This window comes from Clostridium sp. AM54-37XD, from assembly GCF_003478225.1.
Lineage (GTDB): Bacteria > Bacillota > Clostridia > Lachnospirales > Lachnospiraceae > Coprococcus > Coprococcus ammoniilyticus.
Window position 1 is genome coordinate 57,672 of record NZ_QUEV01000009.1, and the last position, 57,671, is coordinate 115,342.

At 41.3% G+C, this 57,671-nt stretch carries 61 protein-coding genes and 2 pseudogenes (2 of these 63 cut by a window edge); 60 read left to right on the forward strand and 3 right to left on the reverse strand.

Annotation, left to right across the window (positions count from 1 at the left end; genetic code table 11):
* The 24 genes and pseudogenes from DXA07_RS13530 to DXA07_RS09655 form a co-directional block, all read left to right on the forward strand.
* Positions 1-1,905: pseudogene (locus DXA07_RS13530) on the forward strand (glycogen/starch/alpha-glucan phosphorylase); it begins 344 nt to the left of the window's first position.
* Positions 1,906-1,956: 51 nt separating this feature from the next.
* A complete protein-coding gene (locus DXA07_RS09555) occupies positions 1,957-3,474 on the forward strand; it encodes a response regulator (protein ID WP_117807135.1) in 1,518 nt (505 codons plus the stop codon).
* Positions 3,467-5,209, forward strand: coding sequence for a sensor histidine kinase (locus tag DXA07_RS09560; RefSeq protein ID WP_117807136.1), 1,743 nt, complete (start codon positions 3,467-3,469; stop codon positions 5,207-5,209). The genes DXA07_RS09555 and DXA07_RS09560 overlap by 8 nt, the downstream gene beginning before the upstream one ends.
* A gap of 136 nt (positions 5,210-5,345) precedes the next feature.
* A complete protein-coding gene (locus DXA07_RS09565) occupies positions 5,346-6,653 on the forward strand; it encodes an extracellular solute-binding protein (RefSeq protein ID WP_117807137.1) in 1,308 nt (435 codons plus the stop codon).
* Positions 6,654-6,764: 111 nt separating this feature from the next.
* The gene (locus DXA07_RS14130; protein WP_348980811.1) at positions 6,765-7,142 is read left to right on the forward strand and encodes a hypothetical protein; all 378 of its coding nucleotides are present in this window, start codon (positions 6,765-6,767) and stop codon (positions 7,140-7,142) included.
* Positions 7,143-7,246: 104 nt separating this feature from the next.
* Complete coding sequence (locus DXA07_RS09570; protein ID WP_347475316.1) at positions 7,247-8,149, forward strand: sugar ABC transporter permease; 903 nt, start codon at positions 7,247-7,249, stop codon at positions 8,147-8,149.
* Positions 8,149-9,024: a sugar ABC transporter permease gene (locus tag DXA07_RS09575; RefSeq protein ID WP_008399798.1), complete on the forward strand. Its 876-nt coding sequence runs from the start codon at positions 8,149-8,151 to the stop codon at positions 9,022-9,024. The genes DXA07_RS09570 and DXA07_RS09575 overlap by 1 nt, the downstream gene beginning before the upstream one ends.
* Before the next feature lie 89 nt (positions 9,025-9,113).
* Positions 9,114-10,775, forward strand: coding sequence for an extracellular solute-binding protein (locus DXA07_RS09580; protein WP_242995963.1), 1,662 nt, complete (start codon positions 9,114-9,116; stop codon positions 10,773-10,775).
* A 36-nt stretch (positions 10,776-10,811) separates the two neighbouring features.
* Positions 10,812-11,408, forward strand: a complete 597-nt coding sequence (locus tag DXA07_RS09585) for a sugar O-acetyltransferase (protein WP_117807140.1) — start codon at positions 10,812-10,814, stop codon at positions 11,406-11,408.
* A gap of 110 nt (positions 11,409-11,518) precedes the next feature.
* A complete protein-coding gene (locus DXA07_RS09590; protein WP_117807141.1) occupies positions 11,519-12,499 on the forward strand; it encodes a diaminopimelate dehydrogenase in 981 nt (326 codons plus the stop codon).
* 16 nt (positions 12,500-12,515) lie between these two features.
* Positions 12,516-13,043 carry a nitroreductase gene (locus DXA07_RS09595; protein ID WP_021943348.1) on the forward strand — a complete coding sequence of 176 codons (528 nt, stop codon included), beginning with the start codon at positions 12,516-12,518 and terminating at the stop codon, positions 13,041-13,043.
* Between the two features lie 156 nt (positions 13,044-13,199).
* Positions 13,200-14,534 carry an MATE family efflux transporter gene (locus DXA07_RS09600; protein WP_117807142.1) on the forward strand — a complete coding sequence of 445 codons (1,335 nt, stop codon included), beginning with the start codon at positions 13,200-13,202 and terminating at the stop codon, positions 14,532-14,534.
* Positions 14,535-14,596: 62 nt separating this feature from the next.
* A complete protein-coding gene (locus tag DXA07_RS09605) occupies positions 14,597-15,010 on the forward strand; it encodes an EamA family transporter (protein WP_021943198.1) in 414 nt (137 codons plus the stop codon).
* 208 nt (positions 15,011-15,218) lie between these two features.
* A complete protein-coding gene (locus DXA07_RS09610) occupies positions 15,219-16,199 on the forward strand; it encodes a hypothetical protein (RefSeq protein ID WP_118484411.1) in 981 nt (326 codons plus the stop codon).
* A gap of 284 nt (positions 16,200-16,483) precedes the next feature.
* Positions 16,484-16,963 (forward strand): leucine-rich repeat domain-containing protein, encoded by a 480-nt coding sequence (locus tag DXA07_RS13535; RefSeq protein ID WP_242995965.1) that lies wholly within the window; start codon positions 16,484-16,486, stop codon positions 16,961-16,963.
* A gap of 44 nt (positions 16,964-17,007) precedes the next feature.
* The gene (locus DXA07_RS13540) at positions 17,008-17,724 is read left to right on the forward strand and encodes a leucine-rich repeat domain-containing protein (RefSeq protein WP_242995967.1); all 717 of its coding nucleotides are present in this window, start codon (positions 17,008-17,010) and stop codon (positions 17,722-17,724) included.
* A gap of 146 nt (positions 17,725-17,870) precedes the next feature.
* Positions 17,871-18,677: a tRNA threonylcarbamoyladenosine dehydratase gene (locus DXA07_RS09620; RefSeq protein WP_117807144.1), complete on the forward strand. Its 807-nt coding sequence runs from the start codon at positions 17,871-17,873 to the stop codon at positions 18,675-18,677.
* Positions 18,640-18,819 carry a hypothetical protein gene (locus tag DXA07_RS09625; RefSeq protein WP_181986466.1) on the forward strand — a complete coding sequence of 60 codons (180 nt, stop codon included), beginning with the start codon at positions 18,640-18,642 and terminating at the stop codon, positions 18,817-18,819. Before DXA07_RS09620 ends, DXA07_RS09625 begins: the two co-directional genes overlap by 38 nt.
* Before the next feature lie 37 nt (positions 18,820-18,856).
* Positions 18,857-20,038: an ABC transporter permease gene (locus tag DXA07_RS09630; RefSeq protein ID WP_147340886.1), complete on the forward strand. Its 1,182-nt coding sequence runs from the start codon at positions 18,857-18,859 to the stop codon at positions 20,036-20,038.
* 2 nt (positions 20,039-20,040) lie between these two features.
* Positions 20,041-21,318, forward strand: coding sequence for an ABC transporter permease (locus tag DXA07_RS09635; RefSeq protein WP_117807146.1), 1,278 nt, complete (start codon positions 20,041-20,043; stop codon positions 21,316-21,318).
* A 2-nt stretch (positions 21,319-21,320) separates the two neighbouring features.
* Positions 21,321-21,986: an ABC transporter ATP-binding protein gene (locus DXA07_RS09640; RefSeq protein ID WP_173783785.1), complete on the forward strand. Its 666-nt coding sequence runs from the start codon at positions 21,321-21,323 to the stop codon at positions 21,984-21,986.
* Positions 21,983-23,386: a hypothetical protein gene (locus DXA07_RS09645; RefSeq protein WP_117807147.1), complete on the forward strand. Its 1,404-nt coding sequence runs from the start codon at positions 21,983-21,985 to the stop codon at positions 23,384-23,386. The genes DXA07_RS09640 and DXA07_RS09645 overlap by 4 nt, the downstream gene beginning before the upstream one ends.
* A gap of 83 nt (positions 23,387-23,469) precedes the next feature.
* Positions 23,470-24,627, forward strand: a complete 1,158-nt coding sequence (locus DXA07_RS09650) for an ATP-binding protein (RefSeq protein WP_117807435.1) — start codon at positions 23,470-23,472, stop codon at positions 24,625-24,627.
* A gap of 43 nt (positions 24,628-24,670) precedes the next feature.
* Positions 24,671-25,606 carry a DMT family transporter gene (locus DXA07_RS09655; protein ID WP_118484415.1) on the forward strand — a complete coding sequence of 312 codons (936 nt, stop codon included), beginning with the start codon at positions 24,671-24,673 and terminating at the stop codon, positions 25,604-25,606.
* Positions 25,607-25,808: 202 nt separating this feature from the next.
* On the opposite strand, the gene DXA07_RS09660 is transcribed toward DXA07_RS09655, so the two are convergent.
* Positions 25,809-26,561 carry a putative ABC transporter permease gene (locus DXA07_RS09660; RefSeq protein WP_118484417.1) on the reverse strand — a complete coding sequence of 251 codons (753 nt, stop codon included), beginning with the start codon at positions 26,559-26,561 and terminating at the stop codon, positions 25,809-25,811.
* Between the two features lie 229 nt (positions 26,562-26,790).
* On the opposite strand from DXA07_RS09660, the gene DXA07_RS09665 reads away from it, so the two are divergent.
* From DXA07_RS09665 to DXA07_RS09690, 6 genes are all read left to right on the forward strand, one after another.
* A complete protein-coding gene (locus DXA07_RS09665) occupies positions 26,791-27,996 on the forward strand; it encodes a 2-hydroxyacyl-CoA dehydratase (protein WP_118484419.1) in 1,206 nt (401 codons plus the stop codon).
* A 94-nt stretch (positions 27,997-28,090) separates the two neighbouring features.
* The gene (nadA, locus tag DXA07_RS09670) at positions 28,091-29,005 is read left to right on the forward strand and encodes a quinolinate synthase NadA (RefSeq protein WP_118484421.1); all 915 of its coding nucleotides are present in this window, start codon (positions 28,091-28,093) and stop codon (positions 29,003-29,005) included.
* A gap of 441 nt (positions 29,006-29,446) precedes the next feature.
* Positions 29,447-30,322: a pyridoxal 5'-phosphate synthase lyase subunit PdxS gene (pdxS, locus tag DXA07_RS09675; protein ID WP_021944999.1), complete on the forward strand. Its 876-nt coding sequence runs from the start codon at positions 29,447-29,449 to the stop codon at positions 30,320-30,322.
* 75 nt (positions 30,323-30,397) lie between these two features.
* Positions 30,398-30,961, forward strand: coding sequence for a pyridoxal 5'-phosphate synthase glutaminase subunit PdxT (pdxT, locus tag DXA07_RS09680; protein ID WP_021944998.1), 564 nt, complete (start codon positions 30,398-30,400; stop codon positions 30,959-30,961).
* 429 nt (positions 30,962-31,390) lie between these two features.
* Positions 31,391-32,791 carry a PLP-dependent aminotransferase family protein gene (locus DXA07_RS09685; protein WP_117785646.1) on the forward strand — a complete coding sequence of 467 codons (1,401 nt, stop codon included), beginning with the start codon at positions 31,391-31,393 and terminating at the stop codon, positions 32,789-32,791.
* A gap of 46 nt (positions 32,792-32,837) precedes the next feature.
* The gene (locus DXA07_RS09690) at positions 32,838-33,173 is read left to right on the forward strand and encodes a cupin domain-containing protein (RefSeq protein WP_117785647.1); all 336 of its coding nucleotides are present in this window, start codon (positions 32,838-32,840) and stop codon (positions 33,171-33,173) included.
* A gap of 207 nt (positions 33,174-33,380) precedes the next feature.
* On the opposite strand, the gene tsaA is transcribed toward DXA07_RS09690, so the two are convergent.
* A complete protein-coding gene (tsaA, locus tag DXA07_RS09695; RefSeq protein WP_348980812.1) occupies positions 33,381-34,142 on the reverse strand; it encodes a tRNA (N6-threonylcarbamoyladenosine(37)-N6)-methyltransferase TrmO in 762 nt (253 codons plus the stop codon).
* A 217-nt stretch (positions 34,143-34,359) separates the two neighbouring features.
* Between tsaA and DXA07_RS09700 the strand changes: the two genes are divergently transcribed.
* From DXA07_RS09700 to DXA07_RS09755, 13 genes and pseudogenes are all read left to right on the forward strand, one after another.
* Positions 34,360-35,256 (forward strand): substrate-binding domain-containing protein, encoded by an 897-nt coding sequence (locus DXA07_RS09700; protein WP_118484423.1) that lies wholly within the window; start codon positions 34,360-34,362, stop codon positions 35,254-35,256.
* 15 nt (positions 35,257-35,271) lie between these two features.
* Positions 35,272-36,123 (forward strand): phosphate ABC transporter permease subunit PstC, encoded by an 852-nt coding sequence (pstC, locus tag DXA07_RS09705; protein ID WP_118484425.1) that lies wholly within the window; start codon positions 35,272-35,274, stop codon positions 36,121-36,123.
* Positions 36,124-36,987, forward strand: coding sequence for a phosphate ABC transporter permease PstA (pstA, locus tag DXA07_RS09710; RefSeq protein WP_118484427.1), 864 nt, complete (start codon positions 36,124-36,126; stop codon positions 36,985-36,987).
* 27 nt (positions 36,988-37,014) lie between these two features.
* Positions 37,015-37,770 carry a phosphate ABC transporter ATP-binding protein PstB gene (gene pstB / locus DXA07_RS09715; RefSeq protein ID WP_008402764.1) on the forward strand — a complete coding sequence of 252 codons (756 nt, stop codon included), beginning with the start codon at positions 37,015-37,017 and terminating at the stop codon, positions 37,768-37,770.
* 14 nt (positions 37,771-37,784) lie between these two features.
* On the forward strand, positions 37,785-38,249 hold the full coding sequence (phoU, locus tag DXA07_RS09720; RefSeq protein ID WP_348980813.1) for a phosphate signaling complex protein PhoU: 465 nt from the start codon (positions 37,785-37,787) through the stop codon (positions 38,247-38,249).
* Between the two features lie 17 nt (positions 38,250-38,266).
* A complete protein-coding gene (locus tag DXA07_RS14135) occupies positions 38,267-38,434 on the forward strand; it encodes a PhoU domain-containing protein (protein WP_348980814.1) in 168 nt (55 codons plus the stop codon).
* 36 nt (positions 38,435-38,470) lie between these two features.
* Positions 38,471-38,761, forward strand: a complete 291-nt coding sequence (locus DXA07_RS09725; protein WP_118484429.1) for a hypothetical protein — start codon at positions 38,471-38,473, stop codon at positions 38,759-38,761.
* Positions 38,762-38,904: 143 nt separating this feature from the next.
* A complete protein-coding gene (locus DXA07_RS09730) occupies positions 38,905-40,671 on the forward strand; it encodes a Na/Pi cotransporter family protein (protein WP_118484431.1) in 1,767 nt (588 codons plus the stop codon).
* Positions 40,672-40,767: 96 nt separating this feature from the next.
* Positions 40,768-41,442 (forward strand): response regulator transcription factor, encoded by a 675-nt coding sequence (locus DXA07_RS09735; RefSeq protein WP_021944989.1) that lies wholly within the window; start codon positions 40,768-40,770, stop codon positions 41,440-41,442.
* Positions 41,443-41,499: 57 nt separating this feature from the next.
* Positions 41,500-42,882 carry an ATP-binding protein gene (locus DXA07_RS09740; RefSeq protein ID WP_118484433.1) on the forward strand — a complete coding sequence of 461 codons (1,383 nt, stop codon included), beginning with the start codon at positions 41,500-41,502 and terminating at the stop codon, positions 42,880-42,882.
* Between the two features lie 350 nt (positions 42,883-43,232).
* Positions 43,233-45,179: a BMP family ABC transporter substrate-binding protein gene (locus DXA07_RS09745; protein ID WP_117785653.1), complete on the forward strand. Its 1,947-nt coding sequence runs from the start codon at positions 43,233-43,235 to the stop codon at positions 45,177-45,179.
* A 115-nt stretch (positions 45,180-45,294) separates the two neighbouring features.
* Complete coding sequence (locus DXA07_RS09750; RefSeq protein ID WP_118484457.1) at positions 45,295-45,918, forward strand: metallophosphoesterase; 624 nt, start codon at positions 45,295-45,297, stop codon at positions 45,916-45,918.
* Positions 45,919-46,032: 114 nt separating this feature from the next.
* Positions 46,033-47,346 (forward strand): annotated as a pseudogene (locus tag DXA07_RS09755) (citrate/2-methylcitrate synthase).
* Positions 47,347-47,416: 70 nt separating this feature from the next.
* Here DXA07_RS09755 and DXA07_RS09760 read toward each other — a convergent pair.
* Positions 47,417-48,280, reverse strand: coding sequence for a class I SAM-dependent methyltransferase (locus tag DXA07_RS09760; protein ID WP_118484434.1), 864 nt, complete (start codon positions 48,278-48,280; stop codon positions 47,417-47,419).
* A gap of 321 nt (positions 48,281-48,601) precedes the next feature.
* Between DXA07_RS09760 and DXA07_RS09765 the strand changes: the two genes are divergently transcribed.
* From DXA07_RS09765 to DXA07_RS09845, 17 genes are all read left to right on the forward strand, one after another.
* Positions 48,602-49,750, forward strand: a complete 1,149-nt coding sequence (locus tag DXA07_RS09765) for an SAM-dependent methyltransferase (protein ID WP_243000499.1) — start codon at positions 48,602-48,604, stop codon at positions 49,748-49,750.
* Positions 49,747-50,622 carry an OST-HTH/LOTUS domain-containing protein gene (locus tag DXA07_RS09770; protein ID WP_118484438.1) on the forward strand — a complete coding sequence of 292 codons (876 nt, stop codon included), beginning with the start codon at positions 49,747-49,749 and terminating at the stop codon, positions 50,620-50,622. Before DXA07_RS09765 ends, DXA07_RS09770 begins: the two co-directional genes overlap by 4 nt.
* A 388-nt stretch (positions 50,623-51,010) precedes the next feature.
* Positions 51,011-51,322: a 30S ribosomal protein S10 gene (gene rpsJ / locus DXA07_RS09775; RefSeq protein WP_021944981.1), complete on the forward strand. Its 312-nt coding sequence runs from the start codon at positions 51,011-51,013 to the stop codon at positions 51,320-51,322.
* 156 nt (positions 51,323-51,478) lie between these two features.
* Positions 51,479-52,162 (forward strand): 50S ribosomal protein L3, encoded by a 684-nt coding sequence (gene rplC, locus DXA07_RS09780; RefSeq protein ID WP_008402751.1) that lies wholly within the window; start codon positions 51,479-51,481, stop codon positions 52,160-52,162.
* Positions 52,163-52,184: 22 nt separating this feature from the next.
* A complete protein-coding gene (gene rplD, locus DXA07_RS09785; protein ID WP_117822139.1) occupies positions 52,185-52,805 on the forward strand; it encodes a 50S ribosomal protein L4 in 621 nt (206 codons plus the stop codon).
* Complete coding sequence (gene rplW, locus DXA07_RS09790) at positions 52,805-53,104, forward strand: 50S ribosomal protein L23 (protein ID WP_021944979.1); 300 nt, start codon at positions 52,805-52,807, stop codon at positions 53,102-53,104. The genes rplD and rplW overlap by 1 nt, the downstream gene beginning before the upstream one ends.
* Before the next feature lie 64 nt (positions 53,105-53,168).
* Positions 53,169-54,014, forward strand: a complete 846-nt coding sequence (gene rplB / locus DXA07_RS09795) for a 50S ribosomal protein L2 (protein ID WP_021944978.1) — start codon at positions 53,169-53,171, stop codon at positions 54,012-54,014.
* Between the two features lie 19 nt (positions 54,015-54,033).
* Positions 54,034-54,312, forward strand: a complete 279-nt coding sequence (gene rpsS, locus DXA07_RS09800; RefSeq protein ID WP_021944977.1) for a 30S ribosomal protein S19 — start codon at positions 54,034-54,036, stop codon at positions 54,310-54,312.
* A gap of 31 nt (positions 54,313-54,343) precedes the next feature.
* The gene (gene rplV, locus DXA07_RS09805) at positions 54,344-54,730 is read left to right on the forward strand and encodes a 50S ribosomal protein L22 (RefSeq protein ID WP_021944976.1); all 387 of its coding nucleotides are present in this window, start codon (positions 54,344-54,346) and stop codon (positions 54,728-54,730) included.
* Positions 54,731-54,740: 10 nt separating this feature from the next.
* A complete protein-coding gene (gene rpsC, locus DXA07_RS09810; RefSeq protein WP_021944975.1) occupies positions 54,741-55,406 on the forward strand; it encodes a 30S ribosomal protein S3 in 666 nt (221 codons plus the stop codon).
* On the forward strand, positions 55,406-55,843 hold the full coding sequence (rplP, locus tag DXA07_RS09815; protein WP_008402742.1) for a 50S ribosomal protein L16: 438 nt from the start codon (positions 55,406-55,408) through the stop codon (positions 55,841-55,843). The genes rpsC and rplP overlap by 1 nt, the downstream gene beginning before the upstream one ends.
* The gene (gene rpmC, locus DXA07_RS09820) at positions 55,833-56,036 is read left to right on the forward strand and encodes a 50S ribosomal protein L29 (protein ID WP_008402741.1); all 204 of its coding nucleotides are present in this window, start codon (positions 55,833-55,835) and stop codon (positions 56,034-56,036) included. The genes rplP and rpmC overlap by 11 nt, the downstream gene beginning before the upstream one ends.
* Positions 56,037-56,057: 21 nt before the next feature.
* Positions 56,058-56,315 (forward strand): 30S ribosomal protein S17, encoded by a 258-nt coding sequence (gene rpsQ / locus DXA07_RS09825; RefSeq protein ID WP_173783815.1) that lies wholly within the window; start codon positions 56,058-56,060, stop codon positions 56,313-56,315.
* A gap of 13 nt (positions 56,316-56,328) precedes the next feature.
* Positions 56,329-56,697 carry a 50S ribosomal protein L14 gene (gene rplN, locus DXA07_RS09830; RefSeq protein ID WP_021944974.1) on the forward strand — a complete coding sequence of 123 codons (369 nt, stop codon included), beginning with the start codon at positions 56,329-56,331 and terminating at the stop codon, positions 56,695-56,697.
* Between the two features lie 13 nt (positions 56,698-56,710).
* Positions 56,711-57,028, forward strand: a complete 318-nt coding sequence (gene rplX / locus DXA07_RS09835; protein ID WP_021944973.1) for a 50S ribosomal protein L24 — start codon at positions 56,711-56,713, stop codon at positions 57,026-57,028.
* A gap of 20 nt (positions 57,029-57,048) precedes the next feature.
* On the forward strand, positions 57,049-57,588 hold the full coding sequence (gene rplE, locus DXA07_RS09840) for a 50S ribosomal protein L5 (protein WP_008402736.1): 540 nt from the start codon (positions 57,049-57,051) through the stop codon (positions 57,586-57,588).
* 20 nt (positions 57,589-57,608) lie between these two features.
* On the forward strand, positions 57,609-57,671 hold the beginning of the coding sequence (locus tag DXA07_RS09845; RefSeq protein ID WP_008402734.1) for a type Z 30S ribosomal protein S14. The gene runs 123 nt beyond the window's last position; only the first 63 of its 186 coding nucleotides appear in the window; its start codon is at positions 57,609-57,611; the stop codon falls past the right edge of the window.

Sequence of the window (57,671 nt, forward strand, 5' to 3'; positions counted from 1 at the left end):
CTTCCGGGAGATGGTATCGGGTTAAATTACCATATGGGTCTGTTCAAGCAGGTATTTGAGAATAACTACCAGAAGGAGACTGCAAATCCATGGATCGAGGCAGACAGTTGGCTGACAAAGACCGATGTAAGCAACACGATCCGGTTTGGAAACTGTACCGTACAGTCCAGAATGTATGACATCGATGTGACAGGTTATGAGAACCGCACAAATAAGCTGCATTTATTTGATATTGAGAGCGTGGATGAGAGCATCATGGAGCCGGATGGCATTAGCTTTGATAAGACAGATATCAAGAAGAACCTGACACTCTGTCTCTATCCGGATGACAGTGACGAAGCCGGCAACTTACTTCGTATCTATCAGCAGTATTTCATGGTTGCAAATGGTGCAAAGCTGATCCTTGCAGAGGCAAAGGAGAAAGGTTCAAATCTTCATGATCTTGCAGATTATGCAGCCATTCAGATCAATGATACACATCCGTCTATGGTGATCCCTGAGTTGATCCGTCTGTTGATGGAAGAGGGTATCTCCTTTGATGAAGCAACAGAGATCGTAACCGATGTATGTGCTTACACCAATCATACGATCCTTGCAGAAGCATTGGAGAAATGGCCGGTTGCTTATCTGGAGAAGGTCGTTCCACAGCTTATGCCTGTGATCCGCATGCTGGATAAAAAGGTCAGAAACCGTTATAAGGATGAGCGTGTTTATATCATAGATGGTGATTCCCGTGTGCATATGGCACATATCGATATGCATTACAGCCACAGTGTAAATGGTGTTGCTTATCTTCATACCGAGATTCTGAAGAATTCAGAGCTGCATCCATTTTATGAGATCTATCCTGAGAAATTCAACAATAAGACAAATGGTATCACATTCAGAAGATGGTTGTTACACTGCAATGAAAAGCTGGCAGCCTACATCACAGAGCTGATCGGACCGGATTACAAGAAGGATGCCGATAAGTTACAGGAGCTGGCTTCTTACTATAAGGATAAGAACGTATTAGAAGAGATCCTTGCGATCAAGCAGAGCAATAAGGCAGTCTTAAAGGACTACCTGAAAGAGACACAGGGAATCGAGATCAACGAGAATTCGATCTTTGATATCCAGGTCAAGAGACTGCATGAATACAAGCGTCAGCAGATGAACGCCCTCTGGGTGATCTACAAATATTTTGAGATCAAGAAGGGACATCTGCCTGAGACTCCGATCACAGTTATATTTGGAGCAAAGGCTGCACCTGCTTATACGATCGCAAAGGACATCATTCATCTGATCCTCTGTCTGCGGGAGCTGATCGACAATGATCCTGAGGTAAGTCCGTACTTGAAAGTTGTCATGATCGAGAATTATAATGTATCAAAAGCAGCAAAGATCATTCCGGCATGCGATATCTCAGAGCAGATCTCACTGGCATCCAAGGAAGCATCCGGAACAGGAAATATGAAGTTCATGCTAAACGGTGCGGTTACTCTTGGAACCCGTGACGGTGCAAATGTAGAGATCGGAGAACTGGTGGGCGAGGATAATATTTATTTCTTTGGTGAATCCAGTGAAGAAGTGATCGAGCACTATGCAAAGGCAGACTATGTGGCAAGAGAGTATTATGAGAAGCCGGAGATCAAGAAGCTGGTAGACTTTATCGTAAGTGATGAGCTGCTTGCGATCGGTCAGAAGGAAGCTCTTACCAGACTTCATAACGAGCTGATCGTAAAAGACTGGTTTATGACACTTCTTGATGTCTGTGATTACATTCAGACAAAGGAACAGGTGCTTGCTGATTATGAAAATCGTATGGGCTGGGCCGAGAAGACTCTGGTAAATATCAGCAAGGCAGGCTTCTTCTCCTCTGATCGTACGATCGCAGAATATAATAAAGATATCTGGAAGCTGTAAAATGTGTTAAAATAAGATATATATTTCCACCATAGAAAGGCGTTGATAGATATGTACAAGATATTGATCGTAGATGATGAGAAGATAGAAAGAAACGGTATCCGGTTTCTTTTAAAAAAACTGAATCTGGAATTTGAGATTGCAGAGGCGGTAAATGGTGTGGATGCACTGGAGAAGCTGGAAAAAGAAGATTTTGATATCCTGCTTACAGATGTAAAGATGCCTTTCATGGATGGAATCGAACTGATCGACCATGTTGTGAAGGAAAAGAAAAAGCTGCGCACAGTCATATTCAGCGGATGCAATGAATTCGACTATGCAAAGAAAGCAATCCGGCTGGGTGTTGTTGATTATATTCTAAAGCCGGTCGATCCAAATGAATTCAAGAATACCCTGAATAAGGTTGTAAATGAATTGGAAGAGGCAAAGGCTTCGGACGAGTTTAAGAATAAGAGCATGGAATTCTTATATGAGCATGCGCTCTATATGCTGTTGAACGGAACGGATGTTACGAAGCTCAGACAGGAATACAGCGGATTATCGCTTGATCTGGGTAAATTCAAGAATATGCTTTTGATGGAATTCAATCATGATTTCTTCGGCAGACGTGGAGTGGATTTCAAAGAAAATGAGAACTTAAAGTCAATTGGAATCCTGCAATATCTGAACCTGAACCAGCAGCAGGAGATCTTATTCTTAGGGGATGAGATGAATATTCTCCGTAAGACAAATGAGATCGTAAAGATCATCAAAGCCGATTATGATGCTGACTGTTACATAGCGATATCCTCTGATATCGGTGATCTGTCCGAAGTGGCAGATAAGATGGAAGAACTCGAAGTGCTGATGGAGAACAAATTCTACCATCCGGAGATTCATGTATTTTATCCGAACATGGAGGGCGAGACTCCGGGTATTATCCAGTTCGATGATGATACCTTTATGAAGCAGATGAAACAGGATATCAAGATGAAGGATGTGGAAGCACTCCGGGAGCATTTCCAGAGATTCTGTGAGAAGTACAGACATAAGACAGAGTACTCCCAAATCTATATCAAGTTCCTGTTCTCGAATCTGATGAAGGATATCTACGGAAGCATTGATGAGACTGACGAAGCAGAGCTAAATAAAGACATTGAGAAATTATATATGGCGACAGATTTTCAGGTGTTGACGGAGCTTGTCGAAGAAGCGATCCGGAGACTGGAAACCTGTTTTGCAGGAAAGACACAGATGGCGCATCGGGAAGTAGAACTGGTGAAGCAGTATATTTACCGGAACTATGGAAGCGAGCTTGGAATCGATATGCTGGCGGATATGGTACATCTCGCACCGAGCTATCTAAGTACGGTATTTAAGAAGGAAACCGGACAGAATCTAAGCAAATTCATCAAGGCATACCGGATGGAACAGGCAAAGGATATGTTAGAGAACAGCATGACGAAGATCGTAGATATCAGTGTGGCGTGCGGATATCCGAATGTGTCTTACTTCTGTTCCAGCTTCCGTGAGTTCTTTGGCGTGAGTCCGCAGAAATTCAGAGAGAGCGGAGGACAGGCGGATGCATAAAGAACGAATAGATAAAAGGATAAAAAGAGGGTTCCAGAATCTGCGATTATCCGGCAAGCTGTTGGTCATTTATATACTTGCCGGGTTTCTTCCGATCATGATCACGCTGACGATCACCTACCATGAGATGAAGAAGATCCTGTGGGATCGTGAGACAATGATCCTGGAATCGTATCTGACACAGACGACAGATGCGCTTGATAATGAGTTAGAGATTTATAACAATCTTTCTAATTATATATCCTATAATCAGTCGATCGCGAAGATCTTAAGCTCAGATCAGAGTACATATCAGAATTATGAGCAGGTGGCAAGTGTTATAGATCCCCTGCTTTCTTCTATTATGTATTTTCATGATGATGTAAAGCAGGTAACGATCTACACGGATGCCTGTCAGGTGAAGCACGGCAGTACGATCGCCCCCATTACCACGCTTGAAAATGAAGAGACGAACTATGGAATAGTTGACGATAACCAGATCCACTGGATCGTGAATGCGAAGGATAAGACTGCGTATTCGTTAAACCGCATGGCCATGCTGGAGCAGAAAAAGGCGAAGGGTCTGCTCTATGTAGGGGTGGATTATGACAGCGTATTCCAGCCGTTTAATAACGAAACGGTATTTGATAATTATGGCGTTGTGATAGAGGATGCAGAAGGTAACTGCATCTTTAAAAAGAGTGTATTTACAGAAGAAAAACAGCCGTATGAATTATCAGAGGAACAGTTCTTTGCAACAGTAGGGCAGAAGGATTCCGGTTATCAGTTTATTAAGCGGGAGTCGAAGGCATCCGGCTGGAAGATCTGGATCTATAAGCCGGATCGACTGATCATTTCTTCGATTCAGCCAATCTTAATAATTGCTGCAGCAGCAATCCTGGTCAGTCTGATCGCAGCAGTCGCATGTATCCGTATAATTTCCGAGTTCATAACGAAACGTATCAGTAAGCTTCAGAAGAAAATGCGTAATCTGGAAACCGGGAATCTTGGTATGGAGATTGAGAATGACAGTACGGATGAGATCGGTGATCTGATCAATGGTTATAACAGTATGACGAAGCGTCTGGATGCAACGATCAATGAAGTATACCGAAGCAAGATCAAAGAAAAGGAATATGAGATGCGGGCGTTGCAGGCGCAGATCAATCCGCATTTCCTGTATAATTCCCTGTCTATCATTAACTGGAAAGCATTAGAGGCAGACCAGGAGGATATCAGTCGTATCACGTTGTCGTTGTCCACCTTTTACCGGACAGCGTTAAATAAGGGAAAGAATATCCTGCTTGTCCGGGATGAGATCGCGAACATCAAAGCATATCTGGATATCCAGCTTACGATGCACGATGACAGTTTCGATGTTATCTATGATATCGATGATTCCATTTTAAAATATGAAACACTGAACCTGATCTTACAGCCGATCCTCGAGAATGCGATCCATCATGGCATAGATCTGAAACAGGATGGCAGAGGAGAGATCCGGATCAGTGGAAAAGAGGACGATAAAGATATCCGGTTTGCGGTATCCGATAATGGTGTCGGTATGACCCAAGAACAGGCGGAGCTGATACTGACTGCCGATTCGAAGGGCTATGGTGTGCGAAATGTCAATGAACGTATCAAACTGTATTATGGCGCGGAATATGCGGTTTGTATCGACAGTGAAGTTGGCAGGGGAACGACTGTCACGATCCATTTTCCAAAAGAACTGCATGCAGAAATCAAACATTCATAAAAAACCAACATGTTTCTGAAATTATTGATATATACGGTGAAACGGTTCCTTTTTATAATAATGTCATAAGGTAAAGGTACTGCAAAAGTATTAAAAAACAAACAAAAAACATGACTTATTTAAAGGAGGAACGGTTATGAAGTTTAGAAAGTATGCAGCAATTGCACTGGCAGGAGCTATGTGCATGTCATTACTCGCAGGATGTGGAGATAAGAAGGATGATACATCTAAGGATTCCACAACAGCATCAAATGCAGAGGTAACATCAGGAGAGAGTACTGATGCATCTGCAGAAGAAGAAAACATTAAAGCAACAATTACAGTATGGGGACCTGCTGAGGATCAGTCACCGGATTATGGTGAATGGCTTCAGGGAAGATGTGAAGCATTTAATAAGGAACATCCAAATTGGGATCTTTCATTTGAATATGGTACATGCAGCGAGGCAGATGCAGGAAAGACCGTAACACAGGATGTATCCGCATCAGCAGATGTATATATGTTCGCAAACGACCAGTTACAGACACTGATCGATGCAAATGCAATCTCGGAGTTAGGCGGAAGCACAGCAGACTATGTAAAGTCAACAAACTCACAGGCAGTTGTGAATTCTATCACAGTAGATGGCGGAATCTATGGTGTTCCGTTTACAACAAATACATGGTTTTTATACTATAACAAGAAAGTATATTCAGACAGCGATGTAAAGAGCCTTGATACAATGCTTGAAAAAGGAAAAGTTGCTTTTCCTCTTACAAACGGCTGGTATAATGCAGCATTCTATCTTGCAAACGGATGTACATTATTCGGTGATGGTACAGATAACGACGCAGGAATCAATTTTGGCGGAGACAATGGAAAGGCTGTTACAGATTACCTTGTAGATCTTGTAGCAAATAAGAATTTTGTAAATGATGAATCCGGTGTTGGTATTTCCGGTATGACAGATGGATCTATCGCAGCTATGTTCTCCGGTTCATGGGATTATAAGGCATTACATGATGCACTTGGTGACGATCTTGGAATCGCAGCTATGCCTACAGCCAAGATCGGCGGATCTGACAAGCAGTTACTTTCATTCGCCGGTTCAAAGGCAATCGGTGTAAATCCAAACTGTGAATATCCACAGGTAGCAGTAGCACTTGCCCTGTACCTTGGTAACGAGGAATCACAGCAGTCACATTATGAAGCAAGAAGTATTGTTCCTTGTAACACAAATCTTTTAGAGAGTGATACGGTAAAGAATGATGCATTAGTAACAGCTCAGAACGATACCTTCAACAATACATCTATGATCCAGCCGTTCGTACCTAAGATGGGTAACTTCTGGACACCAGCAGAGAATTTTGGTAAGGCACTCTTGAATGGTGAAGTTACACATGATAATGCTGCTGAGCAGACAGAAGCATTCAATACATCATTGAACACAGATGTAGCAGAGTAAAAATAAACAGAGCATAAGACGAAGTGTTCCATTTCCACAGGGTGGTGGAACACTTTATCTTATGAAAGAAACGCAAAAACGTAACATTTACTTTGAGACGGAGGTGTCAGGATGGCTGAAGCGACAGTAAGCAAAAAGAAAAAAATAAGACGAAGTGATTATCCATATACTGTTTTCAAGGCCATGAGAAATGGTGACTGGATCACCAGATTATCGTTCCTGATCATGGGATTCGGAAACATTGTCAGAAAACAGTTTGTAAAAGGTGTATCATTTCTGGTACTTGAAAGCATATTTATTTATTTCATGATAAAAAACGGTGCATCTCTTCTGACCGATTTCTTCCATCTGGGAGGAGCAGAACAGGAGAAGGTGTGGAATGATGCAAAAGGCATATTTGAATATACACAGGGTGACAATTCTCTTTTGATGTTATTATATGGAGTAGCACGGTATTTATCATATTTGCATTTGTATGCCTCTGGGTAGTCAGTGTCGAGAGCGCATATCGTGCACAGTGCCTGCATGATGCAGGGAAGAAAGTTCCGGGATTCACAGATGATATTAAGAGTTTATTTGATAAAAACCTTCATATGTTTCTGCTTCCACTTCCGGTACTCGGGATTGTTGTTTTTACGATCCTTCCGCTCGTATTCATGATCTGTATGGCATTTACAAATTACAGTAAGCTGGATTCTCATACAGTATTGTTTAACTGGGTAGGACTGAAAAACTTTGCCAAGATTTTGAATTTTAATGACGCAGTCGGAAGTACATTCTGGTCTGTTCTTGGGTGGACACTAGTATGGGCGGTTGCTGCGACATTTACCAACTATATCTTCGGTATGATCCTTGCAATGGTCATCAATCGAAAGGGAACAAGATGTAAGGGTGTGTGGAGGTCGATCTTCATGTTATCCGCAGCCGTTCCACAGTTTGTATCCCTGCTTTTGATGCGTACGATCTTCAGTCAGAATGGTATCGTAAATACCTTATTACTGAATCATCATATCATCGACAATGCAATTCCGTTCTGGAGCAACGCAACCATTGCCCGTATCATGGTTATCGTGATCAATATCTGGATCGGTATTCCGTTTACCATTATGCAGGTGACCGGTATCTTACAAAGTATACCGGAAGATATCTATGAGGCCGCAAAAGTAGATGGAGCCGGACCGGTGAAGATCTTCTTTAAGATCACACTTCCATATATGTTATTTGTAACAGCTCCGTATCTGATCACGACCTTTGCAGGTAATATTAATAACTTTAATGTAATCTATCTTCTGTCAAACGGAGCACCGATTCCGGTTGGAAAGACAGCAGGAAAGACCGATCTTCTGGTTACCTGGCTCTACAAGCTGACAGTTGATAATCAGTATTATAATCTGGGTGCGGTTATCGGTATCATGACATTTATCGTTCTTGCGATCGTATCTCTGATCACTTATCATAATACAACATCTTATAAAGACGAGGAGGGATTCCAGTAATGACTAAAACAGGTAAGAAAATAAATGGAAAACAGAAGCTTACACCATCGGATATCGTTGTTCATATTATACTGGTAATTCTTTCCGTGATCTGGGTGATCCCGATTCTGTGGATCGTTCTGATCAGCTTCCGTGGAGAAAAAGGACAGTATGTTTCTACATTGCTGCCAAAGGCGTATACTCTTGGCAATTACACAAAGTTATTTACAGATACTGGTATCCTGAATTTTCCGAAGATGTTCATGAATACTTTGATTATTGCGATCTTCTCCTGTATAATATCTACAGTATTTGTATTGGCGATGTCATACTGTATGTCGAGAATGCGTTTCCGACTGAGACGCCCATTTATGAATGTAGCATTGATCCTTGGTATGTTCCCGGGATTCATGGCTATGATCGCAGTTTATTATATCTTAAAGGCGATCGGACTGTCAGAAGGATCCTTGATCCGTGTTGCACTTATCCTGGTTTATTCCGGTGGTGCAGGCTTACAGTTCTATATTGCAAAAGGCTTCTTTGATACGATTCCGAAGTCGATCGAGGAAGCAGCTTATCTGGACGGAGCAACCAGATGGCAGTCGTTTACTAAGATCATTATTCCGTTAAGCCGTCCGATCATTGTATATACGGTTCTGAATTCCTTTCTTGCTCCTTGGATTGATTTCGTATTTGCAAAGGTTATCTGCCGTGCAAATAAGGATTACTATACCGTATCTATCGGACTTTGGAATATGTTAGAGAAAGAATATGTGTATCCGTGGTTCAATTCCTTTGCAGCCGGTGCGGTGCTGATCTCAATTCCGATCATCATTCTGTTCATGTTTATGCAGAAGTGTTATCGTGAGAGCTTCTCCGGTGGTGTAAAAGGTTAAGGGATCATATGATTATTTGCTTATAGTTTGGTTGAAACAGAGGAATGTATATGATTACAGGTTCGTATTTAAAAAAGATTATTTCATGTGTGCTGATTATAAATTTATTGATCTTATGTGGATGCGGTGATTCCGGGGCTACCCCCTCCACCCGGGAGAATGCAGAGACAAAAGAAGAATATGAAGCTGCGTTATATACAGCCCGCACGACACCTTACGGAAAATATCCGGAACAGCTTACCTACACACTGGGTAAGCTGTCCGGAGCAAATAATTCCAATCTCCCGGATGGCGAGACGTATGAAAATAATGCTTATACAAGGCTGTTGAATGAAAGGCTAAATGTTCAAAACCAGGATGTGTTTGAGGCTATGGATGAGCAATATACCGATAGTGTGACCATGGTGATCGCACAGAATGATCTTCCGGATGTGATGATCGTGGAGGATCTGGATGAGCTTCAGTATCTGGTGGATAATGATATGATCGCAGATCTGACAGACAGCTATAATAACTGTATGAGCGATACGATCAAGAATATATATGGAAGCTATGGTCGGGATATCCTTGATGTTGTAACCTTTGGCGGGAAGATCATGGCGATACCGGAAACGAATATCTCAGACGGACCGAATCTGATCTGGCTTCGTAAGGATTGGATGGATGCACTTGGGCTGTCCGCACCGAGAACACTCTCGGATGTAGAAGAGATCATAAGACAATTTAAAGAAAAAGATCCCGGACATAATGGGGCAGGAAATACCGTAGGGCTTGTATGTGATACCAGTCTCTGCGGCGGTTGTGGTTATAGCAGCGAATACACATTAGATATTATATTTGCTGCATATGGTGCATTTCCGAAACAGTGGATTTATGATGAGGACGGCAATGTTGTCTATGGTTCGGTTCAGCCGGAGGCGAAAGAGGCACTTGCCCATATCCATGAGTTGTATAAAGAGGGAATTCTGGATCAGGATTTTCTGATGCGGACGAGCAGTAACCTGATCGAGCTGATCGTGGATGGTCAATGCGGTTCTTTCTTTGGCCCTTGGTGGGCGCCGAATAATCCACTGATGCAGGCAGTGGAACAGAATAAAGATGCCGAGTGGCAGCCTTATCTGATCGCAACAGAGGAATCCGGACTTACCAGTTATCATACACAGAATCCTTCCAGTAAGTATATTGTAGTGCGTAAGGGTTATGAATATCCGGAGATTGCATGTAAGATTGTTAGTGTATTATTTGACTATTTGCGGTATAATGACAGAGACAATCAGGAGATTGTCGATTATTATAAAGAAAATGTAGACCCTACCGCCAGACCGTTTGCGATTAATGTAGATTACAACAATGCTTTGCAGATCTGCTATGGAGAATTGAATCATGTATTTGCGGGGGACAAATCCGCAGATGATCTGAACGTACTGGAATATTCCTATTATGAGGCATGCGAATCCTATCTGAAGGATGCGGAGAATGCCAGTGCGGAAGATTGGGCGGCGTACGCTTCCCGTATCACAGCCTGTAAGATCTTAAACGATGGAAGGACAAACAAAGTAGAGTCGTTATATTTTGGAGAAACGGAAACGATGGTCACAGACTGGTGGAGCCTTGAGAATCTGGAAAGTGACACCTATCTAAAGATTGTAACCGGCGAGAGCTCACTCGATGAATTTGATCGTTTTGTCGAGAATTGGTATCAGAATGGCGGGGAAACGATTACAAAAGAGGTACGGGCTGAGATAGAATAAGAAGTTTCCAATGTTTTTATACGGAGGCATATTAAGATGACAGAAAGAGAAAAAATGATAGCAGGATTCGTTTATGATCCATCTGATGATGAATTAATACAATTAAGACAGAATGCGCATCGGTTGAGTAAGGAGTATAATGACTGCTTTGAGACGGATGAGAAACGCGAGAAGATTCTGGCAGAGCTGATTCCGAATAAGGGTAAGAATGTATATCTTCAGGGACCGGTTCAGTTCGATTACGGCTGCTTTACCGAGATAGGCGAGAACAGTTATGCGAATTTTAATTTTACCTGTCTGGACTGTGCACCTGTTAAGATCGGCTGCAATGTATTTATGGGACCGAATGTTTCTCTGCTGACACCGATGCATCCGTTTCGTTTTCAGGAGCGTAACATTTATAAGAGGGAAGACGGCGTGTATACAGACCGGGAGTATGCGAAGCCGATCACGATCGGAGATAACTGTTGGCTGGCAGGAAATGTAACAGTATGTGGCGGTGTAACGATTGGCAGCGGTTCTGTGATCGGAGCGGGAAGCGTGGTTACGAGAGATATCCCATCGGGAGTACTGGCTGCCGGAAATCCATGCAGAGTCATTCGCGAGATCACGGAGGAAGACTGTTTAAAGTAGAATTATATTGTTGAGAAAAAGAAATGGGAGTCTGTCAATGAAAAAGTTGACAGGCTCTTTTTGAATCATTAAACTGAAAGAAGAGTAATTTTTGTAAAGGAGTATGAAACATGAAAATAGGTATTTTAGGATATGGAAATCTTGGACGAGGTGTTGAGTGTGCGATCAAGCAGAATCCGGATATGGAGCTTGCAGCGGTATTTACCAGACGTGCACCTGAGACAGTATCGATATTAACAGAGGGAGCAGCCGTTTGTTCTGTAAATGATGTGGAGCAGTGGAAGGATAAGATCGATGTTATGATACTCTGCGGCGGCAGTGCTACCGATCTGCCGGAGCAGACACCAAAGTATGCAGAGATGTTCAATGTTGTAGACAGCTTCGATACACATGCAAGAATTCCGGAGCATTTTGCAAATGTAGATGCTGCCGCAAAGAAGAATGGTCATGTCGGCATCATCTCAGTAGGCTGGGATCCGGGTATGTTCTCTTTAAACCGTATGTATGCAAATGCAATCTTACCGGAAGGTCGTGATTATACATTCTGGGGAAAAGGTGTCAGCCAGGGACATTCCGATGCGATCCGTCGTGTAGAGGGTGTTAAGGATGGCAAGCAGTACACGATCCCTGTAGAAGCAGCACTGGAAGCAGTCAGAAATGGTGAGAATCCCGAACTTACAACCAGACAGAAGCACACAAGAGAGTGCTTTGTTGTATTAGAGGATGGTGCCGATCCTGTAAAAGTTGAAGAAACGATCAAGAACATGCCAAACTATTTTGCCGATTATGATACAACGGTTCACTTTATCAGTGAAGAAGAATTAAAGGCAAACCACAGTGGAATTCCTCATGGTGGATTTGTGATCCGTTCCGGTAAGACCGGCTGGAATCTGGAAAATAATCATGTGATCGAATACAGCCTGAAGCTGGATTCCAACCCGGAATTCACATCCTGTGTCATCGTGGCTTATGCAAGAGCAGCATACCGCCTGTACAAAGAAGGACAGAGCGGATGTAAGACCGTGTTCGATATAGCACCGGCGTACTTGAGCGCAAAAGACGGAGCAGAACTCCGCAAGAGCTTGTTGTAATAAGGAGAATTTTAAGATGAGCGTTGTTTTGGATGAGATGAAAACGAGAAGAAGCATCCGGAAGTTCAAACCGGATATGGTTCCGGCGGATGTTCTGGATCAGATCATTGAAGCAGGAACATTTGCTGCAAATGGCAGAGGCTTGCAGTCTCCGATCATTATTGCGGTAACAAATAAAGAGATGCGGGATAAGATCATGGAGATGAACCGTATGATCGGCGGCTGGGAGGAAGGCTTTGATCCATTTTACGGAGCACCTGTTATATTGATCGTACTGGCAGATGCATCCTGTCCGACTGCTGTCTATGACGGAAGCCTGACGATGGGAAATCTGATGCTTGCCGCACATGATCTTGGAATCGGAAGCTGCTGGATCCATCGTGCAAAAGAAGAATTCGAAAGCGAAGAAGGAAAGCAGATCCTTGAAGGCCTTGGAATCACCGGCGACTATATCGGTGTCGGACATTGCGCACTTGGATTTACGGATGGAGCGTATCCTGATGTTATTCCAAGAAAGGATAACAGAGTATACTATATTCGCTAAGCATTTATTGACATTCTGAAAAAATATGGTAGAATAGCCACGAAAACGAATGAAGTGGATTTTTCCGGATAATAAATAAGTCATCTTTTCGCCACACAGCTATAAGTGAAACCATTTATAACTGTGTGGCGTTTTTATGTAGAGAGGGAGAAACATATGAACGAAGAATTTATGAAAGAACGATCGGTGCTGCCGCTGCTTTTGTCAATGGCACTTCCGATGATATTATCGATGTTGGTCAATTCTCTGTACAACATTGTGGACAGCTTTTTTGTAGCGAAGATCAGCGAGGATGCGATGACAGCTCTGTCGCTTGTCTTTCCGATCCAGAATTTTGTAAATGCGGTAGCCATCGGTTTTGGCGTGGGAATCAATGCGGTGATCGCGTTCTATCTCGGCGCAAAGGAACCGGACAAGGCAAATGCAGCAGCGTCAAAGGGTACTCTTCTTTCTGTTGTTCATGGTGTGATCATGACAGTAGTCTGTATCCTGATCATGCCGGGATTTCTGCGGATGTTCACATCGAATGAGACAGTTGTTCAGATGGGAATTCAGTATTCGATGATCGTATTTGCATTTTCTGTTATTATTTCCATTGATCTGTCATTTGAGAAGATCTATCAGGCAGTTGGAAGAATGGTTGTTACAATGGTCGGACTTGGCGGTGGATGCCTGATGAACATTGTATTAGATCCTCTATTGATCTTCGGTATCGGACCATTTCCGAAAATGGGAATCCGGGGTGCTGCACTTGCAACCGGACTTGGACAGGTGTTTACCCTGTTGATCTATCTGTTTGTCTATGTGTTCCGTCCAATATCCGTAAAGATCGGCAGACGATATCTGCATACGGAGGATTATCTGACAGGGAAGTTGTATGCGATTGGTATTCCGGCTATTCTTAATATGGCACTTCCGTCCCTGCTTACGACTGCACTGAATGCGATATTAAGTACCTATTCACAGATCTATGTTGTGATCCTTGGAATCTATTATAAATTGCAGACATTTTTATATCTTCCTGCAAACGGCATGATCCAGGGTATGCGTCCGGTAATTAGCTATAATTACGGAGCGGGAGAGCATAAGCGTGTCCGCAGCATTTATAATATTACACTTACGATCATTGGTCTGATCATGGTATTTGGAACAGTGATCTGTCTGATCTTCCCGGCTAAATTGATCGGAATGTTCTCGGATAATCAGGTAACGATCACGGAGGGCGTGACGGCACTTCGGATCATCTGTGCCGGATTTATTGTTTCTTCGGTATCCGTGACTTCATCCGGTGCATTAGAGGGACTTGGCAAGGGTACGCCATCATTGATGATCTCCCTGCTTCGCTATGTGGTTGTCATCATTCCGGCTGCATTTGTACTCAGTCGTATCTTTGGTGTTGTCGGTGTCTGGAATGCGTTCTGGGTAGCAGAACTGATAACAGCAGTTGCCGCACTTTTCATTTACCGACAGGCAGTTAAGAGAAAAAGTTAAGATTTCATAGATTGCACAGTTGCATGAAAAAGAAGATAATAAAAGAAGAAAGAAGGATTTATATGTGGTTTGTATTTGCATTGTTGTCGTCTGTATTTGCGGCATTGACATCAATTCTTGCAAAGGTAGGTATTGACGGAGTAAATTCGAATCTTGCAACAGCGATCCGAACAGCAGTTGTGCTTGTGATGTCATGGGGCATGGTGTTCCTGACACATACACAGTCCGGAATCAGCGCGATCGGGAAGAAAAGCTGGTTGTTTCTGATCCTATCAGGACTTGCAACCGGAGCATCGTGGTTGTGTTATTATAAAGCACTTCAGATGGGAAATGCATCCAAGGTAGTACCAATTGATAAATTAAGTGTCGTTATTACATTGATTCTTGCATTTGTATTCCTGCACGAAGAATTTACGATGAAGTCGATCATTGGTTGTGTACTGATCGGACTGGGAACTTTGTTGATGGTGTTATAAATAGATTAAGATAAGAGCGCAGGCGGCACAGATAAGGTGTATATTTTAGTAGAAGTCCGGATATGGCAGAAATGCTGTATCCGGATTTTTTATGGTTAAACTTGTTTTCCTTTTTAATATCCATTACAATCAAACTTGGAGAGACGGAGGCAATATACAAAGCTAAAATATGCATGTTATTCTGTTCTGTCGGGAAAGGAGATGGGACATGGATAACGAAATTGTATATTCCTCCAAGGCTACTGATCAGAAAGCACAGTATGATGCCAGTGCCAAGCGTCTGCTTGGACAGAAGATCATACTGGCGCATATACTGATCAGGGTAGTAGAAGAATTTAAAGGTATGGATGCAGATACGGTTGCCTCATTGATCGAAGGTGAACCGTATATCAGCCAGATTCCGGTTGAACCCGGACTAACGAACAAAGATATGGTGGATGCCAGAACCGGTGAACGGATTGTCGGGTTGAATACTGAGAATTCTGAGATTGATGAAGGAAAGATATATTTTGATATTATCTTCTATGTACGGATGCGGGATGGATTGGCAAAGGTGATCATCAATCTGGAAGCACAGAAGAATGAACCGACAAAGTATCATATCTTAAATCGGGCAATCTTCTATACGGCAAGACTGGTGTCATCCCAGAAAGAGCGGGAATTTACCGGTTCTGATTACAACGAGATCAAACAGGTGTATTCCATCTGGATCTGTATGAATATGAAAGAGAACAGTCTGAGTCATATCCATATGGTAAAAGATGATTTACTTGGTGATCAGGACTGGAAGGGAAATCTGGATATCCCTAACATCGTGATGATCGGTCTGGCAAAGGAGATTCCACCAAAGAAAGAACAATATGAACTGCATCGATTACTTGGAACATTATTGTCGCAGACAATGACGGCAGAACAAAAATTGAAGCTTATGAAACAGGAGTATGACATACCGGTAGACAGAAATGGTATTAGAGATGAGGTGAAAGTCATGTGTAATCTGAGTGAAGGCGTAGAAGAGATGGGATATGTAAAGGGCGAAGCCGCGGGCATAGTCAAAGGTGAAATAATAGGCGAAGCACGAGGAAAATCGGAGATTATCCTGAAAATGCATAAGAAAGGCTATTCCTTAGAGCAGATCATGGATGTAACCGAAATGAGTGAAGATGAAATCAAGGCAATCATAGGATAAAGACATAAGCAGAACAGATAACATGTATATTTTAGTAGAAGTCCGGATATGGCAGAGATGTTGTATCTGGATTTTTTTGTCGAAATTTAAATAATTAAGAAATATTTTGTGAACTATTGACAGTTATTTTTTTTTTATAATGTTTATGCTTTTTTAGAGACATCAAACAAAAAGTGTCAGATACAGATAAAATTGTGTTTAATTGTACCTAGCACTGTTTCTAAAAATGGGAAAAAGCAATGTAACTTATAAAAACAAGGAGCATAAGAGAAAAGGAGAGATGAATGAAAATGATGCAAAAGAAGATAAGAAGCCTGATCTATGCGGGCTTGGGATTGATTTTATGTGTGTTGCTGTGTGGTGGGGGCGGTATGACAGCACAGGCGGAAGAGTCAAAGACATATGGTGATTTTACATATGAAGAAGCTAAGGATGGAATTACTATTACCAAGTATAAAGGTGATAAGAAAAAGGTTGTAATCCCGGATAAGATTAATGGGACAGAGGTAATAAGTATAGGAGATTCTGCATTTTGGAATTGTAGCAGTTTAACCAGCATAACAATACTGGAGGGAGTAACAAGTATAGGAGATTTTGCATTTGATCTTTGCTTAAATCTGACCAGTATAACGTTACCAAATAGCTTAACGTGTATAGGAAGCTATGGATTTGCAACTACTGATCTAACGAGTATCACCATACCTGAAAATGTAAGAAGTATAGGATGCGAGGCTTTTTTTTCATGTGATAAATTAAAAAAGTAGTATTGCCGGAGGGGATAACAAGAATCTCCAGTAAAACATTTGCTATGTGCAGCAATTTAACCAGCATAACGATACCGGATAGTGTAACAAGTATCGGTAAGGGAGTTTTTTTTAGCTGTCCGAAATTAAAATCGGTTGTTATACCAGATAGTGTTATTGAAATTGACGTATTTAAAAAGGGTGAGAATGAGAGTGGATATTGGTGGACAGTTTTTAACCAAAATACTACAGTTATTTGCAATAAAAATTCCGTAGCATATAAATATGCAAAGGAGAATAATATACCAGTTAAATTAATGCCAAAGCCTGCTAAGAAAGGTACAATTCTTACAGTTCCTTCTAAGAAGATTAAAGTAAAGGTAACTTCATCTTCAAAGAAGAATCCAACTGTTGCTGTTATGAAGATCACAAACAAGAAAGCGAAAAAACTTACCATACCATCTACTGTAAAGGTGGGTGGTGTTACCTATAAAGTAACAGCGGTTGCGAGCCAAGCATTCAAGGGTAACAAAAATCTGACAAATATCACGATCGGAAGGGGTATAACGAAGATTGGCAATGAAGCATTCGCCGGTTGCAAGAATCTGAAAAAGATCACAGTCACAGCAGGAAATCTTACAACCATCCGTAAGAGTGCATTCAAGGGCATAAATAAGAAAGCAACCATTACTGTGAAAGGCACAAAGAAAGCAAAGACAGCTTTAAAGAAACAGCTGAAAAAGAAATCCGTCGGATACGTAAAGACGTGGAAGATTAAATAATTAGAAAATAGTTAATGTAAGCAGGATCGGTATTATATGACGTGGTATAATACCGGTCCTTTTTGCCAGAAAATCATTGACAAAGAACCTTTTCAGGCCCTATAATTTTGCCTAGCGTTTTAGTAGGTTATTTAGGAGAGATAGACATGTTAACACAGTTTTCCCGGACAGAATTATTGCTTGGTAAAGAAGCAATGGACAAATTGGCAAATTCAAAAGTAGCGGTATTCGGCGTTGGAGGCGTTGGCGGTTATGTGTGCGAAGCTCTGGCACGGAGCGGTGTCGGTTCCTTTGATCTGATCGACGATGATAAGGTATGCCTGACAAACCTGAACCGCCAGATTATTGCCACCAGAAAGTCTGTGGGGAAATATAAAACAGATGTTATGAAAGAACGGATTCTGGACATAAATCCGGATGCTAAGGTCGAGATGCACAAATGCTTTTTCCTGCCGGAAAATGCAGATGAATTCCCATTTGACTCTTATGATTATGTTGTAGATGCGGTAGATACGGTTACGGCTAAGATTGAGCTGGTGCTCCAGTCACAGAAAAAAGGAGTGCCGATCATCAGCAGTATGGGTGCAGGAAACAAGCTGGATGGCAGTATGTTTCAGGTAGCAGATATTTATAAAACAAGGGTATGTCCGCTTGCAAAGGTTATGCGTCGGGAACTTAAGAAGCGTGGCGTGAAAAAGTTAAAGGTTGTATATTCGGAAGAACAGCCGGTAAGACCACTTGAGGATATGTCGATCAGCTGCAGAACAAATTGCATCTGCCCTCCGGGAGCACAGCATAAATGCACAGAGCGGAGAGATATTCCGGGCAGTGTGGCATTTGTTCCGTCGGTTGCAGGACTGATCATTGCAGGTGAAGTGGTAAAAGATTTGTGCAAAGAAGAAAGGCAGCGTGCATATGAGCATTACAATAGCGGAATTAAAGAATCGAAATAAAGACAGTTACCAGTTGATCGATATTCGGGATGCCATTGAGATCTCTCATGGGGCAGTGCCGGATGCGGTCATGGTTTCGGCAGAAGACATAGAGACAAGCAGCGAGGTGGATAAGGACAAGTTGCTTGTTTTTGTTTTATAGTGATATGAATGAAACACAGATTACAGGAGAAGATGATATGTATAAAATTACAAAAGATAAGCTGACATTTATACTTTTTTTAGTAGGTATGAGTCTGTCCTTGAGTACAATTTTGAATGGATATCAGATTATGAGTAATTGGATTCAAAAATATGAAAGTCAGGATGGTATTTCAAAGTATAACGCTTATATTAATATCTACTCTACCACAGGAGCAACGGAATATAAATTGAATGATATAGAAGAATATCGACAAATACAGGAGATGGCGGTTCGGAGTACAAAAGCAATTCTGGAGCGTATAAGCGATGTTAGTTGTGATGCTGTAATCAGAGGAGATGAGTTTTCGATTGGCAGTTGTGAGGAAGATGCGGATGAAGTGCAGATTGCAGTGGCATATCATGGAAACTGGAACAGATTGCTTGAAAGTGGCAGATATCCAACAATGGAGGAATGGAATTCGGATAACATTTATCTTGTAGTAGGACATGGATGGAAGGATTCAGTAACAGTTTCAAAAGATGGAACGGAATGCTTGTCATTAGATGGAATTGATTGTCAGGTGACTGGGTATCTGGAATCATTTGGAAATGATTCAGATAAAATGATTATTGCGTTTGGCTCGTTAGAAAACTGGACATCGGAATCAGATGTATTTTTGAACCGGATAGCCGATGGAATGACCTATACTTCATCTTCTTATCCGGGAATGACAATCCAGCTTATGGATAAGAGTGTTCCGGTTGCAGAGCAGGCTGATGAATTGATAGAGATATTTGGACAATCAGATAATTATTATGCACAGCTGCTGGATCATTATGAGAGTCAGACAGATGTGTATATCGTTTATAAATTAAAAGCAGCTATTCTGATATTACTGTACATAGTGGGTATTATAAATTGCATAATGATTGCAAGAGTATGGTATGCACGACAGAAAAGAGATTTTGCAATTATGAAAACAGTTGGAATAACAGATAGACGAATCATAGAGTGGCAGTTGGTACGAATCGGGATATTAATGGGAATTTCTATTATTGTTGCAGGATGTTTACAGATTTTCTATTGTCTTGCAATGAAAAAGAAGATGACGTTTGTCTGGAATACATATATTTTGTGGTATTTTATATTTATGATTGGTATTTTGTTGCTGGTATTACTTTTTCCAATCTGCAAGCTGTTAAGACAGCTGGTGCCTGCAAAGGAGGTTAGGGATTAAGTATGAGAAAACGAAATATAATACGTTTAGCAGCAGATAATGTTATGTCTCATGTTTTACAACTGGGTGGTAATATTGTGTTGGCAATGGTGTTATTGCTTTTGATTGCTGTGCTGATCAGTGTTTATAGTATGTCAACCAATATCAGACATTCTTTGCAAGAGTCAGGAATCAGGAATATAGATACCTTGTGTGAAATCCGTTTTTTGGATGAACTGGATAGTGAATTACAGTCTGACCCGGCAATGGATATAATAAAATCAGTGGATGGAGTGGAAGCTGTAACCTGTGCGTGGCAAACAGGATATATAAATACCGATCCGGCATTGGAGAAATTGAAAAATATTCAGACAGGCCATAGTTTTCAGGCAATCGATGATGAAGATGGAAAAGATGGCTTATATTATATTGAAATAGATGCAACCATTCAGAATATATGGAAGATGAAATTAGACGAAGGAATCCTAATCGAAGAATTAAAACCGATGGAAGATGGCATGTATTTATATCTGGGATCTGCATATAAGGACAAGATAGAAGTTGGAACAAAATATATTGGCGAAGTGGGAGGTCAGTCATATACATATGTAGTTGCCGGGATATTAGAAAAGGGACAAAGTTTTCCAGTTTCACAAATGGAAATGCTGGATTTTTCAGATGTTACAGGAACAATTCCGTTGGATTATGAAGTGTTAGCCTGCCCGGGAGAGATATTTTGTAATAATTCGGATTTCTATTTTTCTATAAAACAAGGACACTCTTATGTAAAGATAAAGAGAAGTCTTATGCAAAAGCTGGCAAAGGCTGGATATAAAGATATAAAAGTGATTGATATTGGTAAAGCAATAGAAAATGGAGAAGAAATGAGTCGGAAGATTAATTATAATATTATTCAGATGTTAATTCTGGTGGGACTCACATTTTGTATTGTACTTTTATGTATACAGATACTTGATTTTTTGCGGAGACGAAGAGAGTATGGAATTATGCTGACGGCGGGATTTTCAATGAAAAATATAACCTGGATGATCCTATGGGAGAATATTCTTAAGTTTCTTCTAGCCTATGGCTGTTCATTATTTCTTGTATGGTGGTTGTTTATTCATATAATAGAGCCTGATCAGTTAATGGTATTTTCTTACAGAAGTATATACTGGAAGCGAGTGGTTCCTATCCTTGGAGAGATAAGCATACTATTTGTTGCATTATCAACAATTTGCCCGGTATTTATGATTTATAAGTGTTCACCGATTGATTTGTTAGGAAAAGAAGGAGAATAGTGATGATAAAACTTCGAAATGTTACAAAAATATATGAGCATCGGGAGCTTCCGGCGCTTAAGGATGTATCACTGGATGTCCAGGATGGGGAATACATATCGATCATGGGACAATCCGGATCAGGGAAAAGTACATTATTAAATATTATTGGGACTATGGATTATCTGACAAGCGGTGAATACTATTATAATGATATTGCTGTTCATGAGATGAAAGGAGATAAGCTTCACGAATTTCGTCGTAAACATGTGGGATTTGTATTTCAGAATTATGCCTTAATGAAATCTTATACGGTATTTGAAAATGTAGAACTGCCATTACTGGCAGGCAGATATTCCGGTAGGGAAAGAAAAAAACTGGTGAATGAAATGTTAGAATTTACAGGAATCAGGGATTTAGCAGACAAAAAGGTAACCAGGATTTCAGGTGGGGAACAGCAGCGTTGTGCGATTGCAAGATTGATGGTGGCAGGGGGAGATTTGATCCTTGCAGATGAACCGACAGGCGCATTAGATCATGAAATGGGAATCGCGATTATGGAGTTGTTAGAAATGTTGAATAAACGAGGAAAGACATTGATTGTGATAACACATGATCAAGAGATAGGAAGTCGGGCGGATCGTGTGATACGTCTTGCAGATGGACAAATATTGGAGGAAGCAAAGTGAGAAATAATTTGGGGAAAGTCACGCTTATGATATCTATATTATTGTGCTTTGGGGGATTAACTGCTTGTGAAAGTGCAAAAGAGAAGAATATATCATATGTAGGGGATGCGGCAAATAGTTTGCATATTCCGGATAGTTATATGGAAGAATGGAAAGTAAATAAGAATACAGTTAAGCTTGCGATAGAGGGTGTTGAATATATACCAGATTCTGATTTTAGAATATATGAATATAAGCAGATTCCGAATGCTGCAAAACAAAAACAGGAGATTGTTGAAGCTGTGTTTGAGGAAGAGAAAGGAATTTTTGAGAACCGTTTGGAAAATGATTATAAGAATCTGTGCAGAGAGGATCTGGAAACCATACATATATATCAGGAGAAAATTCGAGAATATTATTTGGATCAGGGACAAACATCACAGGCAGTTTCCTGCGATCAAGAAATAGAAAATATTATTGCCTGTGAGGCAGGTGCATCAGATAAACGAGCATTGATACAGAATTATGAGGGACAGAAATATGTTGGATATATCGGAGATAATTTATTCCTTTTGACATTTAAAGAAGAAAATGATTGTATTACAGGAATTACACTGGAGAATTATCTGGGAACTGCGGGTTTATATACATATTACGGAATGAAGACGGATGATACGATCACATTGGAAAATCATCTGGGAGATGTAACAGAATGTATTGTTGACTTAGAGAATACAGTGGAAAACAGATGTGCAAAAGATATGGATTGTGCGCGTGATGAAGCCTTGTTGTTTTTGGAAGCATGTGGAATTACGGATGTAGAGATTTTAGAAGAAGGACCGCTTGGTTATAGTACGTTTGAAAGTGCAAGACCAATTGATTTTAATGGCTATTGTTTTCAGTTTACCAGAGCTGCAGGCAATAGAGGGGCATATATAGCTGAAACGGAGTTGTTTGCGCCATATCCGTTCTGCACATCTGAATTATTTACTGTTTGTGTTGACGATAATGGTGTGATGAATGCGGAACTTTATATTGCAGGGGTGCAGGCAGGAGAAAAAGCAGTAACATTAATGGATTTTGAAGATATAGAACCGAAATTCGCAGAACAATATGAGGCATTTTATGCAGCATATCCAGGAATTGATAAACCAGCGGCATTTAATTTTATGGAGCTTGATTATATGCTTGTGGAGGGGGAAAAATTAGGGACGTTTGAGTACAAACCTGTTTGGCTCGTGGCGTATTATGAGGATTTGGATATCTGTTATACATATGATTATTTTTATTTTCCTGATTCGCTGCTGGTAATTGACGCTGAAACAGGAGAATATATTGACTATCTAAAACAGAGCTGTTTTCGTTTATATTCTTCAAGAGTAGCTGTTTTCCATAATTGCATTGACAAAGTAACTTTTTAGGTCATATAATTGCTTGGTATTTTAGTGTAGGTTAAATATATATGAAAGATTATTGGTGCACTAGGAAGAAAGGCAGCGTGCATATGAGCATTACAATAGCGGAATTAAAGAATCGAGATAAAGACAGTTATCGGTTGATCGATATCCGGGATGCCATTGAGATTTCTCATGGGGCAGTGCCGGATGCGATTGCGGTTCCTGCGGAAGAAATAGAGACAAGCAGCGAGGTGGATAAGGACAAGCTGCTTGTTATTTTCTGTGCGAGAGGCGTAGTCAGCATCGACGTAGCGGAGCATTTGAAAGAAAAAGGATATCAGGCAGAGAGTCTGGAAGGCGGTTATGCTGCATGGCTGTTAGATGTTATGAGCAAACCGGAGGAGCAGAACAAGGCGAAGGATGTTGAGCTGAGCCTGCGTAAGAAATTCAAGAAAAGCATTTGGTCAAAGTTCACCAAGGCGATCAACACATATGAGCTGGTGAAGCCGGGAGATAAGATCGCGGTCTGCATTTCCGGTGGTAAGGATTCTATGCTGATGGCGAAATGTTTTCAGGAATTGAAGCTGCATAACAAATTTGAATTTGAAGTTAAGTTTCTGGTTATGGATCCCGGTTACAGTGAGGCGAACCGGAAGGTTATAGAAGAAAATGCAAAAAGTCTGAATATTCCGATCACGATATTTGAATCGGATATATTTGAATCTGTATTTACGGTTGAGAAGTCGCCATGTTATCTGTGTGCACGAATGAGACGAGGACATCTGTATCATTTTGCACAGGAGCTTGGCTGTAATAAGATTGCACTTGGTCATCACTATGATGATGTAATTGAAACCATATTGATGGGTATGCTGTATGGTGCACAGGTACAGACGATGATGCCGAAGCTTCACAGCACGAATTTTGAAGGGATGGAACTGATCCGACCGTTATATCTGGTGCGTGAGGATGATATCAAGGCATGGAGGGATTATAATGGTCTGCATTTTATCCAGTGTGCATGTAAATTCACGGACACCTGTACGACTTGTAATAACGAGAATCGTTCGAAACGTGTTGAGATCAAGGAACTGATTCAGACTTTGAAGCAGGTAAATCCTTATGTGGAAGGGAATATTTTCAAGAGTGTGGAAAATGTAAATCTGGACACGGTTGTTGCATGGAAGCAGCACGGAGAGAAGCATCATTTTCTGGATGCATATGACAGGAAAAATATCTGTACAGAAAATGATTCAAAGGAATAATGTAACTATTTGACAATAAACAAGATAGGAAGAGAAAATACAAATGAAAAGCAGACAAATCAGAAATTCACTCCTGTTAGTTCTTACGGCATTTATCTGGGGAACCGCCTTTGTGGCACAGAGTAAAGGCGGACAGGCACTGGGACCATTTTCTTTTAATTGTATACGAAGTCTGGTTGGAAGTGTAGTATTGCTTCCGGTAATCAGGTTACTTGATAAAATTAATCCAAATAATAAAAAGCCAAAGACAGCCGCAGAACGGAGAAAGTTATGGATCGGTGGACTGTGCTGCGGAATGGCATTGTTCTTTGCAAGCTCTGCACAGCAGCTTGGTCTGTATTATGGCACTCCGGCAGGCAAGGCCGGTTTTCTGACGGCTTGCTATATTCTGCTGGTTCCGATTCTTGGTTTGTTTTTAAAGAAAAAATGTGGTTGGAATATCTGGCTTGGAATGGTGATCACGATTGTAGGACTTTATCTTTTATGTATGACAGCGGGGCCGCTATCATTTCAGAACAGTGATCTCTTTGTATTGCTCTGTGCATTTTTGTTTGCTATACATATTCTGGTGATCGATCATTTTTCACCATTGGTTGATGGTGTACGGATGTCCTGTATCCAGTTCCTGGTTGCCGGGGCATTCAGTGCGTTTCCGATGTTCTTTTCAGAGATGGGACATTCGGCAGCAGGAATAGCAGCATGGCTTTCACAGTTACAGTCATGGGATGCATGGGTTGCAATTCTGTATGCCGGTGTGATGTCGAGCGGTGTTGCTTATACCTTGCAGATTATTGCACAGAATGGACTGAATCCGACGCTGGCATCTATGATCATGAGTCTGGAATCTGTATTTTCAGTACTTGCCGGATGGGTGATCCTTGGTGAGGTGTTGACCGCCCGCCAGCTCCTTGGCTGCCTGTTGATCTTTATTGCAATTATCTTCGCACAGATTCCTGTGGGGGAGAAGAAAGAAGCATAAAACAATTTTAGTAGCATTAAAAATATGCGCGCCAGCTTATCACTATATTTTATGGAGCAGACCTATTTGAACGTCGGTCCTTAACGAGTCACCAATAGGTGACGAGTTTAGTACCGCTACGTGAAAATAGAACGAGAGTGTTCTGCGCAATAAAGATATAGTGATAAGCCAGCGCGCATATTTTTTAGATAAAATCAATATATTATTTCTTCTTCTTTTCTTTCAGAATCTTCTTAATAGAATATTTCTCTAACGAATCCTCAAATATCTCACGGAGCGGTCGTGCATTTTTCATAGCAAGGAAGAAATGAGATTTTTCCTTGCGGAGCTCAGCTTCCTCTAACAGATGCTGTTTGAGTTCATCGATTTTAACGACGATCTCGTATTCAGTAGCCAACTGACGGATCTTGACGATCAGGTTGAAGGAGTAAACGATATCAATCAGGAACACGCCGTAGAAGAATCCGATAAAGAATGAAAATGCAAGATTTCTGGATAACCAGTCAAGTGCTGATAAAACATGTGGATGGATCAGCAGGTAGTAGATCGCGCCGAGAACTGCCCAGAAGAATGAAAACAGTGGACAGATGATTCCCTGAATATTGCCCCATCGTTCTGTGTAGTCCCAGAGTTTTACATTCATTCCCTTAATGAAGATCAATCCGGTGATGTATTCGATCACGGTCATAGCGATCGCCATAAATACAAATAAAACAATCTTCTCAATGATTGGATGTTCATCCAGAAATGACAGGTTAATAGATGCTAACATATACAAGACGCATAGTCCTGATCCATATAGCGGAAGGTAAGGACCGACCAGAAAGCCGGGATTTACCCATTTCTTTGTTGTTCGACCATTTGGAGAACAGAATCTGCGGAAGAACAATTCAATCACCCATCCGATCAGACTTCCGATAAAAAATAAAAACAATAAGACAAGAGCTTTATTCATAATATTTCAACCTTTCTGATTTATATTTTTCCATAGAATTATGGCTCTTTTTTCATTGATACAAATTGTGACATATCGCGGTCATAAAGTCAATAAATTAAATGCTTTCTCAAGTTGTTTGTATTGAAAAAGTATGGCAAAATGTGGTACTCTCAGATCAGGTATATGAGGCATTGCAGATAGTGAGAAAGTATATATCTGCATTTTAGAAAATGAGGGATAGGGAGATATGTATAAGATCAGAGAAAATGCGGATCGGGAGAAATGTATCCTGTTGATTCCAGCAATGTTAGATGCACATTTTCCATTGTTAAAATATGCGTTTTATTCAAAAAATTATCATCCGGTGATTTTAAAAAATGAAACGGATATAACGGATATTGGATTAAAATATGTCAATAACGATATGTGTTATCCGATCATCTTAAATGCAGGACAGATGATAGCAGCTCTTCAATCAGGGAAATATGATCTGAACCGTACAAAATTATTAATGCCGACTGCCGGAGATGCATGTCGTGGTTCAAATTATCTGCATGTGTTAAAGGCGGCTGTTCGGAAAGCAGGATTTCCGCAAGCTCAGGTATTGTCGTTAAACATTCAGGGATTGGAGAAGGGGGAGCAGATGAAGCTGGAACCTGATATGGTCTGGCGTGCGTTATTTGGATTGTTTTATGGTGATATTCTGATGCTTTTACTAAATCAGGTCAGACCAAATGAAGTGCATAAAGGTGAGGCACAAAGGAAATGGAAGAAATGGATCAGGATTCTTGCATATGATCTTCGGGAAGGAAAACATCTGACAATTTCAAGAATGAAACAGAATTTTATAAGGATTGCGGCGGATTTTTCAAAAATTGAACTGGTGAAGCCGAGAAAGCAACGAATAGGGATCGTCGGAGAGATTTATATAAAGTATTGTCATTTGGGAAACTGGGATATGATCCGTTTTCTCGAAAAGAATAATTGCGAATCCCATACAAATGGATTATCCTGGTACGCGATGTATTATATAGATTCGCATTTATCGGATGTAAGCAAAATAGAACAGGTGGCTTATCGTATTGGGTTAAAACTGTTCGGAAGTCTTCAGAGATCCATGATTGCAGCAATGCGGCAGTATGGATTTTATTCGATGGAAGAATTTCAAATAATGAAAAAAGAGGCTGATGGTTATGTAAACTGGACATATAGAACAGGTGATGGCTGGCTGATCGGTGCAGAGATGGTAGGACATATTCTGCATGACTGCAAAAAGGTATTGGCAGTTCAACCGTTTGGATGTATGCCAAATCATATCTGTGGGAGGGGATTGTATCCTTCCATTCAGCAAAAGCTTCCGGAAGGGCGTATTGTGAGTGCTGATGTAGATTCCGGTTCTTCAAAGTTGAATGTTTATAACCGTGCCAGAATGTTGGTGGATATGCATATTTAACAGAATAGATGGTAATCTTTCTCAATATGCGGTATACTTACTGTGCATTCTTTAACAAAAAATGAAAACATAACAGACAAAGGAGAAAATTGTCATGAATATAAAAGAGATGCAGGATGAAATAATGAGAATAAAGAAGGAAAAGGATATTTGTATTCTTGCACATGCCTACCAGAGCCATGATATCTGGGAAGTAGCTGACTATGTAGGAGATTCCTTTGGCCTTGCACAGAGAGCAGCGGAAGCACCTCAAAAGACTATGATCATGTGTGGTGTGCGTTTTATGGCAGAGACTGTAAAACTGTTATCACCGGAAAAGACAGTATATCTGCCGGAGCCGGATGCCGGATGCCCGATGGCAGACCAGATCGACTATGATCTGTTAGCTGCCCTTCGTGAGAAGAATCCGGATTATACAGTTGTAGCATATGTGAATACTACAACAGAAGTAAAGACGTTGAGTGATGTCTGTGTTACATCTTCTTCGGCAGTAAAGATCGTGAAGAATATGCCGGAAAAGGATATCTTATTTATTCCTGACTGTAATCTCGGTTCATGGGTAAAGAAGCAGGTACCGGAAAAGAATATTAAGCTGGTGTCGGGCGGCTGTCCGACACATGTCAGAGTAACCGTAAAAGATGTAGAGAAAGCAAAAGCAGCTCATCCAAACGCATTACTTCTGGTACATCCGGAATGTTTAAAGGAAGTAACGGAGCTTGCAGACTATGCCGGAAGTACAACCGGAATTATGGATTATGCAGCAAAGAGTGATGCAAAGGAATTCATCATCGGTACGGAGAACAGTATCGTGTCACACCTTCAGCTTGCACACCCAGGGAAGCGTTTCTATGCATTGTCTAAGGATTGTGTATGCCACAACATGAAGATGACGACACTTGGTGATGTCTATAACTGCGTGGTAAATGGTGAGGGCGAGAGCATTACCCTTACAGAGGAGACAATGCAGAAAGCCAGAAAGAGCATTGACGCGATGCTGCGCCTTGGCTAGAAGCCGGATGATCACTGTATTTCATATAAACAGAAATAGCAGGAAAAAATGCGAAACTTACTTTGCTTCGATTGGTTTTTATATGCACGGGATTTCGGACACGATAAAATCGTTGTGTCCTCCATCCCGGCACAAAACCATCGAAACGCAGGCGTTTTCGCAACATTTTCCTGCTATTTTGTTTATTATACAATACGGTGATCTGTCCGAGAGGTCAGTTTACATAATCTGATATCTGGTATTTGCATATGTGACATATTGATATGGTCAGTTTGGATATAAGAAAAAGTTTGAAATTGAATATTTCAATATGGTCAGATAATTTTATAATAAATCCTAGCAGGTTTGTAGTGAATCTGTTCGTGATTTTGAGTAGTGATATTCAAGGATGAATATGTTACAGATAAATACACACATCAAATGAAAAAAGGAGTTACGATTATGGCAAACAGACAGTATGAATTAAACAAAGAATTGGCACAGATGTTAAAGGGTGGCGTTATCATGGATGTAACAACACCGGAGCAGGCAAAGATCGCCGAGGCAGCAGGTGCATGTGCAGTTATGGCACTGGAGCGTATTCCGGCAGATATCAGAGCAGCAGGCGGTGTATCAAGAATGAGTGATCCTAAGATGATCAAAGGTATTCAGGATGCAGTATCTATCCCTGTTATGGCAAAGTGCCGTATCGGACATTTTGTAGAAGCTCAGCTTCTTGAAGCAATCGAGATCGATTACATTGATGAGAGTGAAGTTCTTTCACCTGCTGATGATGTATATCACATCGACAAGACAAAGTTCAAAGTACCATTTGTATGTGGTGCTAAGGATCTCGGCGAGGCACTTCGTAGAATCAATGAAGGTGCATCCATGATCCGTACAAAGGGTGAACCCGGTACAGGTGATGTTGTTCAGGCTGTAAGACATATGAGAATGATGAACAGCGAGATCGCACGTATTTCTTCTATGCGTGAAGATGAATTATATGATGCAGCAAAGGTTCTTCAGGTTCCATATGACCTTGTATTATATGTACATGAGCACAAGCGCCTTCCGGTTGTAAACTTCGCAGCAGGCGGTGTTGCTACACCGGCAGACGCAGCTCTTATGATGCAGCTTGGTGCTGAAGGCGTATTCGTTGGATCCGGTATCTTCAAGTCAGGAAATCCGGAGAAGCGTGCAAATGCCATCGTTAAGGCTGTTACAAACTTCACAGATGCAAAACTGATCGCTGAATTATCAGAGGATCTTGGTGAAGCTATGGTTGGTATCAATGAGAGCGAGATCGAACTCCTTATGGCTGAGCGTGGTAAGTAAAATATCAGACAGACAAATAGATGCGGATATCGTAATGATGGATGATCGACATAAGCGAAAGGATGAACAGACACGATGAAGATAGCAGTATTAGCGGTTCAGGGCGCATTTATCGAACACGAGAAAATGTTAGAGAGCCTTGGAGCAGAAACAATAGAACTCAGACAGAAAAGTGATCTGGAACAGGATTTTGACGGTATCGTTTTGCCGGGTGGCGAAAGCACTGTTCAGGGTAAGCTGTTAAAAGAGCTTGATATGTATGATGTATTAAAAGAAAAGATCGAACAGGGCATGCCGGTTCTTGCAACCTGTGCGGGACTGATCCTTCTTGCAGAAGAACTGTCCAATGATGATAAACGTCATTTTGCGACCCTTCCGGTCTGCGTAAAGAGAAATGCATATGGCAGACAGCTTGGAAGCTTTCATTATGATGGCGAGATCAAAGGTCTTGGAGTATATCCGATGGAATTTATCCGTGCACCATATATCGAGAGTGTAAAGCCGGGTGTTGAGGTATTAGCCGAGGTAGATGGTCACATTGTAGCGGTAAAATATCAGAACCAGATCGCACTGGCATTCCATCCGGAGCTTTCCGATGATACCCGTATTCATCAGATGTTCTTAGACATGATCAAATAAAGACTGTAAAAGCAAACAATAAGATAACGGTATTTATTATTGAGCAGGTTGACTGTACGCTAATAAATACCGTTTTTTATTGTTCATATATAAGAACTATGTGATATCCCGCCCTGCGCCTGTCCTTATAGAAATGCCATTGCGAGGATTTCGTTATGAACTGCACATTGTTAGTAAATACGGGTGCTTGTTTGAGCCGAAGGCGAGTTAGCACAGGAGTATTTACGAATTTAACATGTGCAGTGAGTAGAAAACGCAGCACGGCATTTCTATAAGGACAGGCACAGGGCGGGATGCCATAGAGTTTTTGTCTATCTATAGAATGTAAAAAACTTGCATAATGCTTTCTTCCCACATATAATATTTTATAACTATGGTATCGCAAAGGGGGTGTGATGCCGGCAGGAATAATGTGAAGGGCGGTTTGCTATGCTGACATATGCACTGGAAAATCGAGGAACAGATACGTTATATGAATATCTGTACAAGCAGATCAAAACAGATATTTTGTCTAAGAAGCTTGTAGCAGGGGAACGTTTGCCATCGAAGCGTCTGCTTGCAAAAAATCTGAATGTCAGCACGATCACCGTGGAAAATGCATACAGTCAGTTGGTTGCCGAAGGATATATATATTCGATTCCGAAAAGCGGTTATTATGTTACGGACATTTCGGCAGATCTGATGAAGCCGTTGCCGGAGCGACCGGCGAAGCAATTTGAAAAGCCGAAAGAAAAGAAAACATATTTTGCGGATTTTGCCAGTAACTCAACGGTAGAGGATGCGTTTCCATTCAGCATCTGGTCAAAGCTTTTAAAAGAAGTGATGGCGGAAAACAGCAAAGAGCTGATGTCCCGATCACCGTCCAAGGGTGTCTATGAGCTGCGAAGCGCCGTAGCAGGCTATCTGTATCAGTTCCGTGGTATGGATGTGAAGCCGGAGCAGGTCATCATAGGAGCCGGAACAGAATATCTCTATGGTCTTATCATTCAGCTGCTTGGCTATGACAAATGTTATGCGGTCGAAGATCCGGGGTATCAGAAGATATCAAGGATCTATCAGGCGCAGAATGTATGCTGCAAATTTGTGGCAATGGATGGAAATGGGATCAATATGGAGGCTCTGGAAGAATCTGGCGCAGATGTACTTCATATTTCGCCGGCGCATCATTTTCCGACCGGACTGGTAACACCTGTCAGCAGGAGATATGAATTGTTATCTTGGGCATCAAGAAAGGACAACCGCTATATCATCGAAGATGAATATGACAGTGAATTTCGACTGGTTGGCAAGCCGGTACCTACACTTGAAAGTATCGATGTGGGCGAAAAGGTCATCTATATCAACACATTTTCCAAGAGCCTTTCCTCTACGATCCGTATCAGTTATATGGTTCTCCCGGAGAGTTTGATGCGGCGATATGATGAGATGCTCAGCTTTTATGCATGTACGGTGTCAAATATCGAGCAATATACACTTGCAAGATTTATCACCGATGGTTGTCTGGAAAAACACATCAACCGCATGCGTAATTATTACAGAGAACAGCGGGATCTGGTGCTTGCCTGCATTAAAAAATATATGAATCCGGACAAGATTCGTATTCGCGAAGAGAATTCAGGGCTGCATTTTCTGTTGGAGATTGATACGAATTACAGTGACGATCGGCTGCGGAATAATGCCGAAGCAAGAGACGTTCACATTTCATTTCTCAGCCAGTATTATAGAAATACCGAAAATGCCAGATATCATACACTGGTCATTAATTATTCCGGTATCATGCCGGAGCATATAGAAGAAGCAGTCAGAAGATTGATTGAAAGTATCGAATAAAGAGTGTGCGGATGTTAATATAAGGAACCATATAAGGAGGAATCATATGAAGATATCGTTTGATACAATCGCAGAATCAGCGATCGAGAATTTTAAAGGGGGAGAAGGAACATTCCATGTGCATATGTTTCAGGATATGAATAACAAGATCATGAAGGGCAGACTTGTGCCTGGTTCATCGATCGGAACACATACACATGAGACAAACAGTGAAATTATTTATGTACTTTCCGGTGTCGGAACGATGGAGTATGAGGACACCAAAGAGAAGCTGTATCCGGGCGACTGCCATTATTGTCCGCAGGGAGCAACCCACAGCCTGTCAAATGAAGGCACCGAAGACCTCATATTCTTCGCCGTTGTACCGGAACACGAGCACTAGAGTCGTACGCTTCGCATAATCACTAATGCCTGTATATATATATTTATTCCGCAGAACACTTTCGTTCTATCCTACTCTGTATAACTTCGAACTAATCTCGGCAAAGCTCGCTAAGGTCTCAGTTATCACGTAGCGGTACTAAACTCCTCACCTTACGGTGATTCGTTAAGGCCGATGTTCCGGATAGGTATGCCCCATCTGAAAATGTCACTGTACAGCCACCACCTCACACACTGTGAGGACGTTGCCGTTGATGTGGAAGCGCACGTCGAAGCCTGCGAAGGCGACGCCATATCTGCGGTCGGGATCGTGCTGGTAGCCGGGACGCGGATCTTCTGCAAGAATGCCAATCAGGGCAGGACGCTTGGCTTCCGGAATCATTGCAAGAAGCTCCGGCGGAAAGATGACATCCAGCTTTTCCGTATGAATGTGTTCGGTAAAACCACTGGTGGCATCCGGGTGGCAGTCTGTGTATGGAATATAAGGTTTGATATCATATACAGGAGTACCGTTTAACAGATCGACACCAGAGATATGCAGGATTGGACCATAGTCATCGGTATATTCAATTCCTGTCAATTTTACAGAAGACAGACCTATATTATTTGGGCGGAACGGCGATCTGGTCGCGAATACGCCCATTCTTTTATTGCCGCCAAGTTTTGGCGGCTTTACTGTTGCACTCCAGTTCTCCCGTTTGGCTTTATGGAATTCCCACAGGATCCAGATGTGGGAGAAATCCTCCAGCCCCCGGAAGGCTTCCGGCTGCCTGTATTCCGGCAGAAAAACGACCGTTCCGGTCAGTTCATCCACCAGACCGCTCTGTCTGGGAATTCCAAATTTTTCCTGAAAATCTGTATATACATGTCCGATGATATTCATATCGTTCTTTTCTTTATCCTTCGTAAAACGAAATTGTATCTGCTGTTCATAGTAACATGAATATTTTTTATTTTCCATAGAACTCATAAAGTGCGTTTCTTCATAATTTTACATTTCTCCCGTTTACACAAAGTTTTTACTTTCACTTTACTTTGAGATGGTGATGTATTTTACATAGATGCCGTATGATAATTCTGCGATCCGGAAAAGGGCGCGCGATCCGGTTTCGCAATTTACATAATTTTGAATGGATCAGAAAGATGAACGATTCTGAGTCCAAAGAGTCAATTGGAGGAAAATTAAAATGAAAAAAGGAAATAAGATTTTAGCGTTAACATTAAGTGCAGCACTTGCGGCAGGATGCCTTGCAGGATGTGGAAGTAAAGGTGGTTCAGATTCCAAGAGCGGAAGTTTTGATACATCACAGGAGATCTCAGTTGTATCCAGAGAGGAAGGATCAGGTACAAGAGGAGCATTTGTGGAACTGACTGGTGTAGAAGAAAAGGACGCAGATGGAAATAAAGTTGATAAGACAACTACGAGCGCGATTACAGCAAACAGTACAGAAGTAGTTCTCACAACAGTTGCAGGAGACGATTATTCGATTGGTTATATCTCACTTGGAGCATTAAATGATACCGTAAAGGCAGTTAAGATCGGCGGCGTTGAAGCAACAGCAGATAATATCAACAACGGTACATACACATTATCAAGACCATTCAACATTGTAACAAAGGGTCAGGTAAGTGATGTAGCACAGGATTTTATCAACTATATTATGAGTGAAGATGGACAGAAGATCGTATCAAGCAATGGTTACATCGAGATTGCAAATTCAGGAGCATTTAAGTCTTCAGGAGCAACCGGTAAAATCGTAATTGCCGGGTCATCATCTGTAACTCCTGTTATGGAGAAATTAACAGAGGCATATAAGGCAGTGAACAGTGGTGCGGATATCGAGCTTCAGGAATCTGATTCAACAACAGGTATTACAGCAGCGGCAGATGGTACATGTGATATCGGTATGGCATCCAGAGAACTGAAGGATAGCGAGACAAGTGAAGGACTTACAGCTACTGTAATCGCAATGGATGGTATCGCAGTTATTGTAAATAAGAATAACCCTGCAACTGATTTAACTACCGATCAGGTAAAATCAATCTTTACAGGAGAAGCAGCAACCTGGGCAGATGTCAAATAGTAAGGAGTGTCCTCTATGCAAAAGTTTAAAGAAATATTCATGCATATCGTATTCCTGTTAGCGGCATTTGTATCGATAGCAGCAGTTTTATTGATCTGTGTGTTCTTATTTGCAAGTGGTATTCCTGCCATGAAGGCAATCGGTCTGACAGATTTCCTCTTTGGCAAAGTCTGGAGACCGACCAATGATTATTTTGGAATCCTTCCGTTTATTCTTGGCAGTATCTACGTTACGGCCGGGGCAATCGTGATCGGCGTTCCGATCGGACTTCTGACAGCGATATTTTTATCAAAATTCTGCCCACCAAAAGCATATAAGGTCATTAAACCATTTATCAATCTGATGGCAGGAATTCCATCGGTTGTATACGGATTTTTTGGAATGTGTGTACTTGTTCCGGCAGTCAGACAGATTTTCGGAGTGAACGGAAATACAATGCTTACCGCATCTGTACTGCTTGGCATCATGATACTTCCGACGATCATCAGTGTATCTGAAACTTCGATCAGTGCTGTCCCGGATAAATATTATCAGGGTGCATTAGCACTTGGAGCGACACATGAAAGAAGTGTATTTCTTACCGTAGTACCGGCTGCAAGATCCGGTATCATGGCAGCGATCATCTTGGGCGTTGGTCGTGCGATCGGTGAGACAATGGCTGTTATCATGGTGGCGGGAAATCAGGTCCATATGCCGAAAGGATTGATGAAGGGTGTTAGAACCATGACTGCAAATATCGTAATGGAAATGGGTTATGCCCAGGATCTTCACAGAGAGGCTCTGATCGCAACAGGTGTTGTATTGTTTGTATTCATTCTGATCATTAACCTGCTGTTTTCAATTTTAAAAAGAAAGACGGTGAACTAAATGGGAAAAAGAAATTTACTTGCGGAATATAAAAGACGTCCCGGCTCACTGATCCTTCGGATACTTGTTTATCTGGCAGCAGCTTTGACGTTGGTTTGTATTGCTTTTATTTTGATCTATATTCTTGCAAAAGGAATTCCGAATCTGACACCGGATCTGTTCAAGCCGGAATATACATCGGATAATTGCTCGATGCTTCCGGCATTGGTTAATACGTTGTTTATGACATTACTGTCACTGCTGATTGCGGGACCGATCGGTATCTTCGCAGCTATTTATCTGGTGGAGTATGCAAAATCAGGAAATAAGCTGGTTGGAATTGTACGTATCACTGCAGAGACACTGACAGGTATTCCATCTATTGTATATGGTTTGTTCGGAATGATCTTATTTATGACAAAGCTTGGATGGGGATTGTCCCTGCTGTCCGGTGCGTTTACACTGGCGATCATGGTGCTTCCGGTTATCATGAGAACAACAGAAGAAGCCTTGCTGGCTGTTCCAAAGTCATACAGAGAAGGAAGCTTTGGACTTGGTGCAGGAAAACTTCGTACAGTATTTAAGGTTGTTTTACCGAGTGCTGTTCCGGGTATTTTATCCGGTGTTATCCTTGCAACCGGGCGAATTGTCGGGGAGACAGCAGCGTTGATCTATACGGCAGGCAGTGTGCCGAGAATAGCGAAGAATTTATTTTCTTCCACACGAACCTTGTCCGTACATATGTATCTTCTTTCCAAAGAGGGACTTCATACGGATCAGGCATATGCAACAGCCGTTGTTCTTCTTGTATTCGTAGTATTGATTAATTTCGCATCCGATGCAATTGCAAAGAAAATGTCGGCGAAAACAGAAAAAGACAGATAACAGATAGATATAAACGGAGATAAATCGATGAGCAATATAAAATTTGATGTAAAAAATCTGAATCTTCACTATGGTAAATTCCATGCGTTGAAAGATGTAAATATGGAAATACCGGAAAAACAGATTACAGCATTTATTGGACCTTCCGGATGCGGTAAATCAACATTCTTAAAATGTTTAAACCGTATGAATGATCTGGTGGAAGGTTGTAACATCACGGGTGATGTGAAGTTAGATGGTGAAGATATATTTGACGGAATGGATGTAAATTTGCTAAGAAAACGGGTTGGAATGGTGTTCCAGAATCCGAATCCTTTCCCAATGAGTGTATATGACAATATAGCATATGGTCCAAGGACACATGGTATCCATAATAAAGAAAAACTGGATGAGATCGTAGAAAGGTCTCTCAAGCAGGCAGCAATATGGGATGAATTAAAAGACAGACTGAAGAAATCGGCACTGGGTCTTTCCGGCGGACAGCAGCAGAGACTTTGTATCGCCAGAGCACTTGCGGTTGAACCGGAGGTCTTACTGATGGATGAACCGACATCAGCACTTGATCCGATTTCTACGTCAAAGATCGAAGATCTTGCTATGGAGCTGAAACATGATTATACGATTATCATGGTTACACATAATATGCAGCAGGCAACCCGTATTGCAGACAAGACAGCATTCTTCTTACTGGGTCAGGTGATCGAATTTGATGATACCGAGAAGATGTTCTCGAAACCACAGGATAAGAGAACTGAGGATTATATCACAGGAAGATTTGGTTAAAAGGAGTAAAGATAATGAGGACAAATTATGACAGACAGTTGAAAAAACTCAATGATGAAATGGTTGAGATGGGATCCATGATCGAGGGTGTGATCGAAAAGGCGATCAAAGCACTTGTAAATCAGGATGTTGATCTGGCACAGGAGGTTATCCGCAGGGATGATCAGATCGATCAGCAGGAAAAGGATATTGAGAGTCTGTGTTTTAAACTTCTTTTAATGGAGCAGCCGGTTGCAACAGATCTTCGTCAGGTTTCATCTGCACTCAAAATGGTAACGGATATGGAACGTATCGGTGATCATGCAGCAGATATTTCTGAACTGACGATCCAGATGGCAGGCAAACCTTATGTAAAAGAATTGGAACATATTAAGGCAATGGCAAAAGAAAGCATGGTCATGTTGGTTGACAGTATAGAAGCATATGTGAATCTTGATCTTACAAAAGCAAGAAAAGTTATTGCCCAGGATGATGTGTAGATGATCTGTTTATAAAAGTGAAGAGTGAATTGATCAATCTGATCCACAGGAATGCAGATGCAGGGGAACAGGAAACCGATCTTTTGATGGTTGCAAAATATCTGGAGCGGATTGGCGATCATGCAACGAATATTTCAGAATGGGTCATATATTATATAACAGGAGAACATATTTCCGGAAATTAAGAGTCTTATAGGATACAGGATCAGGAGGTGATTGTCATGAGACGTATATGGAATATGACAGCAGATGCCGGTAAAGGAAAAAGTAAACAGCACCTGATAAAAATGTTTTTGTTATTGAACAGTATCGTCTGGGGCGTGATCGCTGTGGTTGTAGCTGTCACGTTGAAAGGAATCGGGCTTATGTCATCATGGAGTATGGCAGAGAGTATTTTGGTATCGGCAGGATATGGTATTTGTCTGGTAGGACTGATTGGCGGTACCGTATGTATTTTACAAAACGATGGTCCTGACAGAACGTATCTTGAACAGAGCCAGGAAGAATATTAAACGCATTCAGCGTGAAATGTAAAATAAATTTTAAAATTTTACACAGACTTTACGTAGGAATCCTTTCCTTTTTACATACCTGTTATACGATGATGTGCGAAGGTACAAATGTCTAATTTATGTAAAAAGGAAGGAATTTTTTTATGAGTATTTTTGATGTACTTGCACTGTTTGGCGGACTTGCATTGTTTTTATTTGGTATGAACGTAATGGGAGACGGCCTGACCCGTGCGGCGGGCGGTAAGATGGAACGTATCCTTGAAAAGCTGACTTCAACGCCGATCAAAGGGGTGCTGCTTGGAGCGGCTGTAACAGCGGTTATTCAGTCATCATCGGCTACAACCGTTATGGTTGTTGGTTTTGTAAATTCCGGGATTATGAAACTGCGTCAGGCGGTCGGCATTATCATGGGTGCCAATATCGGTACGACAGTTACTTCCTGGATCTTAAGTTTGTCAGGAATTCAGGGAGACAGTATCTGGATCCAGATGTTAAAGCCATCCTCATTTTCTCCGATCCTAGCGGTTATCGGTATTGCATTTCTGATGTTTTCCAAGAATGAGAAAAAACATGATATTGGCATGATCTTTTTGGGATTTACGATCCTTATGTACGGAATGGATGCAATGAGCGGTGCGGTTGCTCCTCTTGCAGATGTTCCTGAATTTGCAAATGTGCTTTTAATGTTCTCAAATCCTGTACTCGGAATGATCGTAGGAGCATTATTTACAGCAATCATCCAGAGCTCATCGGCATCGGTTGGTATCTTACAGGCACTTTGCATGACAGGAGCAGTTACATATGGAACGGCACTTCCTATTATAATGGGACAGAATATCGGTACTTGTGTAACGGCATTATTATCCAGTATCGGAGCAAAGAAAAATGCGAAACGTGCAGCTTTTGTACATCTTTACTTTAATCTGATCGGAACCATTCTCTTTATGATCGTATTCTATTCGATCAATGCATTTGTAAATTTCGGTGTATTACAGGATATGGCAACTCCGGCTGGCATTGCAGTGATCCACAGTATATTTAATATTCTGACAACAATTGTATTGCTTCCGTTTGGAAAGGGTCTTGAGAAGTTGGCAACTCTTACGATCCGTGAGAAAGAAGAACCTGTTGAGGAGATTGCGGAGCTTGTACCGTTAAAGCATCTGGATGCCAGATTCCTGGAGCAACCGGCGTTTGCCGTTACACAGAGCATGGATGTTATGAATCAGATGGCAGGGTATTCAGCTGAAGCGTTATACGATTCATTAGAGTTGATGAAGGATTATTCGGAAGAGAAGTGGCAACGTGTTGAGGCTTTGGAAGATATCGTAGACAAATACGAAGATGAACTCGGAACGTATCTGGCGAAGGTCAGCGGAAAAGAACTGGCAGAGGAAGACAGCAAACGTGTATCCAATGGGCTTCATTGTATCGGAGATCTGGAGCGTATCTCCGACCATGCATTAGCGATCGCAGAAATTTATGCTAAGATGCACAAGGAAGAAATGGTATTCTCAGATAAAGCAATGGCAGAATTAAATCTGTATTCAAATGCAGTTTATGAGATCATGAGCATGACTTGTAAAGCACTGAATGAAGATGATATGAAAATAGCAAAGAGGATTGAACCATTGGAGGAAGTAATTAATGGTCTGAATGCTACGATCAAAAAGCAGCATATCAAACGTCTGCAGAAGGGAAAATGTACGATCGAGCTTGGTATCGCTCTTGAAAATCTTCTGAATAATTATGAACGTGTGGCAGATCATTGTTCAAATGTGGCTGCATCACTGCTTCAGGTTAAGACAGACAGCTTTGATATGCATGAGTATTTGAACCGGGTCAAACAGGAATCAAATATAGAGTTTCAGGCGATGTACAGCATGTATAAGGAAAAGTACAGTTTATAGTAAAGTATACGATATCATAAAGTGTAAATTACTTTGACCATATATTAGAAATATATTATTATAGATAAGAAAGAACAGAGACAGGAGGAACGGCAGATGCAGGCATTGATTTATATTGTAGAAGATGATATGAACATTCAGGAAATAGAAATGTTTGCCTTAAAGAACACGGGATATGTAACAGAAGGATTTGCAAATGCAAAGAGCTTCTTTTCCAGAATGACAGAGAAGATTCCGGATCTGATCCTACTGGATATCATGTTACCGGATCAGGATGGACTAGAGATTGTCAGAAAATTAAGAGAACGTCCGGAGACTGTGCGTGTGCCGATCATTCTTGTGACGGCAAAGACAACAGAACTTGATAAGGTAAAGGGGTTGGATATCGGAGCAGATGATTATCTGACAAAGCCATTCGGCGTAATGGAGCTTATATCCAGAGTTAAAGCATTGCTTCGCAGAAGCAAGAGTATTCAGGAGGATCAGATTCTTCGACTGAAGAACGTAACCCTTGATTCCGAGAAGCGTATCGTGCATGTGAATGATATTCCGTGTGAGTTGACCTTTAAGGAATTTGAATTGTTAAAGTTGTTAATGATCAACGCCGGAATTGTACTTCGGAGAGAAGTGATCATGATGGATGTGTGGGGAACGGATTACGAAGGTGAATCCAGGACTCTTGATATGCACATCAAGACTCTGCGCCAGAAACTGGGAGATGCAGGGAATATGATCAAGACAGTTCGTAATGTCGGATATAAGATGGAATAAGAAGAAGCAGGAAAATTTTATAACAGAAGAATCTTATAACAGAAAGAACAGGTTTTTATGGAAGAACAGAAAGATAAAAAGGATAAGAAGGTCAGAAAAGACAAACGATTATCCAGCAAGATCAACAGTCGCTTTATAGCATTGACGCTGATTGCGATATTGTGTACGATGATACTTTCGACAACGGTTTATTATGATCTGTTTAAAAAGGAGATCATGCGCGATCTGGAAAATTACACACAGACCTTGAAGAGTGCAGGATTATTTGATGATATCAGTGAGCTCCGCAATGTAAGGATTAAGAATACAGAATTGCGTATTACATTAGTTGCACCGGATGGAACGGTTAAGTATGATAATATGGCAGATCCGGAGACCATGGGAAAACACAACGACAGACCGGAGATTGAGGAGGCATTTGAGAAAGGAGAAGGCGAGGATACCCGTCTTTCCCAGACGCTCAATATGAGTACTTTCTACTATGCGATCCGGCTTTCAAATGGTTGTGTACTTCGTGTATCAAAGGAGACAAGCAGCATTGTCAGTGTTTTTTTGAAGGGACTTCCAAGTATGACGGTTATTATGCTGGTGCTTGTAATTATCGTGGTTCTGATATCCCGATATCTGACAAAGAGTATCGTCTGTCCGATCGGACAGATGGCAAAGGATCTGGATCATGTTGACGATATTAACGCCTATAAGGAGATTCGTCCATTGATTGATACAATCAGGGAACAGCATAATGATATTATGGAGAATGCACAGATGCGACAGGAATTTACGGCAAATGTATCTCATGAGTTAAAGACACCTCTGACAGCAATCTCCGGTTATTCTGAGCTGATTGAAAACGGAATGGCGGCAGATGGTGATGTCAGACGATTTGCTACAGAGATCCATCGTAATTCAAATCGGTTGCTTACCCTCATCAATGACATTATTCGTCTGTCAGAGCTTGATGTAACAGAGAATGCACCATCTATGGAACGAATCGACCTGTGTGCGGTTGCAAGATCGAATGTGGATATGCTGATGCTATCGGCAGAAAAACATAATGTTACATTGAAGTTCTCCGGTCAGCCAAGCTATATTATGGGTAATAAGATGATGATGGAAGAACTGGTATATAATCTGACCGATAATGCGATCCGATATAATAAACCGGATGGAACTGTAGAAGTAACTGTGTATTCTTATGAGAAAGATCATTCAGTTGTCATGAAGGTGAAGGATACCGGTATCGGAATACCTGAGGAGCATCTGGGACTGGTGTTCCAGAGATTCTATCGGGTCGATAAGAGTCGGTCGAAGTCAACCGGAGGAACCGGTCTTGGACTTGCGATCGTAAAACACATCGTAGCGCAGCATGATGCGAAGCTTGATATAACAAGTGAACCGAATGTGGGAACAGAGATAACGATTACCTTTCAGAGCAGATAAAAAGATAAGGAAAAGGAGCCTGTAAGAAGTTAGGAAACAGGCTCCTTTGATTTATAAGTATTCACACACACCGATTTAAAATTCAAGATTGTATGTTATTTACTATTCTGATATTATATTAACACACGCTATTTTAAATTTCAAGGTAAAAATGTAAGAAATGCACAATTAATTTTATTAAAAATATACAAAACTTTACCGGAATAAGAAATTTTAAGGCGTGAAAAAGATGAAAATACGATTTGCCACTGGTAATTTTCGGTTTTTGTTGTATATATATAGTGAACGGAAAAAATGATGGAACAATGAGTTAAACAGGTTGATTTAGACACAGATAGGAGGTTTTTAACATGTCATTAAATGATTATGTAAAAGCGCAGAAGCTTGGTGAAAAGAGATATCAGGCTGCACTTTCTAAAAATGAATATCCATATCTGCCGGTACTGGATGAACTGATCACGAATTCCGATATTGCAGGCGAAGTAAATCTTGGTTTACAGCATATTTCTCTCGATCGGGTTGTAGGTACAGCGACAAAAGGCCGTACTACAGCATTTGCAAGTAACTTCATGCCTATATTAGATGCGAATTCTGAATTCGGAAATAAATGGTCATCTCTCTGTGACTCTCATATAGAAGAAGGAATCCATGACCCGATCAAAGTATATGAATATATGAATAAATTCTATGTCATAGAGGGAAATAAGCGTGTCAGCGTACTGAAATATTTCGGTGCGGATTCTGTCCCTGCGATGGTAATCAGAAAGCTGCCGAAGCGGACAGATGAGCTGGAAAACAAGATTTATTATGAATTTGTAGATTTCCATAAGCAGACAGGAATCAACTATATATGGTTCACACAGCTTGGCGGATATGACAAATTAAGAGAATATATAGGATTGACACCGGATGGTGGATTTACGGATGATGATCGTATGAACCTGAATTCGGCACATCTGGCATTTGATACAGCATACAGGCAGAAAAACGGCAGTGACAGTCTTCCGATCACGGTAGATGATGCTATGCTTGTATTTTTAAATGTATATGGATACAAGGCATTACAGGATATGTCTTATGATGAGGTAAAGGAAAATCTGGAAAAGGTCTGGGACGAGATCGTATTAAGTGCACAGAAGAAGAACATGACGATCGTTCCGAAGCTGGAACCGGTAGAGTCAAAGAAGAAGCTGTTCAGTATCACGCCGGTACCGAAGAAGCTTAAGATTGCATTTGTTTATGATAAAGAGCCTGAGAATTCTGTATGGATTTACAGCCATGATCTTGGAAGAATGGGCGTAGAAGGTAAATTCAAGGATCGGGTTGAGACACATACTTTTTCGAATATGGATGATAATACGAAGCTTGCAGAATGCCTGGAGCAGATCGCACAGGACAAATTCGATGTTGTATTTACAACCGGCCCGGAGATGCTTCCGGAGTCATTAAAGGCTGCGATTAAATATCCGGAATTGAAGATATTAAACTGCTCGTTAAATGTATCGACCAGCCATGTCAGAACGTATTATGCGAGAATGTATGAGGCGAAGTTTATAACCGGTATTATCGCAGGTTCACTCTGTGAGGATGGCAGGATCGGCTATGTAGCTGATTATCCGATCTATGGAACGACGGCGAACATCAACGCATTTGCGATGGGAGCAAAGTTTGTGAATCCAAGAGCGAAAATCTATCTGGAGTGGTCAAAGGTCAAAGGCTCCGATCCGAAGAAACGGTTTAAGGAACTGGGCATCTCCTATGTATCCGATAAGGATATGATCACACCGCTTACGGCCTCCCGTGAATTCGGTCTGTATTCCTGCGATGGGAACGAGATATCGAATCTTGCGATGCCATTTTACAACTGGCGTGTATTCTATGAGAAGATCGTTCAGTTGATTCTGGATGGTAACTGGAAGCTGGAAGAAAAGAACGAGAAAGTAAAGGTTCTGAATTACTGGTGGGGCATGTCTGCCGGAGTGATCGATGTGATCTGTTCGAACCATCTTCCGGTTGGAACGGCGAGACTGGTAAATCTGATGAAGCGATTGATCAAGGATGGTACGGTAAGTCCATTCTACGGCAAGCTCTATTCACAGAATGGAGTGGTTCGTGATGATGAAGATGGTGAAATGAGCCCTGAGGAGATCATGAAGATGGATTGGTTGGCAGATATTGTTGTTGGTTCGATCCCGACTCTGGATGAGCTGGTAGAAGATGCCAGAGATGTTGTTGCTTTCCAGGGAGTTAATACGCCGGAAAATCTGGAATTGAAAAAAACTACAGACATAGTATAATAAGGCTATGCGGGTCTTGTGATCCAGAGTACGAATGTAGATGAGCGGGTTTTCTTTATGGAAACAGGCGGGGTACAGTTTCGTAGAAAAGAAAAGAAAACACGGAGATACGGATATGAAGATTCTTGTTCTGGCGGATGCAGAATCAAAATACCTATGGGATTATTTTGATAAGAAAAAATTAGAAGGAATTGACTTGATCATTTCCTGCGGCGACCTGGCACCGCAGTATCTGTCGTTCCTTGCGACATTTACACATGCCCCGGTTCTGTATGTATATGGAAACCACGATACCTGTTATGCAGACACACCACCGGATGGCTGTATCTGCATTGACGATCGAATCTATGTATATAAAGGAATACGGATCCTGGGTCTTGGAGGCTGTATGGAGTATCAGTACAATGGTGCACCGCATCAGTATACCGAGAAAGCAATGGAGAAGCGCATTCGTAAGCTGGGTCGGCAGATAAGAAAACATCGTGGATTTGATATTATGATCACGCATGCCCCTGCGTACCGGATCAATGATTCCGAGGATCTTTGTCATACCGGTTTCAAGTGCTTCCGGACAATGATCGAAGACTATCATCCGCAGTATCTGGTACATGGTCATGTGCATAGTAATTATGGCAGGGATTTTGTACGGGAATCCAGATACCTGGATACCACGATCATAAATGCATTTGAAAAATATATTATAGAAATAGATGAGACTGCCTCACAGGCAGCGAAATAGTCTTGCAAGCTAGGCGAAAGTTTGATAAACTTAAGCTTGGCTTAAATACTATATTCGAAAGGAGATAGAGGTTTGGAAAAGGGAAGTGCAGAGTACGAGAAAATTTTAGATGAACTGGTTGGTTATTGCAATGATTCAGGTACGATCGATCAGAACCTCTATGTTACATATGATGTTAAGAGAGGCCTCGTGATTCAAATGGAAAAGGTGTCTTAACAGGTCTGACAGAGATTTCAGATGTATCCGGTTTTGCGGTTCAGGATGGTGAACTGGTTCCTTCAGACGGAAGACTCTATATTCAGGGATATAATATCGAAGATCTGGAACGTGGATTTCACGGAAGCAAGTTCGGCTTTGAGGAGACAATCTACCTGCTTTTATTCGGTGAACTGCCGACCAGAACTCAGTTTAATAAATTTAAGGAATTGATGGAGACGTTCCGGGAGCTCCCAAGAAAGTTTGCTCGTGATGTGATTTTAAAAGCACCAAGTAAGAATATGATGAATGTCTTACAGCGATGTGTGCTTACTTTATATTCATATGATGACTGCCCGGATGACATCAGCATTCGAAATGTCCTCGTCAAAGTATGGAACTGATTGCACAGTTTCCGCTGATCGCTGCATATGGCTATCAGGCTATAAGCATTATTATCAGGATAAGAGTCTTATCATTCACAATCCGAAGCCGGGCCTTTCGACAGCAGAGAATTTCCTCCGCCTGATCCGTGCGGATAAGAAGTATACTGAGCTTGAAGCGCAGGTACTGGATATCTGTCTGGTGCTTCATTCAGAGCATGGTGGTGGTAACAACTCCACATTTACAACACATGTTATATCATCAACCGGAACTGATACCTATTCAACCGTTGCCGGTTCTCTCGGTTCTTTAAAAGGACCGAAGCATGGTGGTGCGAACCTGAAGGTTCAGCAGATGATGGATGACTTGAAGTCTCATGTAAAAGACTGGAGCGATGAAGCGGCGATCCGTGAATATCTTCAGGGACTGCTTGATAAGAAGGGCTTTGATCATAGCGGTCTGATCTATGGTATGGGACATGCTGTTTATACGGTGTCCGATCCAAGAGCCAAGATCCTGAAACGTTATGCCGGAAGACTTGCAGAAGAAAAGGGTATGCAGGAGGAGTTCAAGCTGTACACGGATATTGAACGGATCTCTATGGAACTTCTTGCAAAGAAGCGAAACTCCGTTATCTCGGCAAATGTCGATTTCTACAGTGGATTTGTATATCGTATGCTTGATATACCGATCGAACTGTTTACTCCGATCTTCGCAATCGCAAGAATTGCAGGCTGGAGTGCACATAGAATAGAAGAGCTGGTAAATGCCGGTAAGATCATCCGTCCGGCTTACAAATATGTCGGAACGCATAAGACATATCTGGATATGGACGAGAGAAACTGGTAGGACTATATAAAATAAATACGGGACAATTATTAGGTTTGCTTCACAAAGATAATAATTGTCCCGTATTTGTTTATTTACTCCATCTTCCGGCAGCGCCGCATGGCAGTACCAGACCGGAGCCTGTAACCGGAAGTCCTACTTCGTCGGAGATAACATGACCGCCGAATTTAGACTGTACCTCGGTTGCTATCATATAGGTAAGAACGGCTGGTGCAAGTCCGGTCGTATAGGAATTGACCAGGAAGAAAAGCGGATCATCACAGAGCAGCTCGCTGCACAGCTTGATAAATGGATGTATCTTTTCTTCGATCTTCCAGATCTCGCCCTTTGGTCCTCGGCCGTAGGATGGTGGGTCCATAATGATCGCATCATAGTGATTGCCACGGCGGATCTCACGTTCTACGAATTTTACACAGTCATCAACGATCCAGCGGATCGGAGCATCTCCGAGTCCGGATGAGACTGCATTTTCCTTTGCCCATGTAACCATGCCCTTAGAAGCATCAACATGAGTAACTGCCGCACCTGCTTTTGCTGCCGCACAGGTTGCACCGCCGGTGTAAGCGAAAAGGTTTAATACCTTGATCTCTTTCTTTTTCGATGAGCGGATCAGGTCAGAGAACCAGTCCCAGTTGGCTGCCTGTTCCGGAAACAGACCGGTGTGTTTGAAGCTGAATGGTTTTAGGTTAAAGGTCAGATCTTTATAATGAATCGACCATTGCTGCGGAAGGTTAAAGAACTCCCATTCACCGCCGCCCTTATTGCTGCGGTGGTAGTGACCATTTAGCTGCTTCCAGCGTTTATCTGTTTTTGGAGTTGACCACAGAACCTGTGGATCAGGACGAAGGAGAATGTATTTGCCCCATCGTTCCAGTTTTTCTCCATCTGAACAATCTATTACTTCATAATCCTGCCAGTGATCGGCTGTCCACATAATCGATATCCTCGTTTCGTTTGAAATATTTATATAAAACTACTATATTATAAGGTGCAGTCATTTTCAAGTCAACGATGAAATCTGCATAGAAAGAAAATGAAATCGGCATATAAGGAAAACAAATTGACCGATATCTGCCGGGGTGATAAAATCACAGCAGTAGAGCAAAACGAAAATATATAATTACAATAGATAATTTGGGATGTAATGAATGCCAAATTATTTGCTCGTGAGAATGTTAATTATGTGAAGGACATTTCATGAGCTGTGTTTCACAAAATGATAAGCAGATACAAGACAGAAAACATGGAGAAATATATGGATATTATAAAAGAGATCGTGGAGACACATCCACATAAGGTCGTACTGAGCAATGGAAAGGGAGAATACAAGAAGATCATATTTGCCCGGAAGGTATTAAAGGGCAGAAATGCATATCAGCTTGAGAAATATACACAGACGCAGGTCTTTCATGAGAATATCGAAGAAGGAAGGCTGGCAGAGCATATTGCGATGCATTTTCCGGCAGAGTTTAAGCAGATGAATGCATTTTCTCTGACAACAGATTATGATGTAAAAGCAGGCAAAAAAGGAAATCTGGCAGTCAGTCGCAGACAGGCGGAGAATAAGACGATATTGGTCGGCGGTAATAATCGCAAGAAGAAATATATTCTGGATGAGGGAATGGATATTCCTGCATTCCGGGAGCTTGGAATATTTACCAAAGAGGGAAAAGTAGTTTCCTCCATGTATGATAAGTTCCGTCAGATCAACCGCTTTATCGAGATGGTCGATGATGTGTTAAAGACTTATAAAGGCGATGAGATCAACATTATTGATTTTGGATGCGGCAAATCCTATCTGACTTTCTTCTTATATTATTATATAGTAGAGATCCGTCATATGACAGCACATATCACAGGGCTTGATCTGAAAGAACAGGTAATAAAGAACTGTAATAAGCTGGCAGAAAAATGCGGATATACAGATCTGAAGTTTAAAATCGGTGATATTAATGGATATCGGACAGACCGTAAGGTGGATATGGTAGTGACCTTGCATGCCTGTGATACGGCAACTGACTATGCGCTCTATAATGCGATCTGCTGGAACACGACATACATCTTATCTGTTCCGTGCTGCCAGCATGAGTTAAATAAACAGATCCGGTCGGAGGAGTTGTCGGCACTGACCAAGTACGGAATCATCAAGGAACGGACAGCGGCATTGATGACTGATGCGATCCGTGGATGTATGCTGGAATATTGTGGATATAAGACAGATCTGTTGGAATTTATTGATATTGAACATTCACCTAAAAATATTCTGATCCGGGCAGTGAAGAAACCGGTATCAGAGGAGAAACGGGAGCGGGCAAAAGCAGAAGCGGAACGGTTGTGCCGGACCTTTGGCATTCACCAGACTCTGATGCAGCTTGTGCTGACGGAAGAAAGGAGCCATTCATGAAGCGGATTTTAATATATGATTGTAATACAGTGGATACCGTTTATGCACCGCTTGTATGCAGAGAGATCATGATTCAGGATGATCTGATCGACCGTCTGGCATGCGGCTATGTTTCAAAAGCTTCGAAAGAAGAACTGCAGAAGCAGGGATTTCGCGTGATGGGAGCAGAAGAAAGGGGAAATCATGCCGGCTGCACTTTTATAACAGAATTGGTTGCCCATGCATTTGACCGGCAGGTCGGAGGAATCGATATTGTGACCGATGATGATACGATCCTGGCGGCAGTTGTAAAGGCACAGGAGCAGGGCAAGAATATTCGGGTATTTGGCAGTAACGTACACAGCGAATCGTTTATCCGCAGATGTAATCGCTTCTGTTATATAGATATTTTGCAGGGCTATGAACCGGAACAGTGTCTGACACCATTATCAGAGATTGTATCTGATGTCTACCGCATTATAATAGAAGAAAGAGCTTCGGGTATCTGTACAGAACTGGCAGGATTGATATATAAGCTCACAAAGCTGCACACAGAATTCGATACCAGAAACTATGGATATACCAGCATGGAAGAACTAATTCTGAAAAATGGAAAAGATATTCAATTCTATAAAGCTGGAGAGCAGTATTATCTCGAGATGATCGATGACCGGGAAAACGTAGAACACTTTATCACATCGTATCTGTCAGAACGGAATAACAAGATAGATGATATGCAGGAGCTGTTTGATGCATTATCAGAAGAATTCGAACGATTTGATACCAGAAATTATGGTTACGCATCGGATATCGCTTTTCTTTTAAGTTTCCCGAAACTGGAAATATATAATAACAGGGGCGTGAAGCTGAAGCAGAGCTTTAAGCTGAAATAAGCGATAACGTTTCTATTGTGCATTATATATAGAAGAAACAGATAAAATATAACAGTATGACGGATGAAAAAGTGCAGGGAAATATAATAAAAAATTTCTTAAAAAATATAGAAAAAATGCTTGCATTCCGCAAAAACGTGTTATATAATCAAACGTGCTGTGACATGATAGCGTTGAAACGGAGGTTGCTGTATCGCATAGATACAGGTTTTTCGTGGAGCGAATGTCAATAAAGAATTACTGACGACAAGTCACTGTACCAATAACTGTCTATCAAAAGGATAGAAACGACGTGTTGATTCTGATTTAATTCAGGATACACACGGGAGAGTGTACAGTCACCACTTGTTGTACTATTAAAAAGTGCGAAAAGGAGGCGGCTTTTTTTATGGCAAAACAGATTATGAGAATCACATTGAAGGCGTACGACCACAAACTTATCGATCAGGCTGCTGGACAGATCATCGATACTGTTAAAAAGACAGGAGCTAAAGTCAGCGGACCGGTTCCAATGCCTACAAAGGTTGAGAAGATTACAATCCTCAGAGCTGTTCATAAGTACAAAGATTCAAGAGAACAGTTCGAGCAGAGAACTCATAAGAGATTAATCGACGTGATTGCACCAACACAGAAGACAATTGATGCATTACAGAAGATCGATTTATCAGCTGGCGTATACATCGACGTAAAGATGAAATAATCAGCCACAAAAATTAGAAGTGAACTAATCAAATCACAAAAAAACAAACATAGCACGAAACAGTGCACAAGCAGTAACCTAATGCATCCGAAGGATGTAATTTAGTATGATTGTCAAGACAATCCGCTGTGAATTAAATTAGGAGGAAAACTTAAAATGAAGAAAGCTATTTTAGCAACAAAAGTCGGAATGACTCAGATCTTCGACGAAAACGGCGTTTTAGTGCCGGTAACAGTTTTACAGGCTGGTCCATGTGTTGTAACCCAGGTAAAAACAGTTGAGAATGACGGTTATGATGCAATTCAGGTAGGATTCGGCGAAAAGAAAGAAAGAATCACAACAAAAGATGTATCAGGAAAGAAAGTAATCAGAAACCCACATGGTGCTGGTAAGGCAGAAGTTGGACATGCAAAGAAAGCAAACACAACACCTAAGACTTTCTACAGAGAGTTCAGACTTGATGACTGTGCTCAGTACGAACTTGGTGCAGAGATCAAAGCCGATGTATTTGCTGAAGGAGACAAGATTGACGTCACAGCAAAGACAAAAGGTAAGGGATATGCAGGCGGTCTTAAGAGACACGGCTTAAAGTCAGGTCCTTCAGGACATGGTTCCAAGTATCACAGACATGCAGGTTCAAACGGTTCAGCTACTACACCAGGTAGAGTATTCAAAGGTAAGAAGATGCCTGGACATATGGGTAGCGTAAGAGTTACAATCCAGAACCTTGAGGTAGTTAAGATAGATGTAGAAAATGATGTTATTTTGGTAAAGGGCGCAGTTCCGGGACCAAAGAAATCATTAGTAATGATTAAGGATACAGTAAAGACTGGCAAGTAGTCTTTAGGAAGGAGGAACGAAAATGGCATCAGTTAAGGTTTATGACATCGAAGGAAAAGAAGTTGAGACATTAGAACTCAATGATTCTGTATTCGGTGTAGAGATAAATGAACATTTAATGCATCTGGCTGTAGTTGGCCAGCTGGCAAATAGCCGTCAGGGTACACAGAGCGCAAAGACTCGTTCTGAAGTATCAGGTGGTGGAAGAAAGCCATGGAGACAGAAAGGAACAGGTCATGCAAGACAGGGTTCAACAAGATCTCCACAGTGGACAGGTGGCGGAGTTGTATTTGCACCAAAGCCAAGAGATTATTCAGTTAAGATGAATAAGAAAGAAAAGCAGCTTGCTATGAAGTCAGCACTTTCAGCAAAGCTTGCAGAAGATAAACTTGTTGTAGTTGACAAGATTGAATTAGAAGAGGTTAAGACAAGTGTATTCGCAAAGATCCTTGCAAATCTTAAAGCTCCTAAGTCATTAGTAGTAACAAAGGACAAGAACGACAAGGTTGTTCTTTCAGCAAACAACATTCCAACAGTTAAGACAACAGCTACAAACTCACTGAGTGTATATGACATTCTTAAGTATGATAAGCTTGTTCTTACAAAGGATGCTGTAGCAGCAATTGAGGAGGTGTACGCATAATGGCAGACATCAAATATTATGACGTTATACTTAAGCCTGTAATCACAGAGAAAAGTATGAATGCAATGGCAGAGAAGAAGTACACATTTCTTGTACACCCGGAAGCAACAAAGTCTCAGATCAAAGAAGCTGTAGAGAAGATGTTCGAAGGAACAGAAGTTGCTAAGGTTAACACCATGAACAATGACGGTAAGGTTAAGAGACGTGGCGTAACACTTGGAAGAACAGACAAGTACAAGAAAGCAATCGTTAAACTTACAGAAGCAAGCAAAGAGATCGAAATTTTCGAAGGACTGTAAAATAACGAAACAGATTTATACGCAAAAAAGCGTGACAATAAATTGAACCGAAAGGAGAACAAAAATGGGAATTAAGACATATAACCCATATACACCTTCCAGAAGAAATATGACTGGCCTTGATTTTTCAGAGATCACAAAATCAACACCTGAGAAATCACTCGTTGTATCAATGAGCAAGACAGCTGGTCGTAATAATCAGGGAAAGATCACAGTTAGACATCACGGTGGTGGTGAGAAACGTAAATACAGAATTATAGATTTCAAGAGAAACGATAAGGATGGAATTCCAGCAACAGTTAATGCAATCGAATATGATCCAAACAGATCAGCAAACATTGCACTTCTGTTCTACGCTGATGGCGAGAAGAGATACATCCTTGCTCCTTATAAGTTAGCAGTAGGAGATGTTCTTATGAGTGGTGCTGAAGCAGAGATCAAAGTTGGTAACTGCCTCCCACTTCAGAATATTCCAGTTGGTACATTAGTACACAACATCGAGTTATACCCAGGTAAGGGCGGACAGCTTGTTCGTTCAGCAGGTAACTCAGCACAGCTTATGGCTAAGGAAGGAAAGTATGCAACATTAAGACTTCCTTCAGGCGAAATGAGAATGGTTCCAATCATCTGCCGTGCAACAATCGGTCAGGTAGGAAACATTGAGCATGGCCTTGTTAACATTGGTAAAGCCGGACGTAAACGTCACATGGGTATTAGACCAACAGTTCGTGGTTCTGTTATGAACCCTAATGACCATCCACATGGTGGTGGTGAAGGTAGAGCACCAATCGGTCGTTCAGGCCCTTCAACTCCATGGGGTAAGCCAGCAATGGGATTAAAGACAAGAAAGAAGAACAAGCAGTCTAATAAGATGATCGTAAGAAGAAGAGACGGCAAGAGCATTAAATAGTTAATAAGGAGGTATGACAATGGCTCGTTCATTAAAAAAAGGACCATTCGCAGATGAGCATTTACTCAAGAAGATAGATGCTATGAATGCAAGCAATAGCAAAGAAGTTGTTAAGACCTGGTCAAGACGTTCAACAATTTTCCCATCATTCGTAGGTCATACAATCGCAGTTCATGATGGAAGAAAGCATGTACCTGTATATGTTACAGAAGACATGGTTGGACATAAGCTTGGTGAGTTCGTAGTTACCAGAACCTACAGAGGTCATGGTAAAGACGAAAAGAAGGGTAGAAGATAATATTTGGAATATTTGAAAGGAGGACTAAATCATGGCTAAAGGACATAGATCCCATGATAAGAGACTCAGAAATGAGAATAAAGATACCAGACCATCAGCTAAGGTATCATATGCAAGAGTGTCAGTAACAAAGGCTTGTTTCGTATTAGATGCCATCAGAGGTAAGGATGTTCAGACTGCACTTGGTATTCTGACATACAACCCAAGATATGGTTCAAGTGTTATAGAGAAGCTGTTAAAGTCAGCAATCGCAAATGCTGAAAACAACAATGGACTTAAGGCAGAGGACCTTTATGTAGCAGAGTGCTACGCTAACAAGGGACCTACAATGAAGAGAGTTCATCCAAGAGCCCAGGGTAGAGCATATAGAATCGAGAAGAGAACAAGTCACATCACAATCGTGCTTGACGAGAGATAGGAGGTAAATAATGGGACAGAAAGTTAATCCTCATGGTTTAAGAGTCGGCGTTATCAAAGATTGGGATTCAAGATGGTATGCTGACACAAAGAATGATGAATTTTCTAACAACCTTGTAGAAGATCATAAAATCAGAACTTATTTAAAGAAGACACTTTACAATGCAAATATCTCAAAGATCGAGATCGAGAGAGCTGCAGACAGAGTAAAGGTTGCATTATATACAGCTAAGCCTGGTGTTATCATCGGTAAGGGCGGAGCTGGAATCGAAAAGATCAAAGCAGATGCACAGAAGCTTACAGATAAGAAGCTGTTCATCGATGTAAAAGAAATCAAGAAGCCGGATGCAGACGCACAGTTAGTAGCTGAGAACATTGCAGCACAGCTTGAGAATCGTATCTCATTCAGAAAAGCAATGAAGTCATGCATGAGCAGAACAATGAAAGCCGGAGCGCTTGGTATCAAGGCTTCATGTTCAGGACGTCTTGGTGGTGCTGATATGGCTAGAACAGAGTTCTACAGCCAGGGAACAATTCCTCTTCAGACACTTCGTGCTGACATTGATTATGGTTTTGCTGAAGCAGACACAACATTTGGTAAAGTTGGTGTTAAGACATGGGTTTACCATGGTGAAGTACTTCCTGTAAAAGGAAAGAAGGAAGGAGCGGATAAATAATGTTAATGCCTAAGAGAGTAAAGCGTCGTAAGCAGTTCAGAGGAACTATGGCTGGTAAGGCACTTAGAGGCAATAAGATTACAAACGGTCAGTATGGTTTAGTAGCACTTGAGCCTGCATGGATCAAGTCAAACCAGATCGAAGCAGCCCGTATTGCGATGACAAGATATATGAAGCGTAGTGGTAAAGTATTTATCAAGATCTTCCCTGATAAGCCAGTTACAGCTAAGCCGGCTGAAACTCGTATGGGTTCAGGTAAGGGAGCACTTGAGTACTGGGTAGCAGTTGTTAAGCCAGGCAGAGTTATGTTTGAGATTGCAGACGTACCTGAAGAAGTAGCAAAAGAAGCTTTAAGACTTGCTATGCACAAGCTTCCACTTAAGTGTAAGATCGTTTCAAAAGAAGAATTAGAGGAGGTAGCAGGCAGTGAAAACTAAGGACTATATGAACGAATTAAATGCTAAATCTGTTGATGAGCTTCAGAACGAATTAGTAGCTGCAAAGAAGGAATTATTTAACTTAAGATTCCAGAATGCTACAAATCAGTTAGAGAACACAAGCAGAATCAAAGATGTAAGAAAGAATATTGCAAGAATACAGACAGTTATAGCCCAGAAGGCTAATGCTTAATTATCTTAGAAGGAGGAATATATTGTGGAAAGAAATCTGAGAAAAACACGTGTAGGTATCGTTACAAGTGACAAGATGGACAAGACAATCGTTGTTTCTATCGTAGATAATGTTAAGCATCCTCTTTATGGAAAGATCGTAAAGAGAACTTACAAGTTAAAGGCTCATGATGAGAAGAATGAGTGCAATATTGGCGATAGAGTAAGAGTTATGGAGACAAGACCTTTATCAAAGGATAAGAGATGGAGACTTGTTGAGATTATAGAGAAGGCTAAATAAGGAGGCAAATAAAATGGTTCAGCAGGAAACAAGACTTAAAGTTGCTGATAATACTGGTGCCAAAGAGCTCCTTTGCATCAGAGTTTTAGGCGGCTCAGTAAGAAGATATGCAAATATCGGCGATGTCATCGTTGCCTCAGTTAAAGACGCAACACCAGGCGGAGTTGTTAAAAAAGGTGATGTTGTTAAGGCCGTAGTAGTAAGATCAAAGAAGGGCGCTCGTCGTAAGGATGGTTCATACATCAAGTTTGATGAGAACGCAGCAGTTATTATAAAAGACGATTTAAATCCAAGAGGAACACGTATCTTTGGACCAGTTGCAAGAGAGTTAAGAGACAAGAAGTTCATGAAGATTGTCTCACTTGCACCTGAAGTATTATAAGGAGGTGTAGACCATGGCAACATTAAAGATTAAGAAAGATGATATGGTACAGGTTATTGCCGGCAAGGATAAAGGCAAAGAAGGCAAGGTCCTTCATGTTGACAAGAAGAACGGTACTGTAGTCGTTGAAGGCGTAAATAAAGTATTTAAGCACAGCAAGCCAAGCATGGCTAACCAGGCAGGCGGAATTATCGAAATGGAAGCTCCAATGGACATCTCCAATGTAATGTATCTTTACAAAGGCAAGCCGGTAAGAGTTGGTTTTGAAGGAACAGGTAAAGATAAAGTCCGTGTTGCTAAAGTAGATGGCAAAACAGAGAAGATAGATTAATTGGAAGGAGGTCGTCTTAGTTGAGTAGACTTAGAGAAAAGTATGACGCTGAAATTAAAAGCGCCATGACTGAAAAATTTGGATATAAAAATGTAATGCAGATCCCAAAGCTTGATAAGATCGTTATTAACATGGGCGTTGGTGAAGCAAGAGAAAATGCTAAAGTTTTAGACGCAGCTATCAAGGATCTTGAAACAATCGCCGGTCAGAAGGCAGTTGTTACACGTGCGAGAAAGTCAGTTGCTAACTTCAAGTTAAGAGAAGGAATGCCTATCGGATGTAAAGTAACACTTCGTGGCGAGAAGATGTATGAGTTCTTAGATCGTCTTGTAAACCTTGCACTTCCTCGTGTACGTGACTTTAGAGGTGTTAACCCTAACGGTTTCGATGGCAGAGGTAACTATGCTTTAGGAATCAAGGAACAGCTCATTTTCCCGGAAATCGAGTACGATAAGATTGATAAAGTCAGAGGTATGGATATCATCTTTGTTACAACAGCAGAGACAGACGAAGAAGGTCGCGAACTGTTAACATTATTTGGTATGCCTTACAGCAAATAATTAAAGGAGGAAGATTCGTTATGGCTAAGACAGCAATGAAAGTTAAACAGCAGCGTAAACAGAAGTTCTCATCAAGAGAATAT

Coding starts and splice junctions, on each gene's coding strand:
- DXA07_RS09610 (WP_118484411.1), top strand. CDS start 15,219: ATGGATAACGAAATTGTATATTCCTCCAAGGCTACTGATCAGAAAGCA.
- DXA07_RS09570 (WP_347475316.1), top strand. CDS start 7,247: ATGTTTCTGCTTCCACTTCCGGTACTCGGGATTGTTGTTTTTACGATC.
- rplC (WP_008402751.1), top strand. CDS start 51,479: ATGAAGAAAGCTATTTTAGCAACAAAAGTCGGAATGACTCAGATCTTC.
- DXA07_RS09630 (WP_147340886.1), top strand. CDS start 18,857: ATGTATAAAATTACAAAAGATAAGCTGACATTTATACTTTTTTTAGTA.
- pstA (WP_118484427.1), top strand. CDS start 36,124: ATGGGAAAAAGAAATTTACTTGCGGAATATAAAAGACGTCCCGGCTCA.
- DXA07_RS09735 (WP_021944989.1), top strand. CDS start 40,768: ATGCAGGCATTGATTTATATTGTAGAAGATGATATGAACATTCAGGAA.
- rplD (WP_117822139.1), top strand. CDS start 52,185: ATGGCATCAGTTAAGGTTTATGACATCGAAGGAAAAGAAGTTGAGACA.
- DXA07_RS09640 (WP_173783785.1), top strand. CDS start 21,321: ATGATAAAACTTCGAAATGTTACAAAAATATATGAGCATCGGGAGCTT.
- DXA07_RS09730 (WP_118484431.1), top strand. CDS start 38,905: ATGAGTATTTTTGATGTACTTGCACTGTTTGGCGGACTTGCATTGTTT.
- DXA07_RS09565 (WP_117807137.1), top strand. CDS start 5,346: ATGAAGTTTAGAAAGTATGCAGCAATTGCACTGGCAGGAGCTATGTGC.
- DXA07_RS09690 (WP_117785647.1), top strand. CDS start 32,838: ATGAAGATATCGTTTGATACAATCGCAGAATCAGCGATCGAGAATTTT.
- DXA07_RS09625 (WP_181986466.1), top strand. CDS start 18,640: ATGAGCATTACAATAGCGGAATTAAAGAATCGAAATAAAGACAGTTAC.
- DXA07_RS09655 (WP_118484415.1), top strand. CDS start 24,671: ATGAAAAGCAGACAAATCAGAAATTCACTCCTGTTAGTTCTTACGGCA.
- DXA07_RS09585 (WP_117807140.1), top strand. CDS start 10,812: ATGACAGAAAGAGAAAAAATGATAGCAGGATTCGTTTATGATCCATCT.
- nadA (WP_118484421.1), top strand. CDS start 28,091: ATGAATATAAAAGAGATGCAGGATGAAATAATGAGAATAAAGAAGGAA.
- DXA07_RS09760 (WP_118484434.1), bottom strand. CDS start 48,280: ATGTGGACAGCCGATCACTGGCAGGATTATGAAGTAATAGATTGTTCA.
- rpsJ (WP_021944981.1), top strand. CDS start 51,011: ATGGCAAAACAGATTATGAGAATCACATTGAAGGCGTACGACCACAAA.
- DXA07_RS09700 (WP_118484423.1), top strand. CDS start 34,360: ATGAAAAAAGGAAATAAGATTTTAGCGTTAACATTAAGTGCAGCACTT.
- pdxS (WP_021944999.1), top strand. CDS start 29,447: ATGGCAAACAGACAGTATGAATTAAACAAAGAATTGGCACAGATGTTA.
- pstC (WP_118484425.1), top strand. CDS start 35,272: ATGCAAAAGTTTAAAGAAATATTCATGCATATCGTATTCCTGTTAGCG.
- rplB (WP_021944978.1), top strand. CDS start 53,169: ATGGGAATTAAGACATATAACCCATATACACCTTCCAGAAGAAATATG.
- rpsC (WP_021944975.1), top strand. CDS start 54,741: ATGGGACAGAAAGTTAATCCTCATGGTTTAAGAGTCGGCGTTATCAAA.
- rplP (WP_008402742.1), top strand. CDS start 55,406: ATGTTAATGCCTAAGAGAGTAAAGCGTCGTAAGCAGTTCAGAGGAACT.
- rplV (WP_021944976.1), top strand. CDS start 54,344: ATGGCTAAAGGACATAGATCCCATGATAAGAGACTCAGAAATGAGAAT.
- DXA07_RS09765 (WP_243000499.1), top strand. CDS start 48,602: ATGGATATTATAAAAGAGATCGTGGAGACACATCCACATAAGGTCGTA.
- DXA07_RS09650 (WP_117807435.1), top strand. CDS start 23,470: ATGAGCATTACAATAGCGGAATTAAAGAATCGAGATAAAGACAGTTAT.
- DXA07_RS09575 (WP_008399798.1), top strand. CDS start 8,149: ATGACTAAAACAGGTAAGAAAATAAATGGAAAACAGAAGCTTACACCA.
- DXA07_RS14130 (WP_348980811.1), top strand. CDS start 6,765: ATGGCTGAAGCGACAGTAAGCAAAAAGAAAAAAATAAGACGAAGTGAT.
- DXA07_RS09590 (WP_117807141.1), top strand. CDS start 11,519: ATGAAAATAGGTATTTTAGGATATGGAAATCTTGGACGAGGTGTTGAG.
- rplX (WP_021944973.1), top strand. CDS start 56,711: ATGGCAACATTAAAGATTAAGAAAGATGATATGGTACAGGTTATTGCC.
- DXA07_RS09620 (WP_117807144.1), top strand. CDS start 17,871: ATGTTAACACAGTTTTCCCGGACAGAATTATTGCTTGGTAAAGAAGCA.
- DXA07_RS09745 (WP_117785653.1), top strand. CDS start 43,233: ATGTCATTAAATGATTATGTAAAAGCGCAGAAGCTTGGTGAAAAGAGA.
- DXA07_RS09740 (WP_118484433.1), top strand. CDS start 41,500: ATGGAAGAACAGAAAGATAAAAAGGATAAGAAGGTCAGAAAAGACAAA.
- tsaA (WP_348980812.1), bottom strand. CDS start 34,142: ATGAGTTCTATGGAAAATAAAAAATATTCATGTTACTATGAACAGCAG.
- DXA07_RS09595 (WP_021943348.1), top strand. CDS start 12,516: ATGAGCGTTGTTTTGGATGAGATGAAAACGAGAAGAAGCATCCGGAAG.
- pstB (WP_008402764.1), top strand. CDS start 37,015: ATGAGCAATATAAAATTTGATGTAAAAAATCTGAATCTTCACTATGGT.
- rpsS (WP_021944977.1), top strand. CDS start 54,034: ATGGCTCGTTCATTAAAAAAAGGACCATTCGCAGATGAGCATTTACTC.
- DXA07_RS09605 (WP_021943198.1), top strand. CDS start 14,597: ATGTGGTTTGTATTTGCATTGTTGTCGTCTGTATTTGCGGCATTGACA.
- DXA07_RS13540 (WP_242995967.1), top strand. CDS start 17,008: ATGTGCAGCAATTTAACCAGCATAACGATACCGGATAGTGTAACAAGT.
- DXA07_RS09665 (WP_118484419.1), top strand. CDS start 26,791: ATGTATAAGATCAGAGAAAATGCGGATCGGGAGAAATGTATCCTGTTG.
- DXA07_RS09635 (WP_117807146.1), top strand. CDS start 20,041: ATGAGAAAACGAAATATAATACGTTTAGCAGCAGATAATGTTATGTCT.
- DXA07_RS09770 (WP_118484438.1), top strand. CDS start 49,747: ATGAAGCGGATTTTAATATATGATTGTAATACAGTGGATACCGTTTAT.
- rplW (WP_021944979.1), top strand. CDS start 52,805: ATGGCAGACATCAAATATTATGACGTTATACTTAAGCCTGTAATCACA.
- DXA07_RS09560 (WP_117807136.1), top strand. CDS start 3,467: ATGCATAAAGAACGAATAGATAAAAGGATAAAAAGAGGGTTCCAGAAT.
- DXA07_RS09725 (WP_118484429.1), top strand. CDS start 38,471: ATGAGACGTATATGGAATATGACAGCAGATGCCGGTAAAGGAAAAAGT.
- DXA07_RS13535 (WP_242995965.1), top strand. CDS start 16,484: ATGAAAATGATGCAAAAGAAGATAAGAAGCCTGATCTATGCGGGCTTG.
- phoU (WP_348980813.1), top strand. CDS start 37,785: ATGAGGACAAATTATGACAGACAGTTGAAAAAACTCAATGATGAAATG.
- pdxT (WP_021944998.1), top strand. CDS start 30,398: ATGAAGATAGCAGTATTAGCGGTTCAGGGCGCATTTATCGAACACGAG.
- DXA07_RS09750 (WP_118484457.1), top strand. CDS start 45,295: ATGAAGATTCTTGTTCTGGCGGATGCAGAATCAAAATACCTATGGGAT.
- DXA07_RS09685 (WP_117785646.1), top strand. CDS start 31,391: ATGCTGACATATGCACTGGAAAATCGAGGAACAGATACGTTATATGAA.
- DXA07_RS09660 (WP_118484417.1), bottom strand. CDS start 26,561: ATGAATAAAGCTCTTGTCTTATTGTTTTTATTTTTTATCGGAAGTCTG.
- DXA07_RS09600 (WP_117807142.1), top strand. CDS start 13,200: ATGAACGAAGAATTTATGAAAGAACGATCGGTGCTGCCGCTGCTTTTG.
- rplN (WP_021944974.1), top strand. CDS start 56,329: ATGGTTCAGCAGGAAACAAGACTTAAAGTTGCTGATAATACTGGTGCC.
- DXA07_RS09555 (WP_117807135.1), top strand. CDS start 1,957: ATGTACAAGATATTGATCGTAGATGATGAGAAGATAGAAAGAAACGGT.